Annotated in this window: 52 protein-coding genes; 19 read left to right on the top strand and 33 right to left on the bottom strand. The window is 71.3% G+C overall.

Annotated features, from left to right (window positions below; genetic code table 11):
- Window positions 1-484 (top strand): alpha/beta hydrolase-fold protein (locus I5Q34_RS12290; protein WP_234428735.1); only part of this gene is annotated, 484 nt, incomplete at its 5' end.
- 69 nt (window positions 485-553) lie between these two features.
- Here the strand turns inward: I5Q34_RS12290 and I5Q34_RS12285 are convergent.
- The gene (locus I5Q34_RS12285; protein WP_199892230.1) at window positions 554-1447 is read right to left on the bottom strand and encodes a menaquinone biosynthetic enzyme MqnA/MqnD family protein; all 894 of its coding nucleotides are present in this window, start codon (window positions 1445-1447) and stop codon (window positions 554-556) included.
- 285 nt (window positions 1448-1732) lie between these two features.
- On the opposite strand from I5Q34_RS12285, the gene I5Q34_RS12280 reads away from it, so the two are divergent.
- Window positions 1733-1936, top strand: a complete 204-nt coding sequence (locus tag I5Q34_RS12280; protein WP_003984261.1) for a cold-shock protein — start codon at window positions 1733-1735, stop codon at window positions 1934-1936.
- Between the two features lie 266 nt (window positions 1937-2202).
- On the opposite strand, the gene I5Q34_RS12275 is transcribed toward I5Q34_RS12280, so the two are convergent.
- The 6 genes from I5Q34_RS12275 to I5Q34_RS12250 all read right to left on the bottom strand — a co-directional run bounded on the left by I5Q34_RS12275 (window position 2203) and on the right by I5Q34_RS12250 (window position 7346).
- Window positions 2203-2883, bottom strand: a complete 681-nt coding sequence (locus I5Q34_RS12275; protein ID WP_374193002.1) for a TetR/AcrR family transcriptional regulator — start codon at window positions 2881-2883, stop codon at window positions 2203-2205.
- A gap of 94 nt (window positions 2884-2977) precedes the next feature.
- On the bottom strand, window positions 2978-4324 hold the full coding sequence (locus I5Q34_RS12270) for a dicarboxylate/amino acid:cation symporter (protein ID WP_199892229.1): 1347 nt from the start codon (window positions 4322-4324) through the stop codon (window positions 2978-2980).
- 392 nt (window positions 4325-4716) lie between these two features.
- A complete protein-coding gene (locus I5Q34_RS12265) occupies window positions 4717-4998 on the bottom strand; it encodes a DUF4229 domain-containing protein (protein WP_199892228.1) in 282 nt (93 codons plus the stop codon).
- Window positions 4999-5063: 65 nt separating this feature from the next.
- Window positions 5064-5582, bottom strand: a complete 519-nt coding sequence (locus I5Q34_RS12260; protein ID WP_199892227.1) for a GNAT family N-acetyltransferase — start codon at window positions 5580-5582, stop codon at window positions 5064-5066.
- 91 nt (window positions 5583-5673) lie between these two features.
- Complete coding sequence (gene mqnE, locus I5Q34_RS12255; RefSeq protein WP_199892226.1) at window positions 5674-6837, bottom strand: aminofutalosine synthase MqnE; 1164 nt, start codon at window positions 6835-6837, stop codon at window positions 5674-5676.
- A gap of 53 nt (window positions 6838-6890) precedes the next feature.
- Window positions 6891-7346, bottom strand: a complete 456-nt coding sequence (locus I5Q34_RS12250; protein ID WP_199892225.1) for an Lrp/AsnC family transcriptional regulator — start codon at window positions 7344-7346, stop codon at window positions 6891-6893.
- A gap of 121 nt (window positions 7347-7467) precedes the next feature.
- On the opposite strand from I5Q34_RS12250, the gene I5Q34_RS12245 reads away from it, so the two are divergent.
- On the top strand, window positions 7468-7614 hold the full coding sequence (locus I5Q34_RS12245) for a hypothetical protein (protein WP_199892224.1): 147 nt from the start codon (window positions 7468-7470) through the stop codon (window positions 7612-7614).
- On the opposite strand, the gene I5Q34_RS12240 is transcribed toward I5Q34_RS12245, so the two are convergent.
- The 3 genes from I5Q34_RS12240 to I5Q34_RS12230 form a co-directional block, all read right to left on the bottom strand.
- On the bottom strand, window positions 7611-8306 hold the full coding sequence (locus tag I5Q34_RS12240; RefSeq protein WP_277965246.1) for a UbiX family flavin prenyltransferase: 696 nt from the start codon (window positions 8304-8306) through the stop codon (window positions 7611-7613). The two genes, I5Q34_RS12245 and I5Q34_RS12240, sit on opposite strands and share 4 nt — an antisense overlap.
- A 203-nt stretch (window positions 8307-8509) precedes the next feature.
- Complete coding sequence (mqnP, locus tag I5Q34_RS12235; RefSeq protein WP_199892223.1) at window positions 8510-9412, bottom strand: menaquinone biosynthesis prenyltransferase MqnP; 903 nt, start codon at window positions 9410-9412, stop codon at window positions 8510-8512.
- 79 nt (window positions 9413-9491) lie between these two features.
- Window positions 9492-10943 (bottom strand): menaquinone biosynthesis decarboxylase, encoded by a 1452-nt coding sequence (locus I5Q34_RS12230; protein WP_199892222.1) that lies wholly within the window; start codon window positions 10941-10943, stop codon window positions 9492-9494.
- Between the two features lie 87 nt (window positions 10944-11030).
- Here I5Q34_RS12230 and I5Q34_RS12225 point away from each other — a divergent pair, with 87 nt between their 5' ends.
- Window positions 11031-11354, top strand: a complete 324-nt coding sequence (locus tag I5Q34_RS12225) for a PLD nuclease N-terminal domain-containing protein (RefSeq protein WP_199892221.1) — start codon at window positions 11031-11033, stop codon at window positions 11352-11354.
- A gap of 261 nt (window positions 11355-11615) precedes the next feature.
- Window positions 11616-13031, top strand: coding sequence for a phosphocholine-specific phospholipase C (locus I5Q34_RS12220; protein ID WP_199892921.1), 1416 nt, complete (start codon window positions 11616-11618; stop codon window positions 13029-13031).
- A 92-nt stretch (window positions 13032-13123) separates the two neighbouring features.
- On the opposite strand, the gene I5Q34_RS12215 is transcribed toward I5Q34_RS12220, so the two are convergent.
- The 8 genes from I5Q34_RS12215 to hemL form a co-directional block, all read right to left on the bottom strand.
- A complete protein-coding gene (locus I5Q34_RS12215; protein WP_199892220.1) occupies window positions 13124-13657 on the bottom strand; it encodes an SRPBCC domain-containing protein in 534 nt (177 codons plus the stop codon).
- 72 nt (window positions 13658-13729) lie between these two features.
- Entirely contained in the window at window positions 13730-14893 is a 1164-nt protein-coding gene (gene ccsB, locus I5Q34_RS12210; protein WP_199892219.1) for a c-type cytochrome biogenesis protein CcsB, read from the bottom strand.
- Entirely contained in the window at window positions 14890-16659 is a 1770-nt protein-coding gene (locus I5Q34_RS12205; RefSeq protein ID WP_199892218.1) for a cytochrome c biogenesis protein ResB, read from the bottom strand. The genes ccsB and I5Q34_RS12205 overlap by 4 nt, the downstream gene beginning before the upstream one ends.
- A 3-nt stretch (window positions 16660-16662) precedes the next feature.
- A complete protein-coding gene (locus tag I5Q34_RS12200) occupies window positions 16663-17403 on the bottom strand; it encodes a cytochrome c biogenesis CcdA family protein (RefSeq protein WP_199892920.1) in 741 nt (246 codons plus the stop codon).
- Between the two features lie 43 nt (window positions 17404-17446).
- Entirely contained in the window at window positions 17447-18070 is a 624-nt protein-coding gene (locus tag I5Q34_RS12195; protein ID WP_199892217.1) for a TlpA disulfide reductase family protein, read from the bottom strand.
- Between the two features lie 67 nt (window positions 18071-18137).
- A complete protein-coding gene (locus tag I5Q34_RS12190) occupies window positions 18138-19325 on the bottom strand; it encodes a hypothetical protein (protein ID WP_199892216.1) in 1188 nt (395 codons plus the stop codon).
- A gap of 144 nt (window positions 19326-19469) precedes the next feature.
- Complete coding sequence (locus tag I5Q34_RS12185; RefSeq protein ID WP_199892919.1) at window positions 19470-20117, bottom strand: histidine phosphatase family protein; 648 nt, start codon at window positions 20115-20117, stop codon at window positions 19470-19472.
- A gap of 157 nt (window positions 20118-20274) precedes the next feature.
- Complete coding sequence (hemL, locus tag I5Q34_RS12180; RefSeq protein WP_199892215.1) at window positions 20275-21591, bottom strand: glutamate-1-semialdehyde 2,1-aminomutase; 1317 nt, start codon at window positions 21589-21591, stop codon at window positions 20275-20277.
- 279 nt (window positions 21592-21870) lie between these two features.
- On the opposite strand from hemL, the gene I5Q34_RS12175 reads away from it, so the two are divergent.
- The 5 genes from I5Q34_RS12175 (at window position 21871) to I5Q34_RS12155 (ending at window position 24908) form a co-directional block, all read left to right on the top strand.
- On the top strand, window positions 21871-22473 hold the full coding sequence (locus I5Q34_RS12175) for a hypothetical protein (protein ID WP_199892214.1): 603 nt from the start codon (window positions 21871-21873) through the stop codon (window positions 22471-22473).
- Window positions 22470-22820 carry a YnfA family protein gene (locus I5Q34_RS12170; RefSeq protein WP_199892213.1) on the top strand — a complete coding sequence of 117 codons (351 nt, stop codon included), beginning with the start codon at window positions 22470-22472 and terminating at the stop codon, window positions 22818-22820. Before I5Q34_RS12175 ends, I5Q34_RS12170 begins: the two co-directional genes overlap by 4 nt.
- Before the next feature lie 8 nt (window positions 22821-22828).
- Window positions 22829-23617, top strand: a complete 789-nt coding sequence (locus tag I5Q34_RS12165) for an SDR family oxidoreductase (protein ID WP_199892212.1) — start codon at window positions 22829-22831, stop codon at window positions 23615-23617.
- Window positions 23618-23790: 173 nt separating this feature from the next.
- Window positions 23791-23949: a hypothetical protein gene (locus I5Q34_RS12160; protein WP_199892211.1), complete on the top strand. Its 159-nt coding sequence runs from the start codon at window positions 23791-23793 to the stop codon at window positions 23947-23949.
- A gap of 173 nt (window positions 23950-24122) precedes the next feature.
- Window positions 24123-24908, top strand: coding sequence for an LAGLIDADG family homing endonuclease (locus I5Q34_RS12155; protein ID WP_199892210.1), 786 nt, complete (start codon window positions 24123-24125; stop codon window positions 24906-24908).
- A 9-nt stretch (window positions 24909-24917) separates the two neighbouring features.
- Here I5Q34_RS12155 and I5Q34_RS12150 read toward each other — a convergent pair whose 3' ends face one another.
- Complete coding sequence (locus I5Q34_RS12150) at window positions 24918-26111, bottom strand: RtcB family protein (RefSeq protein WP_199892209.1); 1194 nt, start codon at window positions 26109-26111, stop codon at window positions 24918-24920.
- Between the two features lie 181 nt (window positions 26112-26292).
- Here I5Q34_RS12150 and I5Q34_RS12145 point away from each other — a divergent pair, with 181 nt between their 5' ends.
- Together I5Q34_RS12145 and I5Q34_RS12140 are read left to right on the top strand one after the other, a co-directional pair.
- Window positions 26293-27192 carry a hypothetical protein gene (locus I5Q34_RS12145; protein WP_199892208.1) on the top strand — a complete coding sequence of 300 codons (900 nt, stop codon included), beginning with the start codon at window positions 26293-26295 and terminating at the stop codon, window positions 27190-27192.
- Window positions 27193-27279: 87 nt separating this feature from the next.
- Window positions 27280-27972 (top strand): hypothetical protein, encoded by a 693-nt coding sequence (locus I5Q34_RS12140; protein ID WP_199892207.1) that lies wholly within the window; start codon window positions 27280-27282, stop codon window positions 27970-27972.
- A gap of 66 nt (window positions 27973-28038) precedes the next feature.
- On the opposite strand, the gene lysS is transcribed toward I5Q34_RS12140, so the two are convergent.
- On the bottom strand, window positions 28039-29790 hold the full coding sequence (gene lysS / locus I5Q34_RS12135) for a lysine--tRNA ligase (RefSeq protein WP_199892206.1): 1752 nt from the start codon (window positions 29788-29790) through the stop codon (window positions 28039-28041).
- Between the two features lie 148 nt (window positions 29791-29938).
- Here lysS and argS point away from each other — a divergent pair, with 148 nt between their 5' ends.
- Window positions 29939-31696 carry an arginine--tRNA ligase gene (argS, locus tag I5Q34_RS12130; protein ID WP_199892205.1) on the top strand — a complete coding sequence of 586 codons (1758 nt, stop codon included), beginning with the start codon at window positions 29939-29941 and terminating at the stop codon, window positions 31694-31696.
- 11 nt (window positions 31697-31707) lie between these two features.
- Here the strand turns inward: argS and I5Q34_RS12125 are convergent, their stop codons facing one another.
- The 6 genes from I5Q34_RS12125 to I5Q34_RS12100 all read right to left on the bottom strand — a co-directional run bounded on the left by I5Q34_RS12125 (window position 31708) and on the right by I5Q34_RS12100 (window position 38369).
- Window positions 31708-32160, bottom strand: a complete 453-nt coding sequence (locus I5Q34_RS12125; RefSeq protein ID WP_199892204.1) for an ATP-binding protein — start codon at window positions 32158-32160, stop codon at window positions 31708-31710.
- Between the two features lie 343 nt (window positions 32161-32503).
- On the bottom strand, window positions 32504-33493 hold the full coding sequence (gene hemB / locus I5Q34_RS12120) for a porphobilinogen synthase (protein ID WP_199892918.1): 990 nt from the start codon (window positions 33491-33493) through the stop codon (window positions 32504-32506).
- 5 nt (window positions 33494-33498) lie between these two features.
- Complete coding sequence (locus tag I5Q34_RS12115; protein ID WP_199892203.1) at window positions 33499-35148, bottom strand: uroporphyrinogen-III synthase; 1650 nt, start codon at window positions 35146-35148, stop codon at window positions 33499-33501.
- Entirely contained in the window at window positions 35145-36113 is a 969-nt protein-coding gene (hemC, locus tag I5Q34_RS12110) for a hydroxymethylbilane synthase (RefSeq protein WP_199892202.1), read from the bottom strand. The genes I5Q34_RS12115 and hemC overlap by 4 nt, the downstream gene beginning before the upstream one ends.
- Window positions 36110-37522, bottom strand: coding sequence for a glutamyl-tRNA reductase (locus I5Q34_RS12105; RefSeq protein ID WP_199892201.1), 1413 nt, complete (start codon window positions 37520-37522; stop codon window positions 36110-36112). The genes hemC and I5Q34_RS12105 overlap by 4 nt, the downstream gene beginning before the upstream one ends.
- 73 nt (window positions 37523-37595) lie before the next feature.
- Entirely contained in the window at window positions 37596-38369 is a 774-nt protein-coding gene (locus tag I5Q34_RS12100) for a redox-sensing transcriptional repressor Rex (RefSeq protein WP_199892200.1), read from the bottom strand.
- Window positions 38370-38737: 368 nt separating this feature from the next.
- Between I5Q34_RS12100 and I5Q34_RS12095 the strand changes: the two genes are divergently transcribed.
- The 4 genes from I5Q34_RS12095 (at window position 38738) to I5Q34_RS12080 (ending at window position 42685) form a co-directional block, all read left to right on the top strand.
- Window positions 38738-39007: a glutaredoxin family protein gene (locus I5Q34_RS12095; protein WP_374193001.1), complete on the top strand. Its 270-nt coding sequence runs from the start codon at window positions 38738-38740 to the stop codon at window positions 39005-39007.
- Window positions 39008-39110: 103 nt separating this feature from the next.
- Complete coding sequence (locus I5Q34_RS12090) at window positions 39111-40061, top strand: HAD family phosphatase (protein ID WP_199892198.1); 951 nt, start codon at window positions 39111-39113, stop codon at window positions 40059-40061.
- A 430-nt stretch (window positions 40062-40491) separates the two neighbouring features.
- On the top strand, window positions 40492-41295 hold the full coding sequence (locus I5Q34_RS12085; protein ID WP_199892197.1) for an ECF subfamily RNA polymerase sigma factor, BldN family: 804 nt from the start codon (window positions 40492-40494) through the stop codon (window positions 41293-41295).
- Window positions 41296-41461: 166 nt separating this feature from the next.
- A complete protein-coding gene (locus tag I5Q34_RS12080; protein ID WP_199892196.1) occupies window positions 41462-42685 on the top strand; it encodes a DUF5667 domain-containing protein in 1224 nt (407 codons plus the stop codon).
- 107 nt (window positions 42686-42792) lie between these two features.
- On the opposite strand, the gene I5Q34_RS12075 is transcribed toward I5Q34_RS12080, so the two are convergent.
- From I5Q34_RS12075 to I5Q34_RS12050, 6 genes are all read right to left on the bottom strand, one after another.
- Window positions 42793-43824, bottom strand: a complete 1032-nt coding sequence (locus I5Q34_RS12075) for a lysophospholipid acyltransferase family protein (protein ID WP_199892195.1) — start codon at window positions 43822-43824, stop codon at window positions 42793-42795.
- Between the two features lie 14 nt (window positions 43825-43838).
- On the bottom strand, window positions 43839-44885 hold the full coding sequence (locus I5Q34_RS12070) for an NAD-dependent epimerase/dehydratase family protein (protein WP_199892194.1): 1047 nt from the start codon (window positions 44883-44885) through the stop codon (window positions 43839-43841).
- A 260-nt stretch (window positions 44886-45145) separates the two neighbouring features.
- Complete coding sequence (locus I5Q34_RS12065; RefSeq protein ID WP_003948845.1) at window positions 45146-45244, bottom strand: 30S ribosomal protein bS22; 99 nt, start codon at window positions 45242-45244, stop codon at window positions 45146-45148.
- 110 nt (window positions 45245-45354) lie between these two features.
- Window positions 45355-45564: a helix-turn-helix domain-containing protein gene (locus I5Q34_RS12060; RefSeq protein WP_154080489.1), complete on the bottom strand. Its 210-nt coding sequence runs from the start codon at window positions 45562-45564 to the stop codon at window positions 45355-45357.
- Between the two features lie 128 nt (window positions 45565-45692).
- On the bottom strand, window positions 45693-46499 hold the full coding sequence (locus I5Q34_RS12055; protein ID WP_374193000.1) for a phosphatase: 807 nt from the start codon (window positions 46497-46499) through the stop codon (window positions 45693-45695).
- 85 nt (window positions 46500-46584) lie between these two features.
- Complete coding sequence (locus I5Q34_RS12050) at window positions 46585-47757, bottom strand: acetoin utilization protein AcuC (protein WP_199892193.1); 1173 nt, start codon at window positions 47755-47757, stop codon at window positions 46585-46587.
- Between the two features lie 603 nt (window positions 47758-48360).
- Here I5Q34_RS12050 and trpS point away from each other — a divergent pair.
- Window positions 48361-49359 (top strand): tryptophan--tRNA ligase, encoded by a 999-nt coding sequence (gene trpS, locus I5Q34_RS12045; protein WP_199892192.1) that lies wholly within the window; start codon window positions 48361-48363, stop codon window positions 49357-49359.
- 10 nt (window positions 49360-49369) lie between these two features.
- On the opposite strand, the gene proC is transcribed toward trpS, so the two are convergent.
- Window positions 49370-50179, bottom strand: coding sequence for a pyrroline-5-carboxylate reductase (gene proC, locus I5Q34_RS12040; RefSeq protein WP_199892191.1), 810 nt, complete (start codon window positions 50177-50179; stop codon window positions 49370-49372).
- Window positions 50180-50769: 590 nt separating this feature from the next.
- On the opposite strand from proC, the gene I5Q34_RS12035 reads away from it, so the two are divergent.
- Window positions 50770-52272 carry a SulP family inorganic anion transporter gene (locus tag I5Q34_RS12035; protein ID WP_199892190.1) on the top strand — a complete coding sequence of 501 codons (1503 nt, stop codon included), beginning with the start codon at window positions 50770-50772 and terminating at the stop codon, window positions 52270-52272.
- Window positions 52273-52323 lie beyond the last annotated feature (51 nt).

The following is a 52323-nucleotide window of genomic DNA, read 5'->3' as shown; positions in this document are numbered from 1 at the left end:
GGGCACCTGGCTCACCGAGGACGTCCCGCAGCTGATCAAGGAGAACTTCCGCACGGTCAAGTCGCGCGACGGCTGGGCCTTCTTCGGCTCCTCCACCGGCGCCTCGGCCGGCCTGAAGTCCGTGCTGCAGAAACCGGACAAGTTCAAGGCCGTGATCGCCTCCGGCCCGGACATCGTCCCCGACTCCCTGCTGTGGAAGGGCCACGAGAAGGAGCGGGCGGACAACAACTCCAAGATGCTCGCCCAGCGGCTGACCGCCAAGGGCGGCCCCGAGGTGTACCTGGGCCTCCAGGTCGGCTCCACCGAGCCGGTCAAGCCGCCGATCGACGCGTTCGTCGCGAAGTACGGCAACAAGGGCCCGGTGAAGACGAAGTACCACGTCATCCAGGGCGGCCGGCACAACGCGGCCACCTACGTGCCCAACATGGAGAGCGGCGGCCTGATCCAGTGGATCAGCCGGCACATGCAGGGGCCGGTCGCCTGACCCGCCACGCCGCCGTCCCGCCGGAGCCCCGGCCCCCGCAACGGGGGCCGGGGCTCCGCCCGTTGCGGATCACGGCGCCAGCAGGTCCACCCGTACGTCGGCCGGGTAGCCCGTCGTCGGCCCGGTGCGCCGGGCGAACTCCGCCACGCCCTCCAGCTGCCGGGGCCCGAAGCGGAAGTCGAGCGTCGTGAAGTACCGCTCCAGCAGCGCCGCGTCGAACGCCTCCCAGCGCGCGGCCTGTTCGGCGACCTTGCCGACCTCCTCCAGGGACAGGTCCCGGGAGGCCAGGAACGCCTCGTGGACCTCGCGGACCGTCCGCGGCTCACGGGCGAGGTAGTCGCGCCGCACGGCCCACACGGCGAAGACGAACGGCAGCCCCGTCCACTCCTTCCACATCTGCCCCAGGTCGTGGACCTGCAGGCCCAGTTTGGGCGCGTAGTGCAGGGAGGCCCGCAGCGCGGCGTCGCCGATGAGCACGGCGGCGTCCGCCTCCTGCATCATCTGCCCCAGGTCGGGCGGGCAGGTGAAGAACTCGGGGTGCACCCCGAACCTCTCGGTGAGCAGCAGCTGGGCGAGGCGCACGGAGGTGCGCGAGGTGGAACCGAGGGCGACGCGCGCCCCGTCCAGCTTCTCCAGCGGCCCCTGGGAGACGATCACGCAGGACATCACAGGTCCGTCGCAGCCCACGGCGATGTCGGGGAGCGCGACCAACTCGTCGGAGTGGCGCAGGTACTCGACCAGCGTCACCGGGGCGATGTCGAGGTCCCCCCGAACGAGGGCCTCGCTGAGCTTCTCGGGGGTGTCCTTGGACAGTTCGAGGTCGAGCAGCGTCCCGGTCCGGGCCAGCCCCCAGTACAGGGGCAGGCAGTTGAGGAACTGGATGTGGCCGACGCGCGGACGGCTGCGGTGCCCCCGTCGCGGCGCTTCGGCTGGGGTCGGGGCGTCAGGTACTGAATTGTCCACATCCGGAGGCTAGCCCCGGCGCCGATGATCACTCCGGCCGGGGGTCGCGCCGACTTCTGCCCGACCAGCGAGCTTTTCCGGCTTTGCGGGGCCGAAAACCCACCTTGAGCGTGATCTTCGACTCTTTCGCCGCGAGAACTCTCCGTGCTACGCTCACCGCAAGTTGCAGTTTGGTTTCCCTTGCAGTACAGAGCCTGCGGAGCATGTAACCCGCAGGCTTTTGTAGTTTTCAGACTTCTCGCAGGTTCTGGAGCAGGGCAACCCTTTGGCCCATAGGAGGGCTTTATGGCTACCGGAACCGTGAAGTGGTTCAACGCTGAAAAGGGCTTTGGCTTCATCGCCCAGGACGGCGGGGGCCCCGACGTCTTCGTCCACTACTCCGCGATCAACGCCTCCGGCTTCCGCTCCCTCGAGGAGAACCAGCAGGTGAACTTCGACGTCACCCAGGGCCCGAAGGGCCCGCAGGCGGAGAACGTCACCCCCGTCTGACCGGAGCCGGTCGTCTCGCGACCGACGGCAGTACCCAAGGAGCCCCGTCCCCGGACGGGGCTCCTGCTCTTTGATCAGCAGCATCGCCGATCATGGATGCGACGGCGGGCCGGAGCATTCCCTTTCCCCCGCCGAACCGGCACATTCCCCGACGCCGCATTGCTTGACAGCGTCTTAACGCATTTCGTACAGCACATCGATTTTATCGACATACGTTCGAAATGATCCGTCCCGGAAATCCCGGGACCTCCGCTTCCTCCCGTGATTCAGCGCGGCCAGCGCCGGCCGCTCACCAGGTTCTCCAGGCCCACCCACGCCACGTTCATCAGCGTCTCCGCCGCCTCCCGCGCCGAGGGGACGATCTGACCCGCAGGGCCGTTCGCCGCGTCCGCGAGCGACTCGGCCGCGCCCACCAGCGCGTACGCCAGACCCGACGCCTCCCGTCCGTTCAGCGGCGGGGCATCCGGCGCCGCCCCGGCGGCCTCCTCGATCAGCCGGACGATGACGTCGACCACGCCCTCGCGCACCTCCGCCACGACCCCGGCGAAGGCCTCCCCGTGGCAGCGGGCCTGGCGGCTGAGCACGGCCCAGCCCTCGGGGTGCTCGGCGGTGTGGGCGAAGAAGGCGCGCAGGCTGTTCCAGAGCCGGCGCTCGGCGGGGTCCTCCGGCCGGGCGGCGGCCCGCACGGCCGCGAGGAGCACATCGGCCTCGCGCCGTATGCAGGTGGTGAAGAGGCCCTCCTTCGAGTTCAGATAGAGGTAGACGAGCGGCTTGGACGCACCGGCCAGCTCCGCGATCTCGTCCATGGACGCCGCGCTGTAGCCGCGCCGGGCGAAGACCCGCACGGCCGCGTCGAGCATCTGGCGCTCGCGCACCTCCCGGGGCATCCGTCTGGCCTTGGGTTTCGTCTGTGCAGTGGTCACATGTGCAGTGGTCACAACAAACATCCCTCCGCCCCCGCTACGTTACCGGCAGGTAATATCACGGAGGGGAGGGACGTCAAGGGTGGCCATCAGGCCGTAACGATCACTTGGCGAAGGTTTACGCCGTGGTCACCGCGGCCGGCTGCGGGGCGGGCTCGTCCCGGTCCAGACCGGAGGCGGAGACCGTGTCGTACGCGGTGCGGTCGAGGATCTTCTCCCGCGAGGCCACGATGATCGGGACGACCGACTGGCCGGCGACGTTGGTGGCGGTGCGGACCATGTCCACGATCGGGTCGATGGCCAGCAGCAGACCCACGCCCGCCATCGGCAGGCCCAGCGTGGACAGCGTCAGGGTGAGCATCACGGTGGCGCCGGTCAGGCCCGCGGTGGCGGCGGAGCCGATCACCGAGACGAAGGCGATGAGCAGGTAGTCCCGCAGCTCCAGCGGCACGTCGAAGACCTGCGCCACGAAGATCGAGGCGATGGCCGGGTAGATGGAGGCGCAGCCGTCCATCTTGGTCGTCGAGCCGAAGGGCACGGCGAACGCGGTGTACTCCTTGGGCACGCCCAGGCGCTCGGTGACCTTCTGGGTCAGCGGCATCGTGCCCACCGAGGAGCGGGAGACGAAGCCGAGCTGGATGGCGGGCCAGGCGCCCTTGAAGAACTGCAGCGGGTTGACCTTGGCGACGGTGGCCAGCAGCAGCGGGTAGACGACGAAGAGGACGATGGCGCAGCCGACGTAGATGTCGGCGGTGAACGTGGCGTACTTGCCGATCAGGTCCCAGCCGTACTTGTGGATGGCGTGGCCGACCAGGCCGAGGCTGCCCAGCGGGGCGAGCCGGATGACCCACCACAGCACCTTCTGCAGCAGCGTCAGCACGGACTCGCTGAGGTCCAGCAGCGGCTTGGCCTTCGCGCCGACCTGGAGGACGGCGACGCCGGCGACGGCGGCCATGAAGACGATCTGGAGCACGTTCAGCTGGGTGAACGGCGTGATGACGTCGGTGGGCACGATCCCGGTGATGAAGTCGAGCCAGGAGCCCTTCTTCTTGGGGTCGGCGCCGTCGGCCGCGGTGAGGCCGGTGCCCGACCCGGGGTCGGTGAGCAGGCCGATCGCCAGGCCGATGCCGACCGCGATCAGCGACGTGATCATGAACCAGAGCAGGGTGCGGGTCGCCAGCCGGGCGGCGTTGGAGACGTTCCGCAGATTGGTGATCGAGACGAGGATCGCGAAGAAGACGAGCGGGGCGATCACGACCATCAGCAGCTGGACGAAGATGTCGCCGATCTTGTCCAGGGTGGTCTGCAGCCAGCCGATGTCGCCGTTGCGGGCGATCCAGCCGAGCAGGGCGCCGAGGACGAGACCGAGCAGGATCTGGGCCCAGAAGGGCACCTTGGGTATCCGGCCGAGGGCGGAACGCAGCCCGGGGGACGGGGCCGTGGCGGCAGGGGGCGTCGATGACAACGGAAACTCCGGGGACAGACGGGGGCAAGAAGGGGGCGCGGGGCGCCGAAGGTCCGTACGTGCGGGATCTCCGGCCGCGTGATGCAGGTCGGCGGCGTTGCGCTGGTCAGCGGCGACAACAGGCCGCGGACGGACAGCGGCAAAGATCGACGTGCAGGCGCGCCACGAGCGCGGGACTCATGGGGATTCGGTGCGCTGCTGCTGTCTTCATGTCGATACGTTAACACTGCAACTTTGAGGAACCCAAAGGGTCTCTTTGGGTTCCGGCACCTTCCTGACACGAAAAAGCGCCGGTGGTCGGGCAAGGAGCGGCTGCTCCTTGCCCGACCACCGGCGCGATGTGACGAATAACGCCCTGGTGTCCGATTCGCCCCCGGTGAAGAGGCGGACGCTCAGTCCTCCTGGCCCGCGCTGGTCGTGAGCCGCGCCTTGGTGCGGTCGACGCGCTCGGCGACCTGCTCCGCCATGGCGTCCCGCTGCTTGCGCAGCAGCACCCAGCTCAGCGGCGCCGAGATGACGAGCGCGAGCAGCACCATCCAGAAGAGGTTGGAGTCGCCGACGCCCAGGGGGATCAGACCCGCCCAGCAGAGCACCCAGACCACGGCGAAGCTGGCGATGAGCAGGACGAATCGCATGGCGGTGTAGCGGAGCGAGGCGTACTTCTGGCTACTCACGGACGGACCTTCTTCGTAGGCGGCAACCAATCGGTCCCTACCAGTCAAGCACGACGAGGAGTGGATCAGGGCAGGGGGAGCCACATCAGGATCTCGTCGCGGTAGTCGTCACCGGGCAGCTTCAGTCCGGCCGGCACCCGTCCGACCTCCTTGAAGCCGGAGACCTCGTAGAAGCGCTCGGTGCCCGTGCCGCCGCGGACCACCAGGCGCAGCGCCTCCAGCCCGGCGTCGCGGGCCATGTCGACGGTCTCCCCGACCAGCCGGCGGCCGCGGCCCCCGCCCTGGAGCGAGGGGTCGACCATGACCAGGACGACCGTGGACCAGTGGGCCATCTTGAAGTCGTCGTTGGGCCGGAGGAACGCGGTGGCGGCCAGCCGCCCGTCCTCGTACCCGGCGAGCATCCGAATCCGGCCGGCGGCCACCGCGTCCAGCTGCTCCACCGCGGCCGGGCGGATCTCCTCCTCGGTCACCGGCGGCACGAAGCCGACCGCCCCGCCGGCCTGTGTGACGTCGAACCAGAGCCGGAGGAACTCCTCGCGGAGCCGTGGGGTGATCTGGGGGTCGCGGACGAAGGTAAGTGCCATGGAGCCGATGCAAGCATTACCGGCCCGGAGCGGGCAAGAGTGATCCCCGGTGCAAGCACCGGGGATTGTCAGGTCACTCCACGGATCCGGGTCAGACCCGCATCGGCTGCGGCGACTCGCGGCGGTCGGCGTCCGGGCCGTCGTACTCCCGGATGACCTCGTAGCGGGTGTTGCGCTCGGCCGGGCGGAAGCCGGCGTCGCGGATCAGCTCCAGCAGGTCGTCGCGGGTCAGCTTGTTCGGCGTGCCGTAGTTGTCCGCGTCGTGCGTGATCTTGTACTCGACGACCGAGCCGTCCATGTCGTCGGCGCCGTGCTGGAGCGCGAGCTGCGCGGTCTGCAGGCCGTGCATCACCCAGAAGACCTTGACGTGCGGGACGTTGTCGAACAGCAGCCGGGAGACCGCGAAGGTCTTCAGCGCCTCCGCGCCGGTGGCCATGGAGGTCCGCGCCTGGAGCCGGTTGCGGATCTTGCCGTCCTTCATGTCCACGAAGTCGTGCTGGTAGCGCAGCGGGATGAAGACCTGGAAGCCGCCGGTCTCGTCCTGGAGCTCGCGCAGCCGCAGCACGTGGTCCACCCGGTGGCGCGGCTCCTCGATGTGGCCGTAGAGCATCGTGCACGGACCCTTGAGGCCCTTCTCGTGCGCGAGCCGGTGGATGCGCGACCAGTCCTCCCAGTGGGTCTCGTGGTCGACGATGTGCTGCCGGACCTCCCAGTCGAAGATCTCCGCGCCGCCGCCGGTCAGCGACTCCAGACCGGCGTCGATCAGCTCGTCGAGGATCTCGGAGGCGGGCATCCCGGAGATCTTCTCGAAGTGGTGGATCTCGGTGGCGGTGAACGCCTTCAGGGAGACCTGCGGCAGCGCCTCCTTGAGCGCCTTCAGCGAGCGCGGGTAGTAGCGCCAGGGGAGCGTGGGGTGCAGGCCGTTGACGATGTGCAGCTCGGTGAGGTGGTCGTTCTCCATGGCCTTGGCCAGGCGGACGGCCTCCTCGATGCGCATCGTGTACGCGTCCTTCTCGCCCGGCTTGCGCTGGAACGAGCAGTAGGCGCACGAGGCGGTGCACACATTGGTCATGTTGAGGTGGCGGTTGACGTTGAACAGCACGGTGTCGCCGTTCTCGCGCGTGCGCACCTCGTGGGCCAGGCCGCCGAGCCAGGCGAGGTCGTCGGACCCGTAGAGCGCGATGCCGTCCTCGCGGGTCAGCCGCTCACCGGCGCGAACCTTCTCCTCCAGCTCACGCTTGAGCCCCGCGTCCATCCGCCTCGCCTCTCCTCGTCCAGTCCGGCCCGGTCGAGCCTACTCCCCCGTTCTCAGATGCCCTCGGGCAGCTCTCCCACCCGGTTCTCCCACTTGGTGGAGAGCACGATCGTGGTGCGGGTGCGGCTGACCCCCTTGGTCCCCGACAGCCGGCGGATGGTGCGCTCCAGCCCGTCCACGTCGCCGACGCGCACCTTGAGCATGTACGAGTCGTCGCCCGCGATGAACCAGCAGTCCTCGATCTCCTCCAGGTCGCGCAGCCGGCGCGCCACGTCCTCGTGGTCGGCGGAGTCCGAGAGCTGGAGACCGATCAGCGCGGTGACCCCGAGACCCAGCGAGGTGGCGTCGACGGTCGCGCGGTAGCCCGTGATGACCCCCGCGGCCTCCAGCCGGTTGATCCGGTCCGTGACGCTCGGGCCGGACAGGCCGACGAGCCTGCCGAGCTCCGCGTACGAGGCCCGGCCGTTCTCCCGGAGGGCCTGGATGAGCTGCCTGTCCACCGCGTCCATGGCTGGAACCTTTCAATAATCAGCGAACTTGCCGTCTTGCATGTAGAATCTAAGGCATCGGGGGCGTGAGACCCCGAAAATCTTTCACCGAACGTTCACGGCACCAACGATCCTTCAGGAGATGAACCCCGTGTACTCGATCGAGATGGCCTACGCCCGCATGCGTGAGCTGCAGGACCTGGCCAACCGCTCGCGTGCCCACCTGCCCGCCGCCGTCCGCCGCGCCGAGGCCGCCGAGGCCCGCGCGCGCCGCGCGAAGAAGCGTTAACCCCCCTCCGGGGAGCGGCCCGAACCGAGCTCCCCCTTCCACCGGCGGTAGTACCGGTGCGGCACCCCCGCCGCGTCCAGCACCCGCCCGGCGACGAAGTCCACCAGATCCTGGATGTGAGTCGCCCCCGCGTAGAACGCCGGAGAGGCGGGCAGCACGACCGCGCCCGCCTCGTCGAGCGCCACCAGCTGCCTGAGCGTCTGACCGCTCAACGGGGTCTCCCGCACCGCAACCACCAACGGCCGCCGCTCCTTGAGCGTCACGCTCGCCGCCCGCTGCAGCAGATCCTTCGACAGCCCCAGCGCCACACCGGCCACACAGGCCGTGCTCGCCGGCACGATCAGCATCCCCTTGACCGGGTACGAGCCCGACGACGGCCCGGCCGCCAGGTCCCCGGCCCGCCAGTACCGCACCCGTGAGACGTCCGCCTCGAACGTGTGCGGCTTCCCGTCGGCCCCCAGCGACAGCCACTCGCGCAGGTCGTCCCGCCAGTGCGTGTCACGGAACGACAGCCCCGTCTCGTCCAGCAGGGTCAGCCGCGAGGCCCGGCTGACCACCAGATCCACGTCCTCGCCCGCGGTCAGCAGCCCCCGCACCACGGCGGCCGCGTACGGCGTCCCGGACGCGCCGGAGACGCCGACCACCCACGGCCGGCGCTCCGTTCGTTGCGTTGCGTGTTCGTACGGCTCCACGGGGCCGAGCCTAACCGGAGGGGTCCATGGAGACGTGAACAAGGGCGGCCACGGGCCCCGGCCCCGCAGACGCGGGGTCGGCCGCCCGGAGCGGGCGTTCTTCACGGTGAACGGCGATCCCCGCACGAGCGGGGCCGATGAGCCGGAGGCCTCCCGCCCGCAGCGGTGTTCCGGCCGCTACGGGCGGGAGGCAGCCCAAAGGGTCACCAGCCCAAGCCGCGGTTGACGAGATCCGCCAGGGCGAACAGGAAGAGTGCGATGCCGATGACGCCATTGACCGTGAAGAACGCACGGTTCAACCGCGACAGGTCGTGCGGCCGCACGATCGTGTGCTCGTACACGAACGCGACGGCGACCACCGTCATGCCCACCCAGAAGAACGCCCCGGCGTGCACCATCAGCCCGTACCAGACCAGCAGCGCCGTGGTGATCACATGGCAGACCCGGGCGCCGTACAGCGCGGCCGGGATGCCGAAGCGGGCCGGGGTCGACTTCACGCCGTGCGCGCGGTCGGCGGCCACGTCCTGGCAGCCGAAGATCAGGTCGAAGCCGCCGATCCAGATGCCCACCGCGAGGCCCAGGACCACCGCGTCGTTCGACCACGACCCCGTCACCGCCAGCCAGGCGCCCACCGGGCCCATCGCCTGGGCCAGGCCCAGGATCGCGTGCGGGAAGTCGGTGAAGCGCTTGCCGTACGGATAGACCACCATCGGGATCACCGCGATCGGCGCCAGCGCCAGGCACAGCGGGTTGAGCAGCCCCGCCGCGCCCAGGAAGACGACCACCGCCACCAGGGCGCCGGTCCAGGCCGAGCGCACCGAGACCGCGCCGGTGACCAGCTCGCGGCCGGCCGTGCGCGGGTTACGGGCGTCGATCTCGCGGTCGATGATGCGGTTGCAGGCCATGGCGAAGGTGCGCAGGCCCACCATCGCGACGGTGACCAGGAAGAGCTTCCACCAGTCGACGCGCCCGTCCTGCCGGAACATCGCCGTCAGGGAGGCGATGTAGGCGAAGGGCAGCGCGAAGACGGAGTGCTCGATCATCACGAGCCGGAGGAACGCGCGGGTGCGCCCCGGGCTCGGTGCCGCCGCGGCGGAGGCGCTCACAGCCCGTACTCCGGATCACCCCCGCGGAGGCGGGGAAACCCCGGCTCCGCGCTGCCACCGGCCATCATGTCGCGGCCCCTCACAGTCCGTACTCCTTCCAGCGCTTCGTCACCCGATCGGCGACTTCCGGGTCGGAGACGACCATTTCCGGCCATCCGCCGTCCCGTGTATAGCCCTCCCCGGTCCACTTCGCCGTCGCGTCGATGCCCGCCTTGCCGCCCCAGAACTGCTGGTACGAGGCATGGTCGAGGTGGTCGACCGGGCCCTCGACGACGGTGAGGTCCCGCGCGTAGTCCACGTTGCCGAGCGCGCGCCAGGAGACCTCGTGCAGGTTGCGGACGTCGCAGTCCGCGTCCACGATCACGATCAGCTTGGTCAGCGACATCATGTGCGCGCCCCAGATCGCGTGCATCACCTTCTGGGCGTGCTTGGGGTACTTCTTGTCGATCGAGACGATCGCGCAGTTGTGGAACCCGCCGGACTCCGGCAGGTGGTAGTCCACGATGTCCGGCACGACGATCTTCAGCAGCGGCAGGAAGAAACGCTCCGTCGCACGGCCGAGCGGCCCGTCCTCCGTCGGCGGCCGGCCGACCACGATCGACTGGAGCAGCGGGCGGCGCCGCATGGTGACGCAGTCGATGGTGAGCGCGGGGAAGTCCTCCTGCGGCGTGTAGAAGCCGGTGTGGTCGCCGAACGGCCCCTCCGGGAGCATGCGTCCGGGCTCCAGCCAGCCCTCCAGGACCACCTCGGCGCTGGCCGGGACCTGGAGCGGAACGGTCTTGCAGTCCACCATGTCGACCCGCTTGCCCTGGATGAACCCGGCGAGCAGGTACTCGTCGATGTCCCCGGGCAGCGGCGCGGTGGAGGCGTAGGTGACGGCCGGCGGGCAGCCGAAGGCGATGGCGACCGGCAGCCGCTCCCCGCGCTTCGCGGCGACCTGGTAGTGGTTGCGGCTGTCCTTGTGGATCTGCCAGTGCATCCCGATGGTGCGCTTGTCGTGGCGCTGGAGCCGGTAGAGACCCAGGTTGCGGACGCCGGTCTCGGGGTGCTTGGTGTGCGTGAGGCCGAGGTTGAAGAAGGAGCCGCCGTCCTCGGGCCAGGTGAAGAGCGCGGGCAGCGCGTCGAGGTCCACGTCGTCGCCGGTGAGGACCACTTCCTGGACGGGCGCGTCCTTCACCTTGCGCGGCGGGACGTGCGCCATCGCGCCCAGCTTGCCGAAGGCCTCCCGGAAGCCGACGAAGCCCTGCGGCAGCTCCGGCTTGAGGAGTCCGCCGATCTTCTCGCCGATCTCCTCGTAGGACTTCAGCCCCAGTGCCTTGAGCAGCCGCCGGTCGGTCCCGAAGACGTTCATGGCCAGCGGCATCGCCGACCCCTTGACGTCCTCGAAGAGCAGCGCGGGCCCGCCGGCCTTGTTCACCCGGTCGGTGATCTCCCCGACTTCGAGGTGGGGGTCGACTTCGGCCTTGACGCGCTTGAGGTCGCCGTCGCGCTCGAGTGCTCTGAGGAACGAGCGGAGATCGTCGTAAGCCATGCGTTCCAGTATCGAGCACGCACTACCCTGGCCTTGTCACGGGGCCGCGACGCGGCCCGCAGCCGCTCTCCGGGGGTCCGTCGGCCAATGCTCAGGTATCTGCCGTTCCTGCTGGTCCTGGCCTTGTGGATCTACTCCTTCATCGACTGCCTGAACACCCCCGAGAAAGAGGTCCGCAAGCTGCCCAAGGCGGCGTGGGTGATCATCATTCTCCTCTTCGGCGAGGTGCTGCTGGGCCCGGTCGCCTGGCTCGCGGTGGGCCGCCCGCGCGCGGGGACGAAGGCGTACGGGCGCGGGGGCGTCGGCAGCGGGGGCAGCGGCGGCTGGGTGGCACCCGACGACAACCCCGAGTTCCTCCGCTCGCTGGGCAAGGACCGCAAGCCGGGCACGGACGGCGACGAGCGCGGCTGAGCGGACGGGCACGGCCGGGCGGCGGGCCCGTTCGGGGGCCCCGGCTCCTCCCGACGGCCCAGCGGGCCATCGCTCGATCGGGTAATACGATCAACTCACTGCCGCACTCCCGTTTCCCAACTCCCCTCCTTTCACGGCCAGTTGACGGACCGTTCACCCGCACCCCCCTGCCCCCGGCACTGCCGGGCCGGAAGGGTCGTAGCGGCCACACTGTGGCCTGACACGACCTCAGGGCCTCAGGGAGGGCGCATGCCCGGGTACATGAGCAGGCGAAGACTCCTCGGTTCGGCCGCCGGCGCGGCGGGCGGCGCCGCGCTGGCGCTGCTGCCGCCCAGCGTGCAGCGGGCCGTGGCGGCGGGCCCGGCCGGGCAGGGGTCCCTGAGGGACATCAAGCACGTGGTCATGCTGATGCAGGAGAACCGGTCGTTCGACCACTACTTCGGCACCCTCAAGGGCGTGCGCGGCTTCGCCGACCCGGACGCCCTGCGGCTCTCCACCGGCCGGAGCGTCTTCCACCAGCCGGACCCCGAGAACCCCAAGGGCTATCTGCTCCCCTTCCGCCTCGACACCCGCCGCACCAGCGCCCAGGCCATCCCCTCCACCAGCCACGCCTGGTCCGTCCAGCACGAGGCGTGGAACGGCGGGCGGATGGACCGCTGGCTGCCCGCCCACCGCAAGGCCGACGGCAGGAACGGGCCGTACGTGATGGGCTACCACACCCGCGAGGACATCCCCTTCCAGTTCGCCCTCGCCGAGGCGTTCACCCTCTGCGACGCCTACCACTGCTCGGTCTTCGGTCCCACCTGGCCGAATCGCCTCTACTGGATGACCGGCACCATCGACCCCGGCGGCACCAGGGGCGGCCCGGTCATCAACAACACCATGCCCTCGCCGTACCGCTGGACCACCTATGCCGAGCGGCTCCAGAGGGCCGGCATCAGCTGGCGGGTGTACCAGCAGGAGGACAACTACGGCTGCAACATGCTGGAGTGGTTCCGGAGTTTCCGGGACGCGCGGCCGGGCGACCCGCTGTACGAGCGCGGGATGCGGCGGCTGCCGGAGGGCACGTTCGAGGACGACGCCCGCAACGACCGGCTGCCGGCGGTCTCCTGGATCATCCCCACCGGGCCGGCGTCCGAGCACCCGGACTCCCTGCCGGCGGCGGGGGCGGACTTCGTGGCGAAGAAGATCGAGGCGATCGCCGACAACCCCGAGGTGTGGGCCAAGACCGTCTTCATCCTCAACTACGACGAGAACGACGGCCTCTTCGACCACGTCCCGCCGCCGGTGCCGCCGAAGGGCACGAAGGACGAGTTCGTCGGCGGGCTGCCGATCGGGGGCGGCTTCCGGGTGCCGTGCCTGATCGTGTCCCCGTGGACGGTGGGGGGCTGGGCGGCGGGCGAGACGTTCGACCACACGTCGGCGCTGCGGTTCCTGGAGCGGTGGACGGGGGTGCGCGAGCCCAACATCAGCGCGTGGCGGCGGCGGACGTTCGGCGACCTGACGTCGGCGTTCGGCTTCGCGGCGCCGGCGACGCGGGCGCCGCGGCTGCCGCGGCGGACGGAGCGGGAGCTGGAGGAGGCGCGGTGGGAGGTTTCGCACCTGCCCAAGCCGGTGCTGCCGGGGGCGGCGCAGAGGCTTCCCGAGCAGGAGCGCGGCTCGCGGCCGCGGCGGTGAGGGGTTTGCTCCCCGCCCCGCCCTTTCACCGTTTCCTCGCGCTCCGCGCGGGTGTCCTCAAACGCCGGACGGGCTTTAACGCCGGACGGGCTTTATGGAAGCTCCCGCTTCCCCTGCTCGTACTCCCCCCGCAGCGCCTGCCACCGCTCCACGCTCCACGTCGGCCAGTTGGCCGGATGCCCCGCCAGGGCCTGCAGCAGGTACTCGAAGTGGTGGTGCCATCCGGCCAGGCAGTCGAGCCGCTCGTCGTCCGTCCCCGGCATCTCGTTCGTGAAGTGCAGCAGCGTCCCGCCGACGCTCGCCGGCGCCCGCTCCAGCTCGAAGCGGATCCGGCCGTGCACCTCGACGGTGTACTCGGCCACCGACGGCGGCTCCCAGGCGGTCACCCGGCCGGGCGCGACCGTCCCCGTGCCCTCCGGACCGGCCGCGTTGAGCCAGCGCAGCGTGATCGCCCCGCCCTCCCGCCGCTCGAAGGGCTCCGCCGCGGCCAGCCACGTCGGCAGCCCCTCGGACGTCGCGACGGCGTCCCACACCCGCTCCGGCGGATACGGCAACGACAGCTCGTAACGGAGGGTGTGGACGTCGCCGTGGGTCTCCGAGGCCCCGTACGGGGACGGTATCTCCATGCCACCAGCACACCACGGCGGCCCGTCGCTCGCCTCCCGAGCGACGGGCCGCCGTGGAAAAGGGGAGCCGGCTCAGACGCCGGAGTAGGAGTGCTTTCCGCCGAAGAGGAAGTTGACCCCGTAGTAGTTGAAGATGTAGCAGCCGAACGCGGCCAGGGCGAGGTAGGCGGCCTTGCGGCCCTTCCAGCCGGCGGTGGCGCGGGCGTGCAGGTAGGACGCGTAGGCGACCCAGGTGATGAAGGACCAGACCTCCTTGGGGTCCCAGCCCCAGTAGCGGCCCCACGCCGCCTCGGCCCAGATCGCGCCCGCGATGATCGTGAACGTCCACAGCGGGAAGACGGTCGCGTTGATCCGGTAGCCGAACTTGTCGAGCGTGGCGGAGGCCGGCATCCGGGTCAGGGCGTTGTCGTAGGCCATGTGGAAGCGGACGCCCAGGCGCATGCTCAGGGGGGCGTCGGACGGCAGACCCCTGAGCTTCTTCTCCAGCACGCCGGGGCCGGTCTTGCCGGCCGCCAGCCGCAGCTCGTAGCCGTCGCGCAGCCGGTAGAAGAACGTGGAGACGGCGCCCACGTACAGCGCGGCACCGGAGAGGATCGCGCAGGAGACGTGGATCCACAGCCAGTACGAGTGCAGCGCGGGGACGAGCTGGTCGCTCTCGGTGTAGAGGACGGAGACGGCCAGGCCCAGGTCGAGCAGGATCGTGGTCACCACCGGCAGGCCCAGCCAGCGGACGTTCTTCTTCGCGGCCAGCAGGCCGAGGTAGACGCCCACGGCGCACATGCCGAAGGTGATCGAGAACTCGTACATGTTGCCCCACGGCGCCCGCTCCACGGACAGGGCGCGGGTGAGCACCCCGCCCGCGTGCAGGGCGAAGGACAGCACGGTCAGCGAGATCGCGATGCGGCCGTACAGGTCGCCCTTCGCGCTGGTGCCGGCGGCGCCGGGGCCGTCCGGGACGTCGTCCCGGGAGCCGGGGGCCGACCGGGTGACGACCTTGGGCCGCTCCAGCACCGCCGTACCGCCGCCGGCCTTGTCGACCTTGACGGAGACCGCGGCGGCGGTCCGCTGCGCCTCCGTGGTGATCGCCGCCGCGGTGCGGCCGACGGCGCTGCGGCTGCCGAAGACCCACTCCGTGATGTGTGCGAGGAAGGCGAGGGTGTAGACGGCCATCGCCGAATAGATCAGCACATTGCTGGTATTGGCCAGGTTCTCGTTGGCCGCGGCAGCGAGGTTCACGCGCGCGCTCCTTCGGAGGATTCGGAGGGTTCGGCAGGTCGTTCCGGCTTGTCGGCGGGCTCCTCGGCGGGCTCGTCGGCAACAGGGGGTGCTGCGGGCTGCAGGGCGGCGGCGATGTCCGCGAGCTCCTCGGGCACCTTCGCCGATTCGCTGCGGCCGAGGCCGCCCAGCTCCACGACGGTACGCCCGTCGGCGCCGCGCACCGCGCGCACCCACACCCGGCGGCGCTGCACGAACAGCGACGCGGCCACGCCCACGATGGCGGCGATGGCACCGGCCAGCGCGGGCCCGTCGCCCGGCTTGTGGGAGATCTGGAAGGTGGCCCAGCTCCTGATGCCCTCGAACTTCAGGGTGCCCGCGCCGTTCGGGAGCGTCATGGTCTCGCCCGGCTTGAGCGCCCGGTAGAAGGCCCGGTCACCCTCCTTGAACTGCTTCATCTTGGAGATGTCGAGCTTGTACACGCTCTGCGGCACGCCCGAGTCGATGCCGAGGCTGCCGTGGTAGGCGGTGAGCACCAGCGCCGGATTGTCCAGGGCCGGGAACTGGGAGAACGGCCCGATCCGCGGGTCGAACGTCGGGACGAAGTAGCCGGTGAAGCCGAGCTGGTCCTTCTTCCCGTCCTTGTCCAGGTAGTCCGGCACCTTGAGCACGGTCGTCTCGGTGACGTTGTTGTCCAGCGGCAGCGAGGCCACCGCGCCCTGGTAGGCGATGTTGCCCTTGCCGTCGCGGACGGTGACCTTGGGCGCGTAGCCGTGGCCCTGGAGGTAGACCTTGGAACCGCCGATCTCCAGCGGCTCGTTCACCTTGATCGTGGTGTCGCGCTTCTCGCCGTCGGAGCCGTTCCAGTACGTCACGTGCGCGCGGTAGTCGCGCGGGGTGCCCCGCTGCGGGCCGGTGCGCTCGTAGGTCCCGCTGAAGCCGTTGAGCGTGAAGCCGAACGGCGGCAGGTCGTCCGGCGAGAAGAACGAGCCGGACCTGAAGTCGTCGTACTGGGTGAGCGTGTTGGAGAAGCCGTCGCCCTCGACGACGAGCTTGCCGCCCTCGTACTTCCACAGCTGCGCGGAGGCGAAGGCCACCAGCATCACGATCAGCGAGACGTGGAAGAGCAGGTTGCCCGCCTCGCGCAGGAAGCCCTTCTCCGCCGAGACGGCGTTGCCGTCCACGGCCGTCCGGAACCACTTGCGCTTGAGCTCCTTCCGCGCCGCCGCCAGCACCTGCTCGGGGTCGGCGTCGGTCTTCCAGCCGGTGTGCGCCGGCAGCCTGTCGAAGCGGTGCGGCGCCTTCGGCGGGCGGGCCCGCAGCTGGCCGACGAACTGCCAGGTGCGCGGGACGATGCAGCCGATCAGCGAGACGAACAGCAGGATGTAGACCGCGGAGAACCACACCGAGCTGTAGACGTGGAAGAGCTGGAGCTTCTCGTAGACCGGCGTCAGCGTCTTGTGCGCTTCCTTCCAGCTGTCGGCCTTCATCGAGTCGACGCTGGTCTGCGGGATGAGCGAGCCGGGGATGGTCGCGAGCGAGAGCAGCAGCAGCAGGATCAGCGCGACCCGCATCGAGGTCAGCTGCCGCCAGAACCAGCGCAGCCAGCCGGTGACCTCCCGGCCGGTCCAGGCCAGCCACCCCAGGGCGCCGGGCTCCCGGACACCCCCGAACGAGCCGGGGACGGACTGGGCCTTCTCCTCGACCGGCGCCGTGGACATCCGGGCACCGGCGGCCGCCTCGTCCTCGGGGGCCTCGGGGGCGGGCGTGCTTTCAGTCTTGGACATCGATCAGATCCCGGGGTTGTATTCGCTCGTCCACGTCTGCAGGTCCTGGACGATGTAGTCCCACACGCCGGTGACCAGGAGCAGGCCCACGGCGACGAGCATGCCGCCGCCGATCCTCATGACCCACGCGTAGTGTTTCTTGACCCAGGCGAACGCGCCGAGCGCCCGCCGGAAGAGCAGCGCCGTCACGATGAACGGCAGGCCGAGGCCGAGGCAGTAGGCGAGCGTGAGGACGGCGCCGCGCTCCGCGCTCGAGTCGTAGGCGTTGAGGGCGAAGACGGACGCGAGGGTCGGGCCGATGCAGGGCGTCCAGCCGACACCGAAGCCGATGCCCAGCAGGGGCGCGCCCAGCAGCCCCATCGACGTCTTCATGTGGAACCGGAACTCTCGCTGACCGAATCGGTTCAGCAGGCCCATGAAGGCCAGGCCCATCACGATCATCACGACCCCGAGGATCCTGGCGATCGTCTCCTTGTGCGCCATGAGGACCGTGCTGCCGAAGGACCCGAAGAGCGCCCCGCCGGAGACCAGCACCGCGCTGAACCCCAGCACGAACAGCGAGGAGCCGAGCAGCATCCGCCCGCGCTTCGCCTGCGCGAGGTCGGCCCCGCCCACCCCCGTGACGTACGAGAGGTAGCCCGGCACGAGCGGCAGCACGCACGGCGAGAAGAAGGAGATCAGCCCGCCGAGCAGCGCCACGGGCAGGGCCAGTATCAGCGCTCCGGAGAGCACGGTGTGGTTCATGCCGTCGGCGGCTGCGAGGGTGATCGACGTGGAGGTCACGGCGTCACTTCTCCGCGACCAGCGGGTCGAGGGTCTTGCGCAGCTGGTCCTCGCTCAACGGCTTGATCGCCCGTGCGGCGATCTTCCCGTTCCGGTCGATGAAGACCGTGGACGGGATGGCCTGCGGGTTGAGGCTGCCCTTGGGGAAGCGGAGGATCAGCTTGCCCGCCGAGTCGAAGATGCTCGGGTACGGCACCTCGAAGCGCTTCTCGAACGCCTTGGCCGGGGCCGGGTCGGGGTCCCGGGTGTTGAGGCCGACGAACTCGACGCCCTTGTCCTTGTAGTCCCGGGCGACCTTGCTCAAGCCCTTCGCCTCGGCACGGCAGGGCGCGCACCACGAGCCCCACACGTTGAAGACGATGACCTTGCCCTTGAACTTCTCGGTGGCGTTGAGCTGTTCGCCCTCAAGGGTCTTGCCGGACAGCTCCGGAGCGGCCTGCCGCCGGTCCTTGTCCTTGACGACGTCGGTCCCGCCCTTGCCCTGCACGAACTGGGTCTCGCCACCGCCGCCCGAAGTGCCCCCGGAGCCGCAGGCGCTCAGGGCCAGGGCGGCGAGGGCGGCGCCGGTGGCCGCAACGGTGGTACGACGTCGGATTCGGTTGCGTCGGCTGGCGCGGCAGGCACTCATGTGAAAAGTTTCGCATGGCGATTTCCGGGATCTTCCGCGCCCCCCTCGCCCCGGACAACAGCGGTGTTCAGCCCGCCGGCGCCCACTTCTGCCCGACTTTCAGCCGCCTCAGCCCCTCCAGGACCGCCGGGTCCTGCGCGTCGAGCCAGTCGCACAGCTGCCGGAAGGAGACGAGCCGCACGTCGCCGTGCTTCTCGTCGGCGATGCGTTTGAGTGCCTCCTCGACGGCGTCCATGTAGATCCCGCCGTTCCACTGCTCGAAGTGGTTGCCGACGAAGAACGGCGCCCGGTTGGTCTCGTACGCGCGCCGGAACCCGGCCAGGTACGCCTCCGTGGCCTGCCGCCGCCAGCGGGGGTAGTGGACCGGCGGGGCCTTGGTGGAGTTGCGGGACTGGTTGGCGAGCAGGTTGTAGTCCATCGAGAGCAGCTCGAAGGAGCGCCCCGGAAAGGGCATCAGCTGCAGCGGGAAGTCCCAGACCCCCATCCGCTTGCGCGGCCAGACCTGGCGCGCGCCCGGCGAGCTGGCGTCGTACCGCCAGCCGAGCCGCGCCGCCGCGGGCAACAGGTTCCGCTGGCCGAGCAGGCAGGGGGCGCGGCCCCCGACGAGCTCCTTGCGGTAGTCGAAGGGCAGCGGCTCCAGGTCGGTGAACCCGGTGTTCGTCCGCCACGAGGTGACGAACGCGACGGCCTGCTCTATCTCCGACTCCCACTGCGCGGGCGTCCACCGGGCCACCGAGCCGGGGCCCGAGCAGAAGTGCCCGTTGAAATGCGTGCCTATCTCGTGCCCCTCCAGCCACGCCTCGCGCACATTGCGCAGCGTCTCCCGGATGTGGTCGTCGCCGAGGTAGCCGATGGCGGAGGCGCCCGGGCGGTTGTTGGGCGGCCGGTAGAGCGTCCGGCGGGACTCGGGGAGGCAGTAGAGGCCGCTGAGGAAGAACGTCATCCGCACGCCGTGGTCGCGGGCGAGCTTGCGGAAGCGCGGGAAGAGGCCGTTGCCGACCTCGCCGGCGCCGTCCCAGGAGAAGACGACGAACTGCGGCGGCCGCTGCCCCGGCTCCAGCCGCTCGGGCGGCGGGGGCTGCATCGGCTGCGGGCCCGCGTCCGCCGTCGAGCCGTCGCCGATCGGCCGGGCCCTGGCCAGCTCCCTGGCCCGGGCCACCACCGGGTCCGCGTCGGCGGCGAGCCCGCAGCCGGCGGTGCCGAGGGCCGTGCCCAGCGCCACGCCCAGGAGGCCCCGCCGGGCTATGTCCCGCATGCGCGGCCTCCGCTCGTCGTCGAAGCGCCCCCGCCCTCCTTGTCGTCCATATAAGACGACTTCGAGGACGGGGGCGCGTCGGCGTACGGCAGTCGGGCCCCTCAGGCCACTGGGCCGCTCAGGAGCTCAGGCCACTCAGGCCACTCAGGCCCCGAACGCCTTGGGCCCGCCCTTGACCGGCTTGGCACCCGCCAGCAGATGGGCCGGGACCAGGTCCCGGGCCGGCTCGCTGTACCCGACCGAAACGATTTTGTCGCCGCGGTAGGTGAAGGTCGTCAGGCTGGCGAGGGTGCACTGCCGCTTGCGCGGGTCGTGCCACAGCCGGCGCCGCTCGACGAAGCTGCGCACGATCCAGATGGGCAGCTGGTGGCTGACGCACACCGCCTCGTGCCCGCGGGCCGCGTCCCGCGCCGCGTTCAGCGCGCCCATCATCCGCACGACCTGCTCGATGTAGGGCTCGCCCCACGACGGGCGGAACGGGTTGGTCAGGTGCTTCCAGTTGGCCGGCTTGCGCAGGGCGCCGTCGCCCACGCCGAAGGTCTTGCCCTCGAAGACGTTCTCGGCCTCGATCAGCCGCTCGTCCGTCGCCAGGTCCAGCCCGTGCGCCTTGGCGATCGGCGTCGCCGTCTCCTGCGCCCGCTCCAGCGGGGAGGCCACCACGTGGGTGACGTCCCGCCCGGCCAGGTGCTCGGCCACCCGGTCGGCCATCTCCCGCCCCAGGTCGGACAGGTGGTACCCGGGCCGGCGCCCGTAGAGCACGCCCTCCGGGTTGTGCACCTCGCCGTGCCGCATCAGGTGGACGACGGTGATGTCGTCACGCTCGCTCACTGTGTCTCTCCGTTCTCCCCCAGTGCCTGAACGGCCTGGGCGGTGCCCCCATCTCCGCCCGCGCGGCGCAGAGGTGCGGCTTTCGTACCCGTCTGCAGCCCGGCGGCCGCGCGTACGTCGCTCACTTCGCCTCCTCCGTGGCCCCGGCCGCCGCCCGCGCCGCCGCCGGCAGCGCCGCCGCGATCCGCTCGATCGCCGCCTCGTCGTGGGCCGTCGAGACGAACCACGACTCGAAGGCCGACGGCGGCAGGTAGACGCCCTGCGCCAGCATCGAGTGGAAGAACGCGGTGTAGCGGAACGCCTGCTGTCCCTTGGCCAGCTCGTAGTCCGTGACCTCGCGGTCGGTGAAGAACACCGAGAACATGTTCCCGGCGGTCTGGAGGCGGTGCGCCACCCCCTCCTTGGCCAGCGCCTCGGTCACCAGCGAGCGGACCCGGAGCGAGACCTCGTCCACCTTCTCGTACGCCGCGTCGTCCAGCAGCCGCAGCTGGGCCAGGCCCGCCGCCGTCGCGACCGGGTTACCGGAGAGCGTGCCGGCCTGGTAGACCGGGCCCGCCGGGGCCAGGTGCGCCATGACGTCGGCGCGGCCGCCGAAGGCCGCCGCCGGGAAGCCGCCGCCCATGACCTTGCCGAAGGTCATCAGGTCCGGCGTGACGCCGTCGATGCCGTACCAGCCGGACTTCGAGACGCGGAAGCCGGTCATGACCTCGTCGGAGATGAACAGCGCGCCGTTCTTGGCGCACGCCTGCTTCAGCCCCTCGTTGAAGCCGGGGCCCGGCGGGACGACGCCCATGTTGCCCGGGGAGGCCTCGGTGATCACACAGGCGATCTCCCCCGGGTAGCGGTGGAACGCCTCGTGCACCGACTCCAGGTCGTTGTACGGCAGGACGATCGTGTCGCCGGCCTGCGCGCCGGTGACGCCCGGCGTGTCCGGCAGGCCGAAGGTGGCCACCCCGGAGCCGGCCGCGGCCAGCAGCGCGTCCACGTGCCCGTGGTAGCAGCCGGCGAACTTGATCACCTTGGAGCGGCCGGTGAAGCCGCGGGCGAGCCGGATCGCGGACATGGTCGCCTCGGTGCCGGACGACACCAGGCGCACCTGCTCGACGGGGGCGATCCGGGCGACGATCTCCTCCGCGAGGGCGACCTCGCCCTCACCGGGGGTGCCGAAGGAGGTGCCGCGGGAGACGGCGTCCTGGACGGCCGCGATCACCTCGGGGTGAGCATGGCCGAGAATCATCGGCCCCCAGGAGCAGACCAGGTCCACGTACTCCCGGCCGTCCGCGTCGGTGAGGTAAGGACCTGTGCCGGAGACCATGAACCGGGGCGTTCCGCCCACGGCGCGGAACGCGCGCACCGGAGAGTTCACGCCACCGGGCGTCACGACCGCCGCGCGCTCGAAGAGCGTCTGGGACACTGGGGCTTCATACGAATAAGGCACTCTGTTCCTGCCTGCGGAAGACGTAGGGAGGGACGGCTGCGGCGACGGTGGCCGCGCGCCCCGGCTTGCGGGCACAGCTCGGCTGTCGGCCGGTGTCAGCCCCCGCGCGTCTGGGACACTGGGGGCCGGGAGGGGAAGCTCACGCCACCCATGGTCTCAGAGCCCCGTGGGCACTCGTGTCCGGGCGTTTCGCGCGCTCTCGACGGGGGAGGTGTCTGAGACGATGATCGGGTTGCGCGGCGGGGGCTGTGCTGCGTAAAAAAGCGATCGGGTGGAGATATGCATCGCGGTGGCGGACTGGGCGAGGGCACCGACGACCTCGGCCCCGAGCGAGCCCGGCCGCCCCGCGGGGGCCGGCATCGGCGGAGGGAACAGCCCCGCACCGGTGGTCCCGAGCGGACCGGCGGCGACGGCGGGGGAAACAGCGCGAGCAGGAGTGGCCGGATGGGGGTGACCTACAAATACTTCGGGGCGCCCAACGGGGCCACCGCCGCGCGCGTGCCCATCTCCATGCGCCCCGAGGAGCTCGGCGGGGACGAGCTGGGCATGGGCGGGATGTTCACCCGGATCAAGCCCGAGACGGTCGCCGCGATGGTCCTCACCGGCATCGAGGGCATACCCCTGCACAAGGTCCCCCCGCTCGAACTGGTCGTCCTCCACCCCGACTACGCCGTCGTCAAGCTCCCCATGACCGTCGTCGACCCGCTGCGCGGCATCGGCGAGGAGTCCGTGGGCGCCGCCGCGTTCATCTGGTCCACCGTCCCCGACCGGGGCGGACCGCGCGACGCCTTCACCGTCTACCGGCTGCTCCACGAGTGGCAGGACTTCTCCCACCGCCTCCACGAGGCGGGCCACCAGCCCTACTGCCTGGTCTGGCCGTGACCGTCGTCCGCTCCATCGCCCTCTTCCTGCTCGCCGCCGTCCTGGAGATCGGCGGCGCCTGGCTCGTCTGGCAGGGCGTGCGCGGCAGCGGTCCTTCGGGCGGGCGGGGCTGGGCGTGGGCCGGCGCGGGCGTCGTCGCCCTCGGGGCGTACGGCTTCGTCGCGACGCTCCAGCCCGACGCGCACTTCGGCCGGATCCTCGCGGCGTACGGCGGCGTCTTCGTCGCCGGCTCGCTGGCCTGGGGCATGGTCGCCGACGGGTACCGGCCCGACCGCTACGACGTGCTGGGCGCGCTGGTCTGCCTCGCCGGGGTAGCGTTGATCATGTACGCGCCACGCGGGCGTTAGGAGACCTCATGCAGAGCCTCATGCAGAGCACCACCCCCACCGCAGTGATCACCGGCGCGAGCAGCGGCATCGGCGCCGCCACCGCCCGCGGCCTGGCCGCCGCCGGCTACCGCGTCGTCCTCACCGCCCGCCGCAAGGACCGCATCGACGCGCTGGCCGCGGAGCTCACCGAGGCCGGGCACGAGGCGATCGCCTACGAGCTCGACGTCACCGACCGCGCCGCCGTCGACGTCTTCGCCCTCTTCCTCGACGACCACGGCCCCGTCGAGGTGCTGGTCAACAACGCGGGCGGAGCGCTGGGCACCGACCCCGTCGCCACCGCGGACCCGGCCGACTGGCGGGCCATGTACGAGGTCAACGTCCTCGGCACGCTCCAGGTGACCCAGGCGCTGCTCCCCCTCTGGAAGACCTCCCCCGGCACGGTCGTGATCGTCTCCTCCACCGCCGGCCTCGCCACCTACGAGGGCGGCGGCGGCTACGTCGCCGCCAAGCACGGCGCCCACGTCATGGCCGAGACCCTGCGCCTGGAGCTCAACGGCCTGCCGGTCCGGATCATCGAAATCGCCCCCGGGATGGTGAAGACGGACGAGTTCGCCCTCAACCGCTTCCGCGGCGACGAGGAGCGGGCCGCGGCCGTCTACGCGGGCGTCAGCGAACCGTTGACGGCCGAGGACGTCGCGGAGACGATCACCTGGGCGGTCACCCGGCCGCCCCACGTCAATGTGGACCTGCTCGTCCTCCGCCCCCGGGCCCAGGCGAGCAACTACAAGGTCCACCGCGAGACTTCCGGCAACTGACCCGCACGGCGCGTCACCGGTTCCGCCACCTCGTCCTCGACGCCGCGGACGCCGAGCGTTCGCCGGCGTGCCGCTGCGGACCGCTCGGCCCGGAGCCGGTCCGCGCCGCCGAGTGACGCGCGGGCAAGGCCCCGTTCCCGTCGGTGCGCGTCAGCCCGTCCACGATCACCGACATGGCCGAGCGCGAGCGTGGCGAGTCCACCGTGGACCAGCTCTGCCTGGCCGTCGAACCGCCCGACCGGCAACAGCCCCTCGGCGAGGGCACCTTCGGCATCGTCCCCGGCGACCGCGGCCAGGCGGACCCTCTGCGTCCGCGACCCGGGGGACCGTGATGGAGCTGCGGTGGTACGCGGAGGACGCGGCCGGAGGGCACCGTGCTTCAAGGGCCGGGGCAGAGCCCCGACCATCCCCGTCAGCGCATAACAGACGTTCGAACGACCGCCAGTTCGGGTGACGCCCTTCCGTTCCCGCACACGTACTGCCGAAGTCGGCCGACGATCGGCCCATGACATTCATGGACCTCGAAGTCCCGCACTGGGCCTACATGTTCGGCTTCCTGCAGGCAGACGGGCATCTGATGGCAGGCTCCGGCCAGAAGGGCAGACTCCAGGTCGAGATCAGCTATCGAGACATCGACCTGCTTCGCACCTTCCAAGAGCTGTGCCCTTACAGAAGCAGCCTCAGCGAGCGCACGCGGACAACCAACTTCTCCGAGGAGCATCGGAGCGCGATCTGGCGCATGTACTCGCTGGAGGGGCGAACCCGTCTCCTCGAACTCGGGATTCCGTGCGGGAAGAAGTCGACACGCATCGCCCCGCCGCGCGTCCCCTTCTCCCGGCGCGACTACCTGCGCGGCATCATCGACGCGGACGGAGCAGTGGGGTGCACCGCCGAGGGGCTGCCCTTCGCCAGCCTGGCCACGACGAGCACTGCCATCGCGACCTACCTGTGTCGCTACACCAAGCTCACGCTCGGCATCCACAAACTGACCAGCCGGAACACCCGGGACCACGCATACAACATCATGTACATGCGCGAGATCGGCGTTTCGCTGGCCGACCACCTCTACTACCCGGGGTGCCTGGCTCTTGAGCGCAAGCGCTCAGCGGCGGAACGGGTGGCCACCTGGGTGCGCCCCGCCCATATGAGTCCGCCCCGGCAGCGACGGAGTTGGACACAGTGGGAGGACCAAATTCTGCTCGCGGCACCGTCCCACCACGAAGCAGCCGAGCAACTCGGCCGGTCGGAGAAGTCCTGCCAGCTCCGCCGCATCCGGCTGCGCCGGAAGTGACAACCGCCGTCACCCCTTGACGCAGACGACCTGCTTGAGGTGGGCCACCACCTCGACGAGATCCCGCTGCTGCTCCATGACCTGTTCGATCGGCTTGTACGCGGCCGGGATCTCGTCCACGACCCCGCAGTCCTTGCGGCACTCGACGCCGCGCGTCTGATCGGCCAGGTCCTGCGCGGAGAAGCGCTTCTTCGCCTGGTTACGGCTCATCCGCCGACCCGCGCCATGCGAGGCCGAGTTGAAGGACGCCTCATTGCCCAGGCCACGGACGATGTACGAACCTGTGCCCATCGAGCCGGGAATGATCCCGTACTCGCCGCCGCCCGCGCGGATCGCGCCCTTCCGCGTGACCAGCAGGTCGACGCCCTCGTAGGTCTCCTCCGCCACATAGTTGTGGTGGCAGGAGATCTCGGGCTCGAACATCGGCTTGGCCTTCTTGAACTCCTTGCGGATCACGCCCTTGAAGAGCGCCATCATGATCTCGCGATTGCGCCGCGCGTACTCCTGCGCCCAGAACAGATCGTTCCGGTAGGCGGCCATCTGCGGGGTGTCCGCGAGGAAGACCGCCAGGTCACGGTCGACGACGTTCTGGTTGTGCGAGAGCTTCTGCGCGACCCCGATGTGGTGCTCGGCCAGTTCCTTGCCGATGTTCCGCGAACCGGAGTGCAGCATCAGCCATACAAACCCTTGGTCATCGATGCAAACTTCGCAGAAGTGATTGCCTGAGCCAAGCGTTCCCATCTGCTTGAGTGCCCGGCCCTCACGGAACTTGACCGCGTCCGCCACCCCCTGGAACCGCCCCCAGAAGTCGTCCCACCCCGCCGTCGGCAGCCCGTGCAGCCGGCGCGGGTCCACCGCGTCGTCGTGCATGGCGAAGCCGACCGGGATGGCCCGCTCGACCTCCGAGCGGAGGCGGGACAGGTCGCCGGGCAGGTCGTTCGCCGTCAGCGACGTCTTCACCGCGGACATCCCGCAGCCGATGTCGACGCCCACCGCCGCCGGGCACACCGCTCCGCGCATGGCGATCACCGAGCCGACGGTGGCCCCCTTGCCGTAGTGGACGTCGGGCATCACGGCGAGGCCCTCGATCCACGGCAGCGTCGCGACGTTGCGCAGTTGCCGCATGGCGACGTCCTCGACGGTGGCCGGATCCGCCCACATGCGGATCGGCACCCGGGCGCCAGGCAGCTCGGTGAACGACATATCCTCCCCATTCCCCCAAAAAGTGAGATAAAGCAAAAAGCGCAAAAGCCGGATCAATGACCTGATTCACGACGACGGACCAGCGGTGCGGCTGCGCGTGCGGTACACATTGTGTCCAGCGGCCACCCAGCCGCAGCAACCAGTTTTCGCCCGGGAGCGGGCGGAAGGGAGCCTCGGAACAGTGCAGCGGAGGGCGTACGCACCGGCAGCCGCACTGGCCGCCGCCGTGCTCGCGGCCGGCCTCACGGGGTGCGGCGGGAGTTCGGGGGCCACCGGCGGGGACGACGACCCCAAGCCGGGCACCGGCGGGTCCACGGCCCCCGCCGCCGAGCCCGGCAAGTACCACAGCCTCCCCGAGCCCTGCGGCTATGTGGGCCGCGACACCCTGCGCCGCCTGCTCCCCGGTGCCGGCGAGGACGCCGGCGGAAGTTCCGGCGAGAGCTCCGGGCAGGACGCCGACAAGGCGTACAAGGGCCAGGCCACCCTCACCTACGACGCGGACCGCCGCGTCGGCTGCCGCTGGAAGACCCCGGACGACACCCGCCACCTCTCGGTCGACTTCGAGCGCGTGGTCTCCTACCAGGCCGGCGTCAGCGACGAGGACCGGGCGCAGCAGCTGTACAAGGAGCGGGCCGCCGCCGCCCACATCCCGGTGTCCTCCCCGGACGCCTCCGGATCCTCCACCGCGCCGTCCTCCTCGACCCCGTCCGGCACGAAGCCCGGCGCGAAGGACGCGAAGGACAAGAGCAAGAAGAACGACCCGAAGACGACGGACGCGTCCTCCCGTCCCGCCGCCACGGCCTCGCCCTCCGCCCCCGCCCCGCCCTCGGGCGGGCCGGAGCTGGGCTCCCGGGTCCTGGACGACGTGGGCGACGACGCGTACGTCCACGACAAGCTGGTCTCCGGCGGGACGGACGTCCACCGGGACGTCACCATCGTCTTCCGCTCGGCGAACGTGCTGGTCACCATCGCGTACTCGCAGGGCAGCGCGGACCGGCGGCACGTGCCCGGCAGCCAGGACCTCCAGGGCAAGGCGCACGGCCTGGCCCGGGAGGTCGACGCCGGTCACTTCGGCAACTAGCCCGGCGAGTACCCCCTCCATTCCGGCCGGGCCGCGTACCGTGCGAGGAGATCCTGTCCGGCCCCGCATCGATTGAGCGAAGGACCCATGCACCGACGAACAGCCCCGCGACTCGCCCGAATCCTCGCCTGCGCCGCCGTACCGATGGTGCTCGTCGCCGGCTGCTCCGATTCGGGGGGCGACAAGAAGAGCGAGAGCACGCCGTCCGCCACGGCGACGCCCTCGGCCACGCCGACGCTGGCCGCGGCGAAGTACCCGAAGCTGCCCGACACCTGCAAGGCGCTCCCGGCCAAGACGGTCGAGGACCTGGTGCCGAAGGTGAAGGACAAGGCGGGCAAGGCGCTCACCGGCAGCTGCTTCTGGTGGGGCCTGGACGACGAGAAGGCCGACGACATCCAGTACCGGGCCCTGAACCTGCAGTACAACGGCCTGAGCTCGGAGCCGGCCCTGGGCTCGGCCGACAAGCGGGCCCAGGAGTTCGCCCAGCAGCAGGTCAAGAAGGCCATGGCGGAGGACGCCCCGAAGGACGTCAAGAACCAGGCCGCGAGCGGCATCGGCGACTGGGCGTCCACGGTGACCACGACGAACACCGACAAGAAGGGCGTCGAGTACCACAACGCGACGGTCGTCGCCCGGACGGCCAACGTGGTGATCACGCTGAAGTACAGCGGCGCGGGTCTGGAGGGCGCGAAGGCCCCCGACACCTCCGACCTGGTCAAGGACGCGCAGGGCGCGGCCAAGGAGGCGGTGGCCGCGGTCGCCGCGGCGAACAAGCGGTAGCCCGGGCCCCGGGCATGCGGAAGGCCCGCTTCCCCGAGGGGAGGCGGGCCTTCCGCATGCGGTGCGTCAGACGGTCAGGAGCTTGCGCACCCGGTCCGCCCCCACCGCGAGCAGCAGGGTGGGCAGGCGCGGGCCGGTGTCGCGGCCGACGAGGAGCTGGTAGAGCAGCGCGAAGAAGGAGCGCTGGGCGACCTTGAGCTCGGGGGTCGGCTTGGCCTCCGGGTCCAGACCGGCCTGGATCTTGGGCACGCCGTAGACCAGGGTGGTCAGGCCGTCGAGCGACCAGTGCGTCTCCAGCCCGTCGAGCAGCAGCCGCAGGGACTCGCGGGCCTGCTCGTCGAGCGCGGCGAGCGCCTCGGTGTCGGGCTCCTCGCGGACGATGGTGCGCTGCTCGGCCGGGACCTGGGTGTTGATCCAGTGCTCGGCGCGGTCCAGGCGCGGGCGGGTCTCCTCCAGCGAGGTGACCGGGTTCTCCGGGTCCAGGTCGGCGAGGATGCGCAGGGTCTGCTCGTCGTGGCCGGCGGTGATGTCGACGACCGAGGCGAGCGTGCGGTACGGCAGCGGGCGGGGCGTGCGGGGCAGCTCGCCGGCGGCGGTGCGGGCGGCGCGGGCGTACGCGGCGGCGTCGGCCGGCAGCGCGGTGCCCTCGGCGACCTTGGCCTCCAGCTTGTCCCACTCGTCGTAGAGCCGCTGGATCTCCTGGTCGAAGGCGATCTTGAAGGACTGGTTGGGCTTGCGGCGGGCGTACAGCCAGCGCAGCAGCGGGGCCTCCATGATCTTCAGCGCGTCGCCCGGGGTGGGGACGCCGCCCTTGGAGGAGGACATCTTGGCCATGCCGCTGATGCCGACGAAGGCGTACATCGGGCCGATCGGCTGCTCGCCGCCGAAGACCTTGCGGACGATCTGGCCGCCGACGACGAACGAGGAGCCGGGCGAGGAGTGGTCGACGCCGGACGGCTCGAAGATCACGCCCTCGTGGGCCCAGCGCATCGGCCAGTCGACCTTCCAGACCAGCTTGCCGCGGTTGAACTCGCTCAGCCGGACGGTCTCGGCGTGGCCGCAGACGCAGGTGTAGGCGAGCTCGGTGGACTCGTCGTCGTACGCGGTGACGGTGGTGAGGTCGCGCTCGCAGGCGCCGCAGTACGGCTTGTACGGGAAGTAGCCCGCGCCGCCGGCGCTGCCGTCGTCCTCGGCGGCCGCGCCGGAGCCCTCGGCGGCCTCCAGCTCGGCCTCGTCGACCGGCTTCTGCTGCTGCTTCTTCGGCTTCCCGGTCGCCTTGTCCTTCGTCCGGTACTGGTCGAGGATCGCGTCGATGTCGCCGCGGTGCTTCATCGCGTGCAGGACCTGCTCGCGGTAGGCGCCCGAGGTGTACTGCTCGGTCTGGCTGACCGGGTCGTACGCGATGCCCAGCCCGTCCAGCGCCTCGACCATGGCGGCCTTGAAGTGCTCGGCCCAGTTCGGGTACGCGGAGCCGGCCGGGGCCGGGACGGAGGTCAGCGGCTTGCCGATGTGCTCGGCCCACGACTCGTCGATGCCGGGGACGCCAGCCGGGACCTTGCGGTAGCGGTCGTAGTCGTCCCAGGAGAGGACGTGCCGGACCTCGTGGCCCCGGCGGCGGATCTCGTCGGCGACCAGGTGCGGGGTCATGACCTCGCGCAGGTTGCCCAGGTGGATCGGGCCGGAGGGCGACAGGCCGGAGGCGACGACGATCGGTTTGCCGGGGGCGCGGCGCTCGCCCTCGGCGATGACCTCGTCGGCGAAACGGGAGACCCAGTCGGCCTCGGTGCTCTGAGCCTGAGCCACGGCACTTCCTTCCATACGGTCTGGCATGACCATTGTCCCAGACGGCACGGGGGGCCACCTGGTTGCCCGGCGGACGCGAAAACGCGCATGAGGTCCGTGATAGCCGCGTGGGATACTCGGTGGGCACCGAAAAACTGCCGCCTACCGGAATGGCACGCACCCCATGGCTCTGGTCCCCTCCCTCGCTTCCACCCTCCAACAGCGCATCGCGGACGCGCTCTCGGCAGCCCTGCCGGAGGCCGGTGCCGCCGACCCGCTGCTGCGACGGAGCGACCGGGCGGACTTCCAGGCCAACGGCATGCTGGCGCTGGCGAAGAAGCTCAAGGGGAACCCGCGCGAGCTGGCCGGCAAGGTGGTGGACGGGCTGCCGGCCGGCGATCTGATCGCCGGCGTCGAGGTCTCCGGCCCCGGCTTCCTCAACATCACCGTGGCCGACGCGGCGATCACGAATACGCTGGCCGCGCGCGCGGCGGACGACCGGCTGGGCGTTCCCCTCAAGGAGCACCCCGGCACCACGGTCATCGACTGGGCCCAGCCGAACGTGGCCAAGGAGATGCACGTCGGCCACCTGCGGAACTCGGTGATCGGCAACTCGGTCGTCAGGATCCTGGAGTTCACCGGCGAGAAGGTCGTCAGCCGCCACCACATCGGCGACTGGGGCACCCAGTTCGGCATGCTCATCCAGTACCTGATCGAGCACCCGCACGAGCTGGACCACAAGGACGAGCAGGTCTCCGGCGAGGAGGCCATGTCCAACCTCAACCGGCTCTACAAGGCGTCCCGCGCGCTCTTCGACGCCGACGACGAGTTCAAGGCCCGCGCCCGGCGCCGGGTGGTGGAGCTGCAGGCGGGCGACGAGGAGACCCTCGCCCTCTGGCAGCGGTTCGTGGACGAGTCGAAGATCTACTTCTACTCGGTCTTCGACAAGCTCGACGTGGAGATCCGCGACGAGGACATCGTCGGCGAGTCCGGTTACAACGACATGCTCGCCGAGACCTGCCGCCTGCTGGAGGAGTCCGGCGTCGCGGTCCGCTCGGAGGGCGCGCTCTGCGTCTTCTTCGGCGACGTCAAGGGCCCGGACGGCAACCCGGTGCCGCTGATCGTGCAGAAGTCGGACGGCGGCTTCGGCTACGCGGCCACGGACCTGTCCGCGATCCGCGACCGCGTCTTCAACCTCAAGGCCGACACCCTGCTGTACGTGGTGGACGTCCGGCAGTCCCTGCACTTCAAGATGGTCTTCGAGACGGCCCGCCGGGCCGGCTGGCTGACCGACGACGTCTCGGCCGTGCAGCTGGGCTTCGGCACCGTCCTGGGCAAGGACGGCAAGCCGTTCAAGACCCGCGAGGGCGAGACGGTCCGCCTGGTGGACCTGCTCGACGAGGCGATCGACCGGGCGTCGGCCATCGTCCGCGAGAAGGCCCGGGACCTCAGCGAGGAGGAGATCGCCGAGCGCGGCGCCCAGGTGGGCATCGGGGCGGTGAAGTACGCGGACCTGTCCACCTCGGCGGCCCGCGACTACAAGTTCGACCTGGACCAGATGGTCTCGCTCAACGGCGACACGTCCGTCTACCTCCAGTACGCGTACGCCCGGATCCAGTCGATCCTGCGCAAGGCCGGGGAGTCCGGGCCCGTGGCGCACCCGGAGCTCGCGCTGGCCCCGGCCGAGCGGGCGCTGGGCCTGCACCTCGACCAGTTCGCCGCGACGGTGGCGGAGGCCGCCGCCGAGTACGCGCCGCACAAGCTGGCGGGCTACCTGTACCAGCTGGCCTCGCTGTACACGACCTTCTACGACCAGTGCCCGGTGCTCAAGGCCGAGTCCGCGGAGCTGAAGGAGAACCGGCTCTTCCTCTGCGACATCACCGCCCGCACGCTGCGCCAGGGCATGGCCCTGCTCGGCATCCGCACCCCCGAGCGCCTCTAGTCACCGGGCGGTCACCGGGCCGCGGCCGCCCCCAGCTCGAACCAGATCAACTTCCCGACCAATCCCTGGGGTTGGTCGCGCAGCGCGAACCCGCCCCAGCTGTCCGCGCACCGCTGGACGAGGCCGAGCCCCCTGCCCCGCTCGGCCTCGTCGTCCGGCCCGTGCGCCGGGGGGACCCGGTCGAGCGCGGGCAGCCGCGGGTTGGTGTCCCACACGGCGACCCGCACCCGGTCCCCCTCCCGTCGCACCCGCACCGAGGCGGGCCCGTCGGAGTACCGGTAGGCGTTGGTGACCAGCTCCGAGGTCAACAGCTCGGCCGTGTCGGCGAGTTCGAGGAACCCGTGTTCCTCGAAAATGGTGCGCAGGGTGCGCCGGGCGATGCACGGCGCCATCGGGTCGGAGGGAACCTGGAGCGTGTACTCCCAGTCGTCGGCGAGATCGGGCTCGGGGCTCTCATGACTCATGCACGCCTCCGTAGAGTGAGCGGTCTGCCACGCACGGTAGTCATGTTCGGTTTGCCCGTGCCGGGACTGCCCGGATTCGACGAGAGACGACCTATGTGGGTGACACGGGACGTTTGAAACGGGCGCGACCGGGTGCGCCCGGGAGGGGATTTGCCCCGGACCCGCCCTTTCACCGTTTCTCGCGCGCTCCGCGCGTTCGTCCTCAAACGCCGGACAGGCTGGTTTCCGCGCCCGGGCGCGATTCAGCCTGTCCGGCGTTTGAGGACGAACGCGGCGCAGCCGCGTTGCACCCGGGCGGAGCCCGGAAGAAACGGTGAAAGGGCGGGGCGGGGAGAGAAAACCCTCAGCGCAGCCGCTGCGCGACCTCCGTCGCCCAGTACGTCAGAATCATGTTCGCGCCCGCGCGCTTGATCCCGGTCAGGGTCTCCAGGATGGCAGCCTCCCGGTCGATCCACCCGTTCGCGGCCGCCGCCTCCACCATCGCGTACTCGCCCGAGATCTGATACGCCGCCACCGGCACGTCCACCGACTCCGCCACCCGATGGAGCACATCGAGGTACGGCAGCGCCGGCTTCACCATCACCATGTCCGCGCCCTCGGCCAGGTCGAGCGCCAACTCCCGCAGGGATTCCCGGGCGTTGGCCGGGTCCTGCTGGTACGTCTTGCGGTCGCCCTGCAGCGAGGAGGCCACCGCCTCGCGGAACGGCCCGTAGAAGGCCGAGGAGTACTTCGCCGTGTAGGCGAGGACGGAGACGTCCTGGTACCCGGCCGCGTCCAGCGCGGCGCGGACGACGCCGACCTGGCCGTCCATCATCCCGCTGGGGCCCACGACATGGACACCCGCGTCGGCCTGGACGCGCGCCATCTCCGCGTACCGCTCCAGCGTCGCGTCGTTGTCGACCCGGCCCGCCGCGTCGAGGACGCCGCAGTGCCCGTGATCCGTGGACTCGTCCAGGCACAGGTCGGACATGACGACGAGATCGTCCCCGACCTCCGCCTTCACGTCGCGGATCGCGACCTGGAGGATGCCCTCGGGGTCCGTGCCCGCGCTGCCCGTCGCGTCCTTGTGCTCGGGCACGCCGAACAGCATGATCCCGCCGAGCCCGGCCTCGACCGCCTCCACGGCGGCCTTGCGCAGGGTGTCCCGGGTGTGCTGGACGACGCCCGGCATCGAGGAGACCGGCACCGGCTCGGCGATGCCCTCCCGCACGAAGGCGGGAAGGATCAACTCGGCCGGGTGCAGCCGGTGTTCGGCGACCATACGGCGCATGGCCGGGGTGGTCCGCAGCCGCCTCGGGCGGGCGGCCGGGAACGATCCGTACGTTGTGCTCAGCGTGCTCAACTCCGTGCCCTTCTGCGTGATCCGGGCCGTCGCTCGCTCGGGCGCGTGACCGGATCCCCGGCCTCGATCGCGGCGTCGCGCCGCGCGGCCCCGAACTCCGCGAGCGCCTCGGCGAGCTTGTGCACCGAGGGCTCGGGCGACAGCACATCCACCCGCAGGCCGTGTTCCTCCGCGGTCTTCGCGGTGGCGGGGCCGATGCAGGCGATGACGGTGACGTTGTGCGGCTTGCCGGCGATGCCGACCAGGTTCCGCACGGTGGACGAGGACGTGAAGAGCACGGCGTCGAAGCCGCCGCCCTTGATCGCCTCGCGGGTCTCGGCCGGGGGCGGCGAGGCGCGCACGGTCCGGTAGGCCGTGACGTCGTCCACCTCCCAGCCCAGCTCGATCAGGCCGGCCACCAGGGTCTCGGTGGCGATGTCGGCACGCGGCAGGAAGACGCGGTCGATCGGGTCGAAGACCGGGTCGTAGGGCGGCCAGTCCTCCAGCAGCCCGGCGGCCGACTGCTCGCCGCTCGGCACCAGGTCCGGCTTGACGCCGAACTCGATCAGCGACCTGGCGGTCTGCTCGCCGACGGCCGCGACCTTGATCCCGGCGAAGGCCCGGGCGTCGAGCCCGTACTCCTCGAACTTCTCGCGCACCGCCTTGACGGCGTTCACGGAGGTGAAGGCGATCCACTCGTAGCGGCCGGTGACCAGGCCCTTGACCGCGCGCTCCATCTGCTGCGGGGTGCGCGGGGGTTCGACCGCGATGGTCGGCACCTCGTGCGGCACGGCACCGTAGGAGCGGAGCTGGTCGGAGAGCGAGGCGGCCTGCTCCTTGGTGCGCGGCACGAGGACGTTCCAGCCGAAGAGCGGCTTGGACTCAAACCACGACAGCGGCTCGCGCCGCTCGGCCGCGCTGTGCTCGCCGACCACGGCTATCACGGGCTGGCCGCCGTCGGGCGACGGCAGCACCTTGGCGGCCTTGAGGACCTGGGCGATGCTGCCGAGCGTGGCGGTCCAGGTGCGCTGGCGGGTGGTGGTGCCGGCGACCGTGACGCTCAGCGGCGTCTCGGGCTTGCGGCCGGCGGAGACCAGCTCGGCGGCGGCCGCGGCCACCGCGTCGAGGGCGGTCGTCACCACGACCGTCGCCTCGCTGGCGCCGGCCTCCGACCAGCAGGTGTCCGTGGCGGTGCGGGCGTCGACGAAGCGCACGTCCGCGCCCTTGCCGTCGCGCAGCGGGACACCGGCGTAGGCGGGCACGCCGACGGCGGTGGCGATGCCCGGGACCACCTCGAAGGTGATGCCCTCGGCGGCGCAGGCGAGCATCTCCTCCGCCGCGTTGCCGTCGAGCCCGGGGTCGCCGAGCACCGCACGCACGACCCGCTTGCCGCCGCGCGCGGCCGACATGACAAGATTGGCGGTGTCCCGGAGCACCGGGATGTCGGCGGCCCTTGACGACTCGTCAGCAACCGTCTGCGCAGGCATGTCCACCTGCGGGCGGGCATGCGCACGCACCACATCCAGCACCTGTGGATCGGCCACCAGGACATCGGCGGCCGCCAGCGCCTCCACGGCGCGCAGCGTCAGCAGTCCCGGGTCTCCGGGGCCGGCACCGAGGAAGGTGACGTGCCCGTGCGCGGGGTGGTTCGGGGCGGTGGGGTTCAAAGTGCTCGCTCCCCCATCAGACCGGCCGCACCCTTGTCCAGCATCTCCGCCGCGAGTTCGCGGCCGAGGGCCAGGGCGTCGTCTTCCGACGCGGGTACGGGACCGGTGGTGGACAGCTGCACCAGCGTGGTGCCGTCGGTGCTGCCGACGACGCCGCGCAGGCGCATTTCGGTGACGGACTGCCCGTCTCCCAACAGGTCGGCCAACGCACCCACGGGTGCGGAGCAGCCGGCCTCCAGGGCGGCGAGCAGGGAACGCTCGGCGGTCACGGCGGCCCGGGTGTGCGGGTCGTCGAGCTGCGCGAGCGCGGCGACGAGCGGCGCGTTGTCCGCGACGCACTCGATCGCCAGGGCCCCCTGGCCGGGGGCGGGCAAAACCGTGTCGGGCTCCAGGAACTGCGTGACCCGGTCGGCGCGGCCGATCCGGTTCAGCCCGGCGGCGGCCAGGACGACGGCGTCCAGCTCGCCCTTCTCCACGAAGCCCAGCCGGGTGTCGATGTTGCCCCGGATCGGGACCGTCTCGATCTCCTTGCCGAGCGTCCGGGCCCAGGCGTTGAGCTGGGCCATGCGGCGCGGCGAACCGGTGCCGATCCGGGCGCCGTCGGGGAGGTCCTCGAAGGTCATCCCGTCGCGGGCGACCAGCGCGTCGCGCGGGTCCTCGCGCAGCGGGACCGCGGCCAGCGCGAGGTCCTCCGGCTGGGCGGTCGGCAGGTCCTTGAGCGAGTGCACGGCGAAGTCGATCTCGCCCGCGAGCAGCGCGTCGCGCAGCGCGGAGACGAAGACGCCGGTGCCGCCGATCTGCGCGAGGTGCTCGCGCGAGACGTCGCCGTAGGTGGTGATCTCCACCAGCTCGACCGGCCGGCCGGTCACCCGGCGCACCTCTTCGGCGACCAGGCCCGACTGCGCCATGGCCAGCTTGCTGCGCCGGGTGCCCAGGCGCAGCGGGGTGGACGGATTGCCGTTCATGCCGACTCCCGTGCGTTGTTCTCGGTGGCGAGCCGTGTGTCGGCCCGGCTGACGGCCGCGACGGCCTGCGGGTCGAGGTCGAAGAGCTCCCGCAGGGCGTCGGCGTAACCGGCGCCGCCGGGGGTGGCGGCCAGCTCCTTGACCCGCACGGTGGGCGCGTGCAGGAGCTTGTCGACGACACGGCGTACGGTCTGGGTGATCTCGGCCCGCTGCTTGTCGTCCAGTCCGGGCAGCCGGCCGTCGAGCCGGGCGATCTCGCCGGCGACCACGTCCGCGGCCATGGTGCGCAGGGCGACCACGGTCGGGGTGATGTGCGCGGCGCGCTGGGCGGCGCCGAAGGAGGCCACCTCGTCCGCGACGATGGACCGGACCTGGTCCACGTCCGACGCCATCGGCGCGTCCGCGGACGCCTCGGCCAGCGTCTCGATGTCCACCAGGTGCGCGCCGTCGAGGCGGTGCGCGGCGGCGTCGACGTCGCGGGGCATGGCGAGGTCGAGGAGGGCCAGGCGGACGCCGGCGGGCGCGGCCTCCGCGCAGTCGGCGTCGACCGGGCACACCGCGCCGTCCTTGGCGGCCAGCGCGGCGGCGACCGTCCCGGCGGTCAGCACCAGGCCCGTCGCACCCGTGCAGGACACCACGACGTCCGCGGCGGCGAGTTCGTCCGGAACGGCGGACATCTCGACGGCGCTCGCGGTCGCGCGGTGGCCCGCGCCCGGCTCCGCGAGGATCCGAGCGAGCCGCTCGGCCCGCTCCAACGTCCGGTTGGCGACGGCCACATGGGCCACCCCGGCGCGGGCGAGCGTGGCCGCGGCGAGCGAGGACATCGAGCCCGCGCCGATGACCAGGGCGCGCTTGCCCGCCGCCCAGTCGGCGACGGCCGCGTCCCCGGCCAGCTGCTCCAGGCCGAAGGTGACCAGGGACTGGCCGGCCTTGTCGATGCCGGTCTCGCTGTGCGCCCGCTTGCCGACCCGCAGCGCCTGCTGGAAGAGATCGTTCAGCAGCCGGCCGGCGGTGTGCAGCTCCTGGCCGAGGGCGAGCGCGTCCTTGATCTGGCCGAGGATCTGGCCCTCGCCGACGACCATCGAGTCCAGGCCGCAGGCCACCGAGAAGAGGTGGTGGACGGCGCGGTCCTCGTAGTGCACGTAGAGGTGCGGGGTGAGCTCGTCCAGGCCGACGCCCGTGTGCCGGGCGAGCAGGGTGGACAGCTCGGCGACGCCGGCGTGGAACTTGTCCACGTCGGCGTAGAGCTCGATGCGGTTGCAGGTGGCGAGCACGGCCGCCTCGGTGGCCGGTTCGGCCGCGAGGACGTCGTGCACCAGCGCGGCCCGCGCCTGCTGGGCGAGGGAGGCCCGCTCCAGCACGCTCACCGGCGCGCTGCGGTGGCTCAGTCCAACAACGAGAAGGCTCATGCTTTTCCCTCGCTTCGCTCGGGCAAGCCTTCGCCTTGGGCGCACCTTCTCATGATTCGCTCGCTGCGCTCGCTCATGCCGGCATCACGGCGGGGACGTCCCCGTCGGGTCCCTTCCGGCCCTCGCGGCCCGGCGCGGCGGCGGGCCGGCCGGCGACGGCGCGGCGCACGGCCGCACCGGTCTCCTCGCCGGCCTTGCGCTGCTCGTGGAAGGCGAGGATCTGGAGCTCGATCGACAGGTCGACCTTGCGCACGTCCACCCCGTCGGGCACGGAGAGCACGGTGGGCGCGAAGTTGAGGATCGAGGTGATCCCGGCGGCGACCAGGCGGTCGCAGACCTGCTGGGCGGCGCCGGCCGGGGTGGCGATGACGCCGATGGAAACGCCGTTCTCGCTGACGATCTCCTCGAGGTCGTCGGTGTGGCGCACCGGCAGCCCGGCCACCGGCTTGCCCGCCATCGCGGGGTCGGCGTCGATCAGGGCCGCGACGCGGAAGCCGCGGGAGGCGAAGCCGCCGTAGTTGGCGAGGGCCGCGCCGAGGTTGCCGATGCCGACGATGACGACCGGCCAGTCCTGGGTCAGGCCGAGCTCGCGGGAGATCTGGTAGACGAGGTACTCGACGTCGTAGCCGACCCCTCGGGTGCCGTACGAGCCGAGGTAGCTGAAGTCCTTGCGGAGCTTGGCGGAGTTGACGCCCGCCGCCGTCGCGAGCTCCTCGGAGGAGACCGTGGGGACCGAGCGCTCGGAGAGCGCGGTCAGCGCGCGCAGATACAGCGGAAGCCGGGCGACGGTGGCCTCGGGAATCCCTCGGCTTCGGGTCGCCGGTCGGTGAGTTCGGCCAGTTGCCACGGTGCTCCTGCGGGTAGAGCGGGGCTGCAGGCGGCGCCTCGTCCCAGGACCGCCCCGTCGTATGCAGGCTATGTCTTTGTGAACGCGTGCACAAAGATGGTGTCCGCTTTGTCCGGGCAAAGTGATGGGTGTCACGCGGCCTTTCGGCCCGAGCGGGGAACCATTGGGCCCCATGCGGCGACGGTCACACACGTCGCACCCGCACCAGGGGTCGGCGGACGGGGGCATGGGCGCTCACTCCTCGTCCCCGGCCGGAAAAACTCCCGGACACCAACAAATCGCCCACGATGGTAGTCGACTCAGGCACCCAAATCCGCCCGCCGGGAACCCTCCGGAGCCCCGGCCCGCGCCCGGGCACAATGGGCGTCATGAGTCTGCTGCGCCGCCGCAAGAACCCCGCCGACCGCGTCGTCACCCTCATCGGCAAGCCCGGCTGCCACCTGTGCGACGACGCCGAGTCCGTCATCTCGGCCGTCTGCGGAGAACTCGGCGCCCGCTGGGAGAAGAAGGACATCACCCAGGACGAGGAACTGCACCGCAAGTACTGGGAGCAGATCCCGGTCGTCCTCGTGGACGGCGCCCAGCACGACTTCTGGCGCGTGGACCCGGCCCGGCTGCGCAAGGCGCTCGGCGGCTGACCACCCGCATCGCGGGACCATGTGACGTTACCGACACGTAGAGTTCACGCCAAGGGTTTGCTCCCGCACCGAGTGCTCCGAACAAACTGGCTATGCTCGCCGCATGGCCGCACTTGGATGGCTCACCCGGCTCACCCCCCGCCGCCCCGCCACCGCACGCAGCGTGCGGGCGGGCGAAGCGGCGGCGGAGGCGGCCCGCAAGTCCGCCCAGGAGCACGAACAGGAACAGGAGCGGCTCGAGGAGGCCGCACCGGCCCCCGAGCCGGAGTTCCCCGTCGCCGGCGACGTGAAGGCCGCCGCGTTCTTCGACCTCGACAACACCGTGATGCAGGGCGCCGCGCTCTTCCACTTCGGCCGCGGCCTCTACAAGCGGCACTTCTTCCGCAAGCGCGAACTCGCCCGCTTCGCCTGGCAGCAGACCTGGTTCCGGCTGGCCGGCATCGAGGACCCCGCGCACATCCAGGACGCGCGCGACAGCGCCCTGTCCATCGTCAAGGGCCACCGCGTCTGCGAACTCATGGCCGTGGGCGAGGAGATCTACGACGAGTACATGGCCGAGCGCATCTGGCCCGGCACCCGCGCCCTCGCCCAGGCCCACCTCGACGCGGGCCAGAAGGTCTGGCTGGTCACCGCCGCCCCGGTGGAGACCGCGACGATCATCGCCCGCCGGCTCGGCCTGACCGGCGCGCTCGGCACCGTCGCCGAATCCGTCGGCGGCGTCTACACCGGGCGGCTCGTCGGCGAGATGCTGCACGGCCCGGCCAAGGCCGAGGCCGTCCGCGCGCTCGCCGCGGCCGAGGGCCTGGACCTGTCCCGCTGCGCCGCCTACAGCGACTCCGCCAACGACATCCCGATGCTCTCGCTGGTCGGCCACCCCTGCGCGGTCAACCCCGACGCCGGGCTGCGCGAGCACGCCCGCGAGCGCGGCTGGCGGCTGCGCGACTACCGCACCGGCCGCAAGGCGGCCCGGATCGGCATTCCCGCCGCGGTGGGCCTCGGCGCCCTGGCCGGCGGCGCGGCCGCGGCCGCCGCGCTGCACCGCCGTCGCCGCTGAACGCCCTTGACCCAGCCCTGACCTGGCCCGGAACACCGTCAGCACACCGCTTCACCGGATCGGGCGATCACGCAGGCGAGCCGCCGACGCGACTTCAATAACGCAGCGTCACCACTCGTCCCCCACAGGCAATCCGGTTGTCATACCCCCACACAACCCCCGGCAGTCCTGCCGTGTCCGGATTACCACAACACGCTGCCCAATCGGCCACACCCAAAGCAAATACGGTCAACTTCTGCTCTCGGTTCGATATTTGAACGGGCGGCAATAGGCGAGAGAGCGAACGGAAACGATGAATTGAGCAACTCGGCGTAGCGCTGCCTGTACGAAGGGTTATTCTCCTCAGACGCAAACCGGTCCCTCGCTTGTCCCTACGACGAGTGAACGGTCCGGCACTGCACGTGATGGAAGCTCTGCCTCTGGGAGTCCCGTGTACCCACACGTCGGGGTTGACGCCTCGGGCCTGGCTACGCTGCGCGCAGCGGTCGTCGACCGCCTGCGCGGCTTCGTCCCCACCGCGTACGCCGTCCCCGCCTTCGCCACGCTCGCCCCCGCGGTAGCCGTAGGCTCTGCCGGGCAGCGGAGCCCCTGCTACGCCCTCGCCGAGGCCGGCGCCGCGGTCGGCAGACGCGCCCGGCGCGGCACCGGCGCCGCCACCACCACCCGTCGGCCCAGCGCCGACAGCGACAGCGCCCGCATGCTGGACCTGGTCGAGCGCGCCCAGGCCGGCGAGGCCGAGGCCTTCGGCCGGCTCTACGACCAGTACGCCGACACCGTCTACCGCTACATCTACTACCGCGTCGGAGGCCGGGCCACGGCCGAGGACCTGACCAGCGAGACGTTCCTGCGCGCCCTGCGCCGCATCGGCACCTTCACCTGGCAGGGCCGCGACTTCGGCGCCTGGCTGGTGACCATCGCCCGCAACCTCGTCGCCGACCACTTCAAGTCCTCCCGCTTCCGCCTGGAGGTCACCACCGGCGAGATGCTCGACGCCAACGAGGTCGAGCGCAGCCCCGAGGACTCCGTCCTCGAATCCCTTTCCAACGCCGCCCTGTTGGAGGCGGTGCGCAAGCTCAACCCGCAGCAGCAGGAGTGCGTGACCCTCCGCTTCCTCCAGGGCCTGTCGGTCGCCGAGACGGCCCGGGTCATGGGGAAGAACGAGGGCGCGATCAAGACCCTGCAGTACCGCGCCGTCCGCACCCTCGCCCGGCTCCTCCCCGACGACGCCCGCTGAACGCCGCCGCGTAACCCGACTGCCACGCCGCTCGTTGTCCGGGATGCAGACTTCCCGCGTCGCGCCATGCCCGCAATCACTCACTCGATCGAGTGGATGCACTCAAGGCGTGCAACCTCCAGGTATTCGGGGGAGTCGATCGTCATGACGAGAGGAGGTGCCGCCAGTGATCGCGAACGTTTCGGCGCACCGGCGGGCGAACGCCTTCGCCCAAGCCCTGGAGGAGCAGGAACTCCAGGGCGAGGCGGCCGCACGAACCGGCCCCCCGGCGGACGACGCCGGGCAGGGGAAGCTGCTGACGCTGGCGGGCGGGCTGTCACAACTGCCCGCCCCTGAGCTCGATCCCGAGGTCAGGACCGTCCAGCGGGCGCAGCTGATCGCCGCCATGGAGGCCCAGTTCGCGGGCGGCGGCGCCGCCACGGTTCCCGAGCCCCGCCGGGCCCCGGGCGACCGGGCCGCCGGCCGGGGGGCCCACCGGGCCAATCCGCTGAGCCGCCTCAAGCCGCGCTCCCGCTGGTCCAAGGGGCTGGCGGCCGGCGGGCTCACCGTGGGCGTGGCCGCCGGAGCGCTCGGCGGCGTCGCCGCCGCCAGCTCCAACGCCCTCCCCGGTGACACGCTCTACGGCCTCAAGCGCGGCATGGAGGACCTGAAGTACGGCATGGCCGACAGCGACTCCGAGCGCGGCGGCATCCTCCTCGACCAGGCGTCCACCCGGTTCCACGAGGCCCGGCGCCTCATGGAGCGCGGCCGCTCCGGCCATCTGGACCACGAGTCGCTGGGCGAGATCCGCCGGACCCTCTCGGGCATGCGCCAGGACGTCTCGGAGGGCCACCGCCTGCTCCGCGCCGCCTACGAGCGCGACGGCTCCCTCGGCCCGCTCAAGCTGCTCTCCACGTTCAACACCTCGCACCGCGAGGGCTGGAGCCAGCTGCGCGACCGGCTGCCGCTCCCGCTCAACGACGTACGGGACCAGGTCAGTTCGGCGTTCAGGGCCATAGACGACGAGATCGAGCCGCTGCAGTCCCTGCTGCAGGGGCACGACCGCCACCCGGCCCACGGCAAGGGCGGCGCCCCCGCGCGCTCCGGCGCGCCGGGCAGCCCGTCCCACGGCGCTCCGTCGCCCCACAGGTCCTCCGGCGGCGGCAAGCACGCGACCGACCGGCCCGCCCAGCCGTCCACGGGCAGCCAGGAGGAGCAGGAAGGGCTCCTCGGCGGCACGGGGCTGCTGCGCCCGGCGTCCCCGTCCGAGAGCCAGGGCCAGGGCCAGAGCCCGTCCGGTACGCCGCGCGGCAAGGACGGCAAGCCGTCCAAGCAGCCGGACGTCATCATCCCGCCGCTGCTCCCGGACATCCTTCCCGGGCTGGGCATCCACGGCGAGGATCAGAGGTGATCACGCAGGACCGGAATTGATCGCGGTCGTCAGCCGCGATCAGTTCAACGTCGGTTCCCACGGCGGTCGGTGTCGGAAGATCCGAGGGTCATCGCAGGACCCGAGGGTCAGAAGAACACCGACCGCCGTTGCACGAGCAGCTTGTAGAGCGTGTGCTGAATCGTTTCCCGCACCTGGTCGGTGAGGTTGAACATCAGCATCGGATCGTCCGCCGCCTCCGGCGGATACCCGTCCGTGGGCACCGGCTCGCCGAACTGGATCGTCCACTTCGTCGGCAGCGGCACCGCCCCCAGCGGCCCCAGCCAGGGGAACGTCGGCGTCAGCGGGAAGTACGGCAGCCCCAACAGCCTCGCCAGCGTCTTGGAGTTGCCGACCATCGGGTAGATCTCCTCCGCCCCGACGATCGAGCACGGCACGATCGGCGCCCCGGCCCGCAGCGCCGTGGAGACGAAGCCGCCCCGCCCGAAGCGCTGCAGCCGGTACCGCTCGGAGAACGGCTTGCCGATCCCCTTGAAGCCCTCCGGCATGACCCCGACCACCTCGCCGCGCTCCAGCAGCCGCTGCGCGTCCTCGGCGCAGGCCAGGGTGTGCCCGAGCTTGCGGGAGACCTCGTTGACCACCGGCAGCATGAAGACCAGGTCCGCGGCGAGCATCCGGATGTGCCGCCCCGCCGGGTGGTGGTCGTGCACGGCGACCTGGAGCATCAGGCCGTCGATCGGCAGGGTCCCGGAGTGGTTGGCGACGACCAGGGCCGCGCCCTTCTCGGGGATGTTCTCGATGCCCCGCACCTCGACCCGGAAGTACTTCTCGTACAGCGGGCGCAGCGCCGACATCAGGACCTGGTCGGTGAGCTCCTTGTCGAAGCCGAAGTCGTCCACCTCGTAGTCGCCCGTGATCCGGCGGCGCAGGAACTCCAGCCCGTGGGCGACCCTGCGCTCCCATCCCGGGCCCGCCGCGGCCCCCGCCCCGCCCGGGGCCTGCGCGGGCTCCTGCGGGGCCGCGGGCCGCCGTTCGTCGCGGGGCTGCGGGACGGGCGCGAGCGGCGCCGCCGTCCGGTCCGTACGGGCCGTGCCGCCGCGCCTGGAGCGCCGCTTGGAGCGCGGCTCCTCGCCGAACGGGATGACCTTCGCGTCCGCCATGCTGCGTGCGCTCCTCAGTTCAGGCCGCGGCCGGCAGGCACCGCGGCGGCGATCCGGTCGACGGTACGGGCGAGGGAGTGCGGCGGCAGCAGTCCGGTGCCGCGGCTGCGCGTGAAGTCGGCGAAGGCCCCGGCCGAGGTGTACCGGGGGTGAAAGCCGAGGGTCTCCCGCATCTGGGTGGTGTCCACGACGCGGCCGTGGGTGAGCAGCCGGACCTGCTCCGGGGAGAAGTCCAGCATCCCCAGCGCGCGCAGCGCGGAGCCGGCCCAGGTGACGCTGGGGAGGAAGAACGGGAGGGTGGGGCGCCCGAGCCTCCTGGCGGCCTGGGAGAGCAGCACCACGCCGTCCCCGGCGATGTTGAACGTCCCGCTGCCCCACGTGCCCCTGGCGGGCTCCCCGGCGGCGATCCGCAGCACCTCGACGGCGTCGTCCTCGTGCAGGAACTGCAGCCGGGGGTCGAAGCCCAGGACCGTGGGGAGCACGGGCAGCGAGAAGTACTCGGCGAGCGGCGAGTCGGCGGCGGGCCCCAGGAGGTGGGCGAGGCGCAGCACGCACACCGCCACGTCCGGCCGCCGGCGGGCGAAGCCGCGCACATAGCCCTCGACCTCGACGGCGTCCTTGGCGAAGCCGCCGCCGGGCAGCGACTTGGGCGGCGTGGTCTCGGTGAAGACCGCCGGGTCGCGCGGCGCGGACCCGTAGACGCCGGTGCTGGACCTGACCACCAGCCGCTTCACGGACGGGGTCTTCTGGCAGGCGCCCAGCAGCTGCATGGTGCCGATGACGTTGGTCTCCTTGACCGCCGTCCGGCTGCCCCGCTTGCCGAGGGGGGTGCCGTTGACGTCCAGGTGGACGACGGTGTCCACCGCGTGTTCGGTCAGGACCCTGGCGATCGCCGGGTGGCGGATGTCCGCCCGTACGAAATCGGCCCCGCCGAGATGCTGCCCGGGTGGCACCGCGTCCACCCCGATGACCCGTTCGACACCCGGCTCGCGCTGGACGCGGCGGACGAAGCGGCCGCCCAGTCGACGGGCGACTCCGGTGACGAGCACGACCCTGCCCAAGATCAGTCGCCTTCCCTTCGGTCGGGCCCTCCCTCACCCGGGAACGGCTGCCCTGTTGGCGGCCACCGTAGCGGGTCGCCGTGGCGCTGTGAGGAGAGCCCGTCCGCAGGGCGACATTTCAAGCCGTAGCGAGAGGCTCACGCACCGCGATGCACCGCAGGCAGCGCGGGCCCCGGACGCACCGCAGCCCTCCCACCGCCGGAGCGGTGGGAGGGCTGCGGGACGAACACAGCTACGCTGCCTGGATCTTGCAGCAGCGCTTACTTCTTGTTGCGGCGCTGAACGCGAGTGCGCTTGAGCAGCTTGCGGTGCTTCTTCTTGGCCATCCGCTTGCGCCGCTTCTTGATAACAGAGCCCACGACTACCCTCGCTTACATCGATTCACTCGGTGCGGGGCGTCCGAGCCCACACGACCTACATCGGGCCAGCCTACCCGGCACCGGGCGAACAGCGTAATCCGAGGTCCTCGTCAGGCGGTTTCCACCCCCACGAAGGACTCACGGAGGTACTCGTGCACCGCCTGCTCTGGGACCCGGAAGGACCTACCCACCCGGATCGCCGGCAGATGACCGCTGTGCACCAAGCGGTACACGGTCATCTTGGACACGCGCATCACCGCGGCGACTTCCGCCACGGTCAGGAACACGACCTCGTTGAGAGGCCTTTCGCCAGCAGCCATGACACACCTGAACCTTCCGCACATGACGCGCACCGGCTTCCCCTCCGGTGACTCCTCGTCGCTGCGCGCTCACTCCCCAGATTAGGGGCGGGTGATGCGAGTGGGGAAGAGGAGCAGCCATCGGCCGCCTACCGTGACAGACACGCTCGATTGAGTACATAGCGAGTAAGCGGTCGGTAGTAATCAGACCGCACAGTGTCATCAAGCGGAACGACGACGGACACCCGCCCCTCGGCCTCGGCGACGAACGGCGCGGGGTCGTCGGAATCCGCCAGTCCGATTGCCTCAAAGCCCAGTTGACCTGCCCCGCAGACCCATCCGTGGTCCCCGATGACCAGGGCCGGAAGCGGGCCGCCACCATCTCCGGCCGCAGCGAGCGCAGTACGAAGCGGGAGGGGTGAATGCGTATGTGCGCCGGGCTCATTCGCGGTGGCGCACGCGCCGGGTTCGCGCACCATCGCGACTCCTCGGACGTAGTCAAGGTTGTATGTGCGTACGCCAAACCGGGTCGTTATGTCGATACTTCGACCCTGCGCAGGGGTGAGGACGTCACATCCCACCGCTGAGAGACCGGCGGCCAACCCGGCGTAGAAACCCAGGAGCCGGTGGGGGTGGCCGGTGCCGATCAGCACCGGAGCGCCCGTCGCGGCGACCGTGGCGACACGCTCGGCGAAGGCACCGAGTGCCTCAAGCGTGCGATCGGGATCGATCACATCATGCCCGGAAGTATGTGCGGGATCGGCCGAAACTCCACACCGACGACCCATCAGGCGCAACAATTCCTCAAAGCGCCAGTCACTTTCCGGCTCCAGCCCCAACAGCACCCGGGGGTCCCGGGCGACGAACCGCCGGTAGCGGGCGAGGCTCCGCTCCCGGGTCGTGGCCACGGTTCCGGCGAGGCCGGCCGCGAGCAGGTGTGCGCGCAAGCGTTCCACGCACCGACTAACGCCGCCGGGAGAGCCGGGGTACGGGACGTGGGCGGAGGCCGGGGTGCCGATGCCGGCGCGCCCGTCCGGCCGGTCAGGGCAGGAGGCCGTGGGCCGGGAAGACCGCGCGGCGGGTGGCCAGCACCGCCTGGTCCAGGCGGTCGGCCGGGTCGTAGCCGGAGGCCCCGAAGTCCCGCCACACCGGCCGCAGTCCGTCCGTCATCCGCAGCGGCCCCAACTGCCGTGTGCGCCGGAAGACTTCGTCCCGCCACTCCTCCGGCACCGCGGACTCGGGGTCCACCGGCCGCCCGGCGGCGACGGCACACAGATGGGTCCAGGCCCGCGGCACCACGTCGACGATCGCGTAGCCGCCCCCGCCGAGGGAGACCCAGCGGCCCCCGGCGTGCTCGTGGGCCAGGGCGTGACAGGCCTCCGCGGCCAGCCGCTGGGCGTCCAGGGACACCGTCAGATGGGCGAGCGGGTCCTCGAAGTGGGTGTCGGCGCCGTGCTGGGTCACCAGCACCTGCGGCCGGAAGGCCGCCAGCAGCTCCGGTACGACGGCGTGGAAGGCCCGCAGCCATCCCGCGTCCCCCGTTCCGGCCGGCAGCGCCACGTTCACGGCCGTACCCTCGGCGCCGGGCGCCCCGGTCTCCTCGGGCCAGCCCGTCTGCGGGAACAGGGTGTGGGGGTGCTCGTGCAGGGAGACCGTCAGGACCCGGGGGTCCGCCCAGAACGCGGCCTGCACCCCGTCGCCGTGGTGCACGTCCACGTCGACGTACGCGACGCGTTCCGCGCCGAGTTCGAGCAGCCGCGCGACGGCGAGGGCGGCGTCGTTGTACACGCAGAAGCCGGACGCCGCCCCGGGCATCGCGTGGTGCAGCCCGCCGGCGAAGTTCACCGCGTGCAGGACCTCGCCCCGCCAGACGGCCTCGGCGGCGCCGACGGACTGCCCGGCGATCAGCGCGGCGGCGTCGTGCATGGCCTCGAAGGCGGGGTCGTCGGGCGTCCCGAGGCCGTACGAGGTGTCGGCCGCCCGGGGATCTGCGGATGCCGCGCGTACGGCGTCGATGTAGTCCTGACGGTGCACCAGCCGCAGCGTCGACTCCCCGGCGGGTCTGGCGGCCACCACGCGCATCGCCTTGTCCAGGCCGTACGCCTCGACCAGACGCATCGTGAGGGAGAGGCGAACCGGGTCCATGGGATGTCCGGGACCGAAGTCATAGCCGGTGACCGCTTCGTCCCACATCAGCTGTGCGCGACCGCTCATGGCGGCCACCGTATCGGTAAACGCAAAAAAGCCGTAGGCCCCGGACCGTTTTCACGGTACGGGGCCTACGGCTTTATCAAATTTAGTTCGGCGGCGTCCTACTCTCCCACACGGTCCCCCATGCAGTACCGATCCGTTTTCCGTTCCGTTTCCGGCCCGGATCCTGAATCCGATCCCCGTTGGAGAGGGGTTTCGCGCCTTCCGGCGTGATCACTACTTTAGCGGATTTCCCCCGCGACTCCCAATCGGAGTCCGGAACCGAATTCCGGCATGCCGAAATCCATCCCGTTCAAGGGCCGTGCAGTAGTGAATCCCGCCGAGCTGGCGTGAAGCGCCGCCCCGACTTCCTCACGGACGCCGTGGCAACTCGAAGAACCCTACACGAGCCCGTAACCCCGATCAAACCCGTGGCGCAAGGGGATTCGAGGGCGTACGGTCGGGGGCATGACCAAGCACGCGTGCAAGCGCCAGTGGTGGCCCGCCTGACGGCGGCCCCCCCTTCGCGCAGCTCGCGCACGCACCCAACGGCCGCCGCCTCGGCGGCCGTTTTTGCTGTCCTGGCGGTGGTCCCTCGACCGAGGAACCAAGGAGACGAACCTCGCCATGACGCGGATCTTCAGCGGCATCAAACCGACCGGCCACCTCACCCTGGGCAACTACCTCGGCGCCGTCCGGCAGTGGGTCGAGACGGACCAGCACCGCGCCGACGCCGTCTTCTGCGTCGTCGACCTGCACGCGCTGACCGTGGACCACGACCCGGCCAGGGTCCGCCGGCTCAGCCGCCAGGCGGCCACCCTCCTGCTCGCCGCGGGACTGGATCCCGCCCGGTGCACCCTGTTCGTCCAGAGTCACGTCGACGAGCACACCCGCCTCTCCTATCTCCTGGAGTGCACGGCGTCCGACGGCGAGATGCGCCGGATGATCCAGTACAAGGAGAAGTCGGCGCGCGAGCGGGAGGGCGGTGGCGGCGTGCGGTTGTCGCTGCTCACCTATCCCGTGCTGATGGCGGCGGACATCCTCGCCTACGGGGCGGACGAGGTGCCGGTCGGCGACGACCAGGCGCAGCACGTCGAGCTGACCCGGGACCTGGCGGTCCGCTTCAACCAGCGGTACGGGCAGACGTTCGTCGTGCCCAGGGCCGTGCTCCCGCGGGTCGCCGCACGGGTCATGGATCTCCAGGACCCGACGTCGAAGATGGGCAAGTCGCACGCCGAGACCTCGGGGATCGTCTACCTGCTCGACGAGGCGGACGTGGTGCGCCGGAAGGTGATGCGCGCGGTGACCGACAGCGGGTCCGAGGTCGCGCACGACCGGGCGGCGAAGCCGGGGGTGACGAACCTGCTGGAGCTGCTGGCGGCCTGCACCGGCAAGCAGCCTGAGGAGCTGGCCGCGGGCTACTCCTCGTACGGGGCGTTGAAGAAGGACACCGCCGACGCGGTGGTGGAGCTGCTGCGTCCGGTGCGCGAGCGGCACGCCGAACTGGCCGCCGATCCGGCGTACGTGGACGGCGTCCTGCGGGAGGGCGCCCGGCGGGCGCGGGAGCTGGCGCGGCCGACCGTCGACGCGGCGTACCGGGCGATCGGCCTGCTCCCGGCGGGGTGAAGAGTAAAGGTCAGCCGGTCCCGGAGGCCAGCTCGCGGCTGCGGTCGCGGGCTGCCTCCAGGGCGGCGATGAGGGCGTGCCGCACCCCGTGCTTCTCCAGCTCGCGGATGGCGTTGATCGTGGTGCCGGCGGGGGAGGTGACCGCCTCGCGGAGCTTGACGGGGTGTTCGCCGCTGTCGCGGAGCATCACGGCGGCGCCGATGGCGGCCTGGACGATGAGGTCGTGCGCCTTGTCCCGGGGCAGGCCGAGGAGGATGCCGGCGTCGGTCATGGCCTCGACGAGGAAGTAGAAGTACGCGGGGCCGGAGCCGGAGAGGGCGGTCGCCGCGTCCTGCTGGGACTCGGGGACGCGCAGCGTCTTGCCGACCGGCTTGAAGATCGCCTCGGTGCGCAGCAGGTGGTCCTCGGTGGCGTGGGTGCCGCCGGAGATCACCGACATGCCCTCGTCGACGAGGACGGGGGTGTTGGGCATGACGCGGACGACGGGGGTGCCGGCCGGGAGCCGCTCCTCGAAGAAGGCGGTGGGGACGCCGGCCGCCGCGCTGATGACCAGCCGGTCGGCGGGCAGGTGCGGGGCGAGCTCGTCGAGGAGGGCCGCCATGTCCTGCGGCTTGACGGCCAGGATCAGGGTGTCGGCGCGCTTGGCGGCGTCGGCGTTGCCGACGACCTCGACGCCGTAGCGGTCGCGCAGGGCCTCGGCGCGCTCGGCGCGGCGGGCCGTGCACAGCAGGTCGGACGGCTTCCAGCCGGCCCGGATCATGCCGCTGAGCAGCGCCTCCCCGATCTTTCCGGTCCCGAGGACGGCGACTGTCTGGGCCACGGTGCTCACCTTTTCGCTGCGCTGGGCTTCGGGGCGGGCGGCCGGCGGTCCCGGTGGGCCGGCCGTCCGGTCATCTTCGCACCTCGTCCGCCGGCGCGCGGCCTCCGCCGGCAGCTGAGGGCGCCCGCGCACGACGCCGGGGCGCCGCGCGCACGGAAGGGGCGTGTGTGGTTGCCGATGCCCGCCGGAGCGAACGGAGGTAGCTCTTCCGACGGCCTGACTCGGCGTTTACATCGTGGTAACACTCCGTCCGGCCCATGGGCCGAGCCCTTTGGACAGACTGTGTCCGGGTGTTCGCGGCAGGATGCCGGAGGAGGCAGGGACGCACCCCCGTCCGTGGGCGCCGTGCGAACGTCCAGCCCGACGTCCGCCCCGGCCCGCTCCCCCTCCCCGCCCGTGCTCGGCCTTCCGCATCGTGCCCCGCCCCGCGCATCCGTGTCCCCGACAGCCCGCACCGGCCGGCCTCCGGGCCGGCCCCGGGCCGACGACCCGTAAAGGCTGCCCGATCCGCTCGCCCGTACTCGTCCCTTGACGGAACCTTGTCCCCCGGCGCGCGGTGTGCGCGTCCGGGGGCGCTGGAGGCATCTCTCATGGAGCGCACAGTCCTCGGCCCCGTCCGGACCGCCCTCTCGCGCCTCGGCCGCGCGGCCGGCTTCCGCGCCGACTTCTCCGCGTCGCTCGTCGTCTTCCTCATAGCCGTCCCGCTCTCCGCGGGGATCGCCGTCACGTCCGGGGTCCCGGTGGAGCTGGGGCTGGTCACCGGAATAGTCGGGGGACTGCTCACCGGACTGCTGCCGGGCAGCAGCCTGCAGGTCAGCGGCCCCGCCGCCTGGCTCACCGCGCTCGTCTACGAGGCCGTCCGCGAGCACGGTGTGGAGGCGCTCGGCGTCCTGGTGCTCGCCACCGGCGTCGTCCAGGTCGCGATGGGCCTGCTGCGGATGGGCCGCTGGTTCCGGGCGGTCTCCGCGGCGGTGGTGCAGGGCATGCTCGCGGGGATCGGCATCGTCCTGGTCTCCGGCCAGCTCTACCGGCTCGCCGACGCCAACGCGCCCGCGGGCGGCCTGGAGAAGCTCGGCGGGCTGGCCCTGCTGCTGACCGGGACGCTCGAATCGCCGCCGGCCCTGGTCGCCCTCGCCGTGGGCGGCGGCACGGTGGCCGTCCTCGTCCTGTGGTCACGCTGGCGGCGCGGGGCCCGGCTGCTCCCCGCGCCGCTGGCCGCGGTCGCGCTGGCGACGGCCGCGGTGGCCGCGCTGGACCTGCCGGTGGACCGGGTGCGGGTGAACGGGCTGCTGGAGGCGGTCGAGCCGCCGGACGGGAGCGACTTCTTCCGGCTGGGCGAGGTGGGCGTTCTCGGCACGGTCCTGGCGTTCGCCCTGATCGCCTCCGCCGAGGCGCTGTTCGGCGCGGCCGCCGTCGACCGGATGCACGACGGCCCCCGCACCGACTACGACAAGGAGCTGATCGCCCAGGGCGCCGGCAACACGGTGTGCGGCATGCTCGGTGCCCTGCCCATGACCGCGGTCATCGTGCGCAGCTCGGCCAACGTCCGGGCGGGCGCGCGGACGAAGACCTCGCGCGTGCTGCAGGGGCTGTGGCTGCTGGTCTTCGCCGCGTTGCTGCCCTGGGCGCTGGAGGCGATCCCGGTCGCCGCGCTCGCGGGGGTGCTGGTGCACTCGGGGTGGAAGCTGCTCCCGGGGCGGGAGTTGGGCCGGTTGTGGCAGGGGCACCGGGGTGAGGCCGCCGTCCTGCTCGCCACCACCGCGGCGATCGTGCTGACCAACCTCTTCGAGGGGGTCGTCGTCGGCCTGGTGCTGGCGACCGTCAAGGTGGCGTGGGAGATGTCCCAGGTGCGGGTGGAGACGGTCCGGGCCGGCGAGGGCTTCGTCCGGGCGCGCGTCGTCGGCAACGCCACCTTCCTGCGGCTGCCGAAGCTGCTGGACGAGCTGGAGTCGCTGACCCGGCCGGGACGGAACGTCGTCGAGCTCGACCTCCGCGGCCTGCGCTACATGGACGGGGCCTGCCGGCAGGCGCTGGACGACTGGGCCGGGCGGCACACCGTGCTCTTCGAGGGCGGGGGCATGATGACGGTCTAGTAGGACTCCGTTAGGTCGGGCTGGTTCTGGTGCGTTCGCGTTGGCGGGTGG

The organism is Streptomyces sp. AV19, from assembly GCF_015999245.1.
In the GTDB taxonomy this organism is placed as follows: Bacteria; Actinomycetota; Actinomycetes; order Streptomycetales; family Streptomycetaceae; genus Streptomyces.
Note: the sequence above shows the minus strand (reverse complement) of the source record. Positions and strands in the feature narration are given on the sequence as shown.

Bases quoted from the DNA above. Each gene is read 5' to 3' on its own strand.
- trpS (WP_199892192.1), top strand. From the start codon at position 48,361: ATGACGCGGATCTTCAGCGGCATCAAACCGACCGGCCACCTCACCCTG.
- I5Q34_RS12125 (WP_199892204.1), bottom strand. From the start codon at position 32,160: ATGAGTCATGAGAGCCCCGAGCCCGATCTCGCCGACGACTGGGAGTAC.
- I5Q34_RS12190 (WP_199892216.1), bottom strand. From the start codon at position 19,325: ATGCGGGACATAGCCCGGCGGGGCCTCCTGGGCGTGGCGCTGGGCACG.
- I5Q34_RS12280 (WP_003984261.1), top strand. From the start codon at position 1,733: ATGGCTACCGGAACCGTGAAGTGGTTCAACGCTGAAAAGGGCTTTGGC.
- I5Q34_RS12140 (WP_199892207.1), top strand. From the start codon at position 27,280: ATGCACCGACGAACAGCCCCGCGACTCGCCCGAATCCTCGCCTGCGCC.
- I5Q34_RS12050 (WP_199892193.1), bottom strand. From the start codon at position 47,757: ATGAGCGGTCGCGCACAGCTGATGTGGGACGAAGCGGTCACCGGCTAT.
- I5Q34_RS12035 (WP_199892190.1), top strand. From the start codon at position 50,770: ATGGAGCGCACAGTCCTCGGCCCCGTCCGGACCGCCCTCTCGCGCCTC.
- I5Q34_RS12245 (WP_199892224.1), top strand. From the start codon at position 7,468: ATGAACCCCGTGTACTCGATCGAGATGGCCTACGCCCGCATGCGTGAG.
- I5Q34_RS12275 (WP_374193002.1), bottom strand. From the start codon at position 2,883: ATGTTTGTTGTGACCACTGCACATGTGACCACTGCACAGACGAAACCC.
- I5Q34_RS12175 (WP_199892214.1), top strand. From the start codon at position 21,871: ATGCATCGCGGTGGCGGACTGGGCGAGGGCACCGACGACCTCGGCCCC.
- I5Q34_RS12165 (WP_199892212.1), top strand. From the start codon at position 22,829: ATGCAGAGCCTCATGCAGAGCACCACCCCCACCGCAGTGATCACCGGC.
- I5Q34_RS12090 (WP_199892198.1), top strand. From the start codon at position 39,111: ATGGCCGCACTTGGATGGCTCACCCGGCTCACCCCCCGCCGCCCCGCC.
- I5Q34_RS12155 (WP_199892210.1), top strand. From the start codon at position 24,123: ATGACATTCATGGACCTCGAAGTCCCGCACTGGGCCTACATGTTCGGC.
- I5Q34_RS12200 (WP_199892920.1), bottom strand. From the start codon at position 17,403: ATGAACCACACCGTGCTCTCCGGAGCGCTGATACTGGCCCTGCCCGTG.
- I5Q34_RS12075 (WP_199892195.1), bottom strand. From the start codon at position 43,824: ATGGCGGACGCGAAGGTCATCCCGTTCGGCGAGGAGCCGCGCTCCAAG.
- I5Q34_RS12250 (WP_199892225.1), bottom strand. From the start codon at position 7,346: ATGGACGCGGTGGACAGGCAGCTCATCCAGGCCCTCCGGGAGAACGGC.
- hemC (WP_199892202.1), bottom strand. From the start codon at position 36,113: ATGAACGGCAATCCGTCCACCCCGCTGCGCCTGGGCACCCGGCGCAGC.
- I5Q34_RS12060 (WP_154080489.1), bottom strand. From the start codon at position 45,564: ATGGCTGCTGGCGAAAGGCCTCTCAACGAGGTCGTGTTCCTGACCGTG.
- I5Q34_RS12185 (WP_199892919.1), bottom strand. From the start codon at position 20,117: ATGCGGCACGGCGAGGTGCACAACCCGGAGGGCGTGCTCTACGGGCGC.
- argS (WP_199892205.1), top strand. From the start codon at position 29,939: ATGGCTCTGGTCCCCTCCCTCGCTTCCACCCTCCAACAGCGCATCGCG.
- I5Q34_RS12260 (WP_199892227.1), bottom strand. From the start codon at position 5,582: ATGGCACTTACCTTCGTCCGCGACCCCCAGATCACCCCACGGCTCCGC.
- I5Q34_RS12105 (WP_199892201.1), bottom strand. From the start codon at position 37,522: ATGAGCCTTCTCGTTGTTGGACTGAGCCACCGCAGCGCGCCGGTGAGC.
- I5Q34_RS12230 (WP_199892222.1), bottom strand. From the start codon at position 10,943: ATGGCTTACGACGATCTCCGCTCGTTCCTCAGAGCACTCGAGCGCGAC.
- I5Q34_RS12215 (WP_199892220.1), bottom strand. From the start codon at position 13,657: ATGGAGATACCGTCCCCGTACGGGGCCTCGGAGACCCACGGCGACGTC.
- mqnE (WP_199892226.1), bottom strand. From the start codon at position 6,837: ATGGACGCGGGGCTCAAGCGTGAGCTGGAGGAGAAGGTTCGCGCCGGT.
- I5Q34_RS12195 (WP_199892217.1), bottom strand. From the start codon at position 18,070: ATGAGTGCCTGCCGCGCCAGCCGACGCAACCGAATCCGACGTCGTACC.
- I5Q34_RS12205 (WP_199892218.1), bottom strand. From the start codon at position 16,659: ATGTCCAAGACTGAAAGCACGCCCGCCCCCGAGGCCCCCGAGGACGAG.
- lysS (WP_199892206.1), bottom strand. From the start codon at position 29,790: ATGGAAGGAAGTGCCGTGGCTCAGGCTCAGAGCACCGAGGCCGACTGG.
- I5Q34_RS12095 (WP_374193001.1), top strand. From the start codon at position 38,738: ATGAGTCTGCTGCGCCGCCGCAAGAACCCCGCCGACCGCGTCGTCACC.
- I5Q34_RS12160 (WP_199892211.1), top strand. From the start codon at position 23,791: ATGGCCGAGCGCGAGCGTGGCGAGTCCACCGTGGACCAGCTCTGCCTG.
- I5Q34_RS12220 (WP_199892921.1), top strand. From the start codon at position 11,616: ATGAGCAGGCGAAGACTCCTCGGTTCGGCCGCCGGCGCGGCGGGCGGC.
- I5Q34_RS12150 (WP_199892209.1), bottom strand. From the start codon at position 26,111: ATGTCGTTCACCGAGCTGCCTGGCGCCCGGGTGCCGATCCGCATGTGG.
- I5Q34_RS12225 (WP_199892221.1), top strand. From the start codon at position 11,031: ATGCTCAGGTATCTGCCGTTCCTGCTGGTCCTGGCCTTGTGGATCTAC.